General features: G+C 69.6%; 48 protein-coding genes and 3 pseudogenes (1 of these 51 running past the window's edge). 24 read left to right on the forward strand and 27 right to left on the reverse strand.

The window, feature by feature from the left end; translation table 11 throughout:
* Nucleotides 1-569: 569 nt before the first annotated feature.
* Together ACFFQA_RS09940 and ACFFQA_RS09945 are read right to left on the reverse strand one after the other, a co-directional pair.
* Complete coding sequence (locus ACFFQA_RS09940) at nt 570-1,352, reverse strand: ABC transporter permease (RefSeq protein WP_377851457.1); 783 nt, start codon at nt 1,350-1,352, stop codon at nt 570-572.
* Nucleotide 1,353: 1 nt separating this feature from the next.
* Nucleotides 1,354-1,971, reverse strand: a complete 618-nt coding sequence (locus tag ACFFQA_RS09945; RefSeq protein WP_377851459.1) for an ABC transporter ATP-binding protein — start codon at nt 1,969-1,971, stop codon at nt 1,354-1,356.
* A 218-nt stretch (nt 1,972-2,189) separates the two neighbouring features.
* Between ACFFQA_RS09945 and uppS the strand changes: the two genes are divergently transcribed.
* Nucleotides 2,190-3,878, forward strand: coding sequence for a polyprenyl diphosphate synthase (gene uppS, locus ACFFQA_RS09950; protein WP_377851460.1), 1,689 nt, complete (start codon nt 2,190-2,192; stop codon nt 3,876-3,878).
* Between the two features lie 139 nt (nt 3,879-4,017).
* Nucleotides 4,018-5,619 (forward strand): phytoene desaturase family protein, encoded by a 1,602-nt coding sequence (locus tag ACFFQA_RS09955; RefSeq protein WP_377851461.1) that lies wholly within the window; start codon nt 4,018-4,020, stop codon nt 5,617-5,619.
* Between the two features lie 127 nt (nt 5,620-5,746).
* Here the strand turns inward: ACFFQA_RS09955 and ACFFQA_RS09960 are convergent, their stop codons facing one another.
* The 8 genes from ACFFQA_RS09960 to ACFFQA_RS09995 form a co-directional block, all read right to left on the reverse strand.
* Entirely contained in the window at nt 5,747-6,175 is a 429-nt protein-coding gene (locus ACFFQA_RS09960; RefSeq protein ID WP_377851462.1) for a hypothetical protein, read from the reverse strand.
* Between the two features lie 89 nt (nt 6,176-6,264).
* Nucleotides 6,265-6,942 carry a response regulator gene (locus tag ACFFQA_RS09965; RefSeq protein WP_377851463.1) on the reverse strand — a complete coding sequence of 226 codons (678 nt, stop codon included), beginning with the start codon at nt 6,940-6,942 and terminating at the stop codon, nt 6,265-6,267.
* Nucleotides 6,939-9,542, reverse strand: coding sequence for a DUF4118 domain-containing protein (locus ACFFQA_RS09970; protein WP_377851464.1), 2,604 nt, complete (start codon nt 9,540-9,542; stop codon nt 6,939-6,941). Before ACFFQA_RS09970 ends, ACFFQA_RS09965 begins: the two co-directional genes overlap by 4 nt.
* Entirely contained in the window at nt 9,539-10,081 is a 543-nt protein-coding gene (locus ACFFQA_RS09975; protein WP_377851465.1) for a potassium-transporting ATPase subunit C, read from the reverse strand. The genes ACFFQA_RS09970 and ACFFQA_RS09975 overlap by 4 nt, the downstream gene beginning before the upstream one ends.
* A 7-nt stretch (nt 10,082-10,088) precedes the next feature.
* Nucleotides 10,089-12,152: a potassium-transporting ATPase subunit KdpB gene (gene kdpB / locus ACFFQA_RS09980; protein WP_377851466.1), complete on the reverse strand. Its 2,064-nt coding sequence runs from the start codon at nt 12,150-12,152 to the stop codon at nt 10,089-10,091.
* Entirely contained in the window at nt 12,149-13,771 is a 1,623-nt protein-coding gene (gene kdpA / locus ACFFQA_RS09985) for a potassium-transporting ATPase subunit KdpA (protein WP_377851467.1), read from the reverse strand. The genes kdpB and kdpA overlap by 4 nt, the downstream gene beginning before the upstream one ends.
* On the reverse strand, nt 13,771-13,872 hold the full coding sequence (kdpF, locus tag ACFFQA_RS09990; RefSeq protein WP_112263152.1) for a K(+)-transporting ATPase subunit F: 102 nt from the start codon (nt 13,870-13,872) through the stop codon (nt 13,771-13,773). The genes kdpA and kdpF overlap by 1 nt, the downstream gene beginning before the upstream one ends.
* Nucleotides 13,869-14,006, reverse strand: coding sequence for a hypothetical protein (locus ACFFQA_RS09995; protein ID WP_377851468.1), 138 nt, complete (start codon nt 14,004-14,006; stop codon nt 13,869-13,871). The genes kdpF and ACFFQA_RS09995 overlap by 4 nt, the downstream gene beginning before the upstream one ends.
* 266 nt (nt 14,007-14,272) lie before the next feature.
* Between ACFFQA_RS09995 and ACFFQA_RS10000 the strand changes: the two genes are divergently transcribed.
* The 6 genes and pseudogenes from ACFFQA_RS10000 (at nt 14,273) to ACFFQA_RS10025 (ending at nt 18,317) form a co-directional block, all read left to right on the forward strand.
* On the forward strand, nt 14,273-14,674 hold the full coding sequence (locus ACFFQA_RS10000; RefSeq protein WP_377851469.1) for a hypothetical protein: 402 nt from the start codon (nt 14,273-14,275) through the stop codon (nt 14,672-14,674).
* Nucleotides 14,675-14,748: 74 nt separating this feature from the next.
* Nucleotides 14,749-15,792, forward strand: a complete 1,044-nt coding sequence (locus ACFFQA_RS10005) for a helix-turn-helix domain-containing protein (protein WP_377851470.1) — start codon at nt 14,749-14,751, stop codon at nt 15,790-15,792.
* Between the two features lie 127 nt (nt 15,793-15,919).
* The gene (locus ACFFQA_RS10010) at nt 15,920-16,339 is read left to right on the forward strand and encodes a lipocalin-like domain-containing protein (protein ID WP_377851471.1); all 420 of its coding nucleotides are present in this window, start codon (nt 15,920-15,922) and stop codon (nt 16,337-16,339) included.
* Between the two features lie 508 nt (nt 16,340-16,847).
* Nucleotides 16,848-17,068: pseudogene (locus ACFFQA_RS10015) on the forward strand (IS5/IS1182 family transposase); the annotation flags it as partial.
* 84 nt (nt 17,069-17,152) lie between these two features.
* The gene (locus ACFFQA_RS10020; protein WP_377851472.1) at nt 17,153-17,407 is read left to right on the forward strand and encodes a hypothetical protein; all 255 of its coding nucleotides are present in this window, start codon (nt 17,153-17,155) and stop codon (nt 17,405-17,407) included.
* Nucleotides 17,408-17,957: 550 nt separating this feature from the next.
* Nucleotides 17,958-18,317: a dihydrofolate reductase family protein gene (locus ACFFQA_RS10025; RefSeq protein ID WP_377851473.1), complete on the forward strand. Its 360-nt coding sequence runs from the start codon at nt 17,958-17,960 to the stop codon at nt 18,315-18,317.
* Between the two features lie 3 nt (nt 18,318-18,320).
* Here ACFFQA_RS10025 and ACFFQA_RS10030 read toward each other — a convergent pair whose 3' ends face one another.
* Nucleotides 18,321-19,289, reverse strand: a complete 969-nt coding sequence (locus ACFFQA_RS10030; RefSeq protein ID WP_377851474.1) for a helix-turn-helix transcriptional regulator — start codon at nt 19,287-19,289, stop codon at nt 18,321-18,323.
* Nucleotides 19,290-19,351: 62 nt separating this feature from the next.
* On the opposite strand from ACFFQA_RS10030, the gene ACFFQA_RS10035 reads away from it, so the two are divergent.
* Nucleotides 19,352-20,506, forward strand: a complete 1,155-nt coding sequence (locus ACFFQA_RS10035; protein ID WP_377851476.1) for an epoxide hydrolase family protein — start codon at nt 19,352-19,354, stop codon at nt 20,504-20,506.
* A gap of 9 nt (nt 20,507-20,515) precedes the next feature.
* The gene (locus ACFFQA_RS10040) at nt 20,516-20,710 is read left to right on the forward strand and encodes a hypothetical protein (protein ID WP_377851701.1); all 195 of its coding nucleotides are present in this window, start codon (nt 20,516-20,518) and stop codon (nt 20,708-20,710) included.
* 83 nt (nt 20,711-20,793) lie between these two features.
* On the opposite strand, the pseudogene ACFFQA_RS10045 reads toward ACFFQA_RS10040, so the two are convergent.
* Nucleotides 20,794-20,958: pseudogene (locus tag ACFFQA_RS10045) on the reverse strand (LacI family DNA-binding transcriptional regulator); the annotation flags it as partial.
* A gap of 496 nt (nt 20,959-21,454) precedes the next feature.
* Here ACFFQA_RS10045 and ACFFQA_RS10050 point away from each other — a divergent pair.
* The 4 genes from ACFFQA_RS10050 to ACFFQA_RS10065 all read left to right on the forward strand — a co-directional run bounded on the left by ACFFQA_RS10050 (nt 21,455) and on the right by ACFFQA_RS10065 (nt 26,643).
* Complete coding sequence (locus tag ACFFQA_RS10050) at nt 21,455-22,816, forward strand: cytochrome P450 (protein WP_377851477.1); 1,362 nt, start codon at nt 21,455-21,457, stop codon at nt 22,814-22,816.
* Nucleotides 22,813-23,853 (forward strand): phomopsene synthase, encoded by a 1,041-nt coding sequence (locus ACFFQA_RS10055; protein ID WP_377851478.1) that lies wholly within the window; start codon nt 22,813-22,815, stop codon nt 23,851-23,853. The genes ACFFQA_RS10050 and ACFFQA_RS10055 overlap by 4 nt, the downstream gene beginning before the upstream one ends.
* Before the next feature lie 502 nt (nt 23,854-24,355).
* Nucleotides 24,356-25,504: a VanZ family protein gene (locus tag ACFFQA_RS10060; RefSeq protein ID WP_377851479.1), complete on the forward strand. Its 1,149-nt coding sequence runs from the start codon at nt 24,356-24,358 to the stop codon at nt 25,502-25,504.
* A gap of 197 nt (nt 25,505-25,701) precedes the next feature.
* A complete protein-coding gene (locus tag ACFFQA_RS10065; protein ID WP_377851480.1) occupies nt 25,702-26,643 on the forward strand; it encodes a DUF5829 family protein in 942 nt (313 codons plus the stop codon).
* A gap of 26 nt (nt 26,644-26,669) precedes the next feature.
* Here the strand turns inward: ACFFQA_RS10065 and helR are convergent, their stop codons facing one another.
* Together helR and ACFFQA_RS10075 are read right to left on the reverse strand one after the other, a co-directional pair.
* The gene (gene helR / locus ACFFQA_RS10070; protein WP_377851481.1) at nt 26,670-28,874 is read right to left on the reverse strand and encodes an RNA polymerase recycling motor ATPase HelR; all 2,205 of its coding nucleotides are present in this window, start codon (nt 28,872-28,874) and stop codon (nt 26,670-26,672) included.
* Nucleotides 28,875-28,945: 71 nt separating this feature from the next.
* Entirely contained in the window at nt 28,946-29,089 is a 144-nt protein-coding gene (locus ACFFQA_RS10075; RefSeq protein WP_377851482.1) for a hypothetical protein, read from the reverse strand.
* 228 nt (nt 29,090-29,317) lie between these two features.
* Here ACFFQA_RS10075 and ACFFQA_RS10080 point away from each other — a divergent pair, with 228 nt between their 5' ends.
* A complete protein-coding gene (locus tag ACFFQA_RS10080) occupies nt 29,318-29,776 on the forward strand; it encodes a condensation domain-containing protein (protein ID WP_377851483.1) in 459 nt (152 codons plus the stop codon).
* A gap of 85 nt (nt 29,777-29,861) precedes the next feature.
* Here the strand turns inward: ACFFQA_RS10080 and ACFFQA_RS10085 are convergent, their stop codons facing one another.
* From ACFFQA_RS10085 to ACFFQA_RS10095, 3 genes are all read right to left on the reverse strand, one after another.
* On the reverse strand, nt 29,862-30,605 hold the full coding sequence (locus ACFFQA_RS10085) for a MerR family transcriptional regulator (RefSeq protein WP_377851484.1): 744 nt from the start codon (nt 30,603-30,605) through the stop codon (nt 29,862-29,864).
* A 209-nt stretch (nt 30,606-30,814) separates the two neighbouring features.
* Nucleotides 30,815-31,399, reverse strand: a complete 585-nt coding sequence (locus ACFFQA_RS10090; protein WP_377851485.1) for a DUF4142 domain-containing protein — start codon at nt 31,397-31,399, stop codon at nt 30,815-30,817.
* Between the two features lie 293 nt (nt 31,400-31,692).
* Nucleotides 31,693-33,540 carry a heavy metal translocating P-type ATPase gene (locus ACFFQA_RS10095; RefSeq protein WP_446681673.1) on the reverse strand — a complete coding sequence of 616 codons (1,848 nt, stop codon included), beginning with the start codon at nt 33,538-33,540 and terminating at the stop codon, nt 31,693-31,695.
* Nucleotides 33,541-33,734: 194 nt separating this feature from the next.
* On the opposite strand from ACFFQA_RS10095, the gene ACFFQA_RS10100 reads away from it, so the two are divergent.
* The gene (locus tag ACFFQA_RS10100) at nt 33,735-34,109 is read left to right on the forward strand and encodes an ArsR/SmtB family transcription factor (RefSeq protein WP_377851489.1); all 375 of its coding nucleotides are present in this window, start codon (nt 33,735-33,737) and stop codon (nt 34,107-34,109) included.
* Between the two features lie 24 nt (nt 34,110-34,133).
* Here the strand turns inward: ACFFQA_RS10100 and ACFFQA_RS10105 are convergent, their stop codons facing one another.
* Nucleotides 34,134-34,316, reverse strand: coding sequence for a hypothetical protein (locus ACFFQA_RS10105; protein ID WP_377851490.1), 183 nt, complete (start codon nt 34,314-34,316; stop codon nt 34,134-34,136).
* Between ACFFQA_RS10105 and ACFFQA_RS10110 the strand changes: the two genes are divergently transcribed.
* Nucleotides 34,315-35,178, forward strand: coding sequence for a methyl-accepting chemotaxis protein (locus ACFFQA_RS10110; protein WP_377851492.1), 864 nt, complete (start codon nt 34,315-34,317; stop codon nt 35,176-35,178). The two genes, ACFFQA_RS10105 and ACFFQA_RS10110, sit on opposite strands and share 2 nt — an antisense overlap.
* Before the next feature lie 54 nt (nt 35,179-35,232).
* On the opposite strand, the gene ACFFQA_RS10115 is transcribed toward ACFFQA_RS10110, so the two are convergent.
* From ACFFQA_RS10115 to ACFFQA_RS10125, 3 genes are all read right to left on the reverse strand, one after another.
* A complete protein-coding gene (locus ACFFQA_RS10115) occupies nt 35,233-36,129 on the reverse strand; it encodes a S1 family peptidase (protein ID WP_377851493.1) in 897 nt (298 codons plus the stop codon).
* Between the two features lie 147 nt (nt 36,130-36,276).
* Nucleotides 36,277-36,507 carry a DUF6985 domain-containing protein gene (locus ACFFQA_RS10120; protein WP_377851494.1) on the reverse strand — a complete coding sequence of 77 codons (231 nt, stop codon included), beginning with the start codon at nt 36,505-36,507 and terminating at the stop codon, nt 36,277-36,279.
* A 165-nt stretch (nt 36,508-36,672) separates the two neighbouring features.
* The gene (locus tag ACFFQA_RS10125; RefSeq protein WP_377851495.1) at nt 36,673-36,978 is read right to left on the reverse strand and encodes a DUF6355 family natural product biosynthesis protein; all 306 of its coding nucleotides are present in this window, start codon (nt 36,976-36,978) and stop codon (nt 36,673-36,675) included.
* A 298-nt stretch (nt 36,979-37,276) separates the two neighbouring features.
* On the opposite strand from ACFFQA_RS10125, the gene ACFFQA_RS10130 reads away from it, so the two are divergent.
* Both ACFFQA_RS10130 and ACFFQA_RS10135 read left to right on the forward strand, forming a co-directional pair.
* Nucleotides 37,277-37,429: a hypothetical protein gene (locus tag ACFFQA_RS10130; RefSeq protein ID WP_377851497.1), complete on the forward strand. Its 153-nt coding sequence runs from the start codon at nt 37,277-37,279 to the stop codon at nt 37,427-37,429.
* A 280-nt stretch (nt 37,430-37,709) separates the two neighbouring features.
* Nucleotides 37,710-38,837 carry an HNH endonuclease signature motif containing protein gene (locus ACFFQA_RS10135; protein WP_377851498.1) on the forward strand — a complete coding sequence of 376 codons (1,128 nt, stop codon included), beginning with the start codon at nt 37,710-37,712 and terminating at the stop codon, nt 38,835-38,837.
* A gap of 224 nt (nt 38,838-39,061) precedes the next feature.
* Here ACFFQA_RS10135 and ACFFQA_RS10140 read toward each other — a convergent pair.
* A pseudogene (locus ACFFQA_RS10140) lies at nt 39,062-39,246 on the reverse strand (IS5/IS1182 family transposase); the annotation flags it as partial.
* 384 nt (nt 39,247-39,630) lie between these two features.
* Entirely contained in the window at nt 39,631-40,467 is an 837-nt protein-coding gene (locus ACFFQA_RS10145; RefSeq protein ID WP_377851499.1) for a helix-turn-helix domain-containing GNAT family N-acetyltransferase, read from the reverse strand.
* A gap of 99 nt (nt 40,468-40,566) precedes the next feature.
* Here ACFFQA_RS10145 and ACFFQA_RS10150 point away from each other — a divergent pair, with 99 nt between their 5' ends.
* A complete protein-coding gene (locus ACFFQA_RS10150) occupies nt 40,567-41,898 on the forward strand; it encodes an NAD(P)-binding domain-containing protein (RefSeq protein ID WP_377851500.1) in 1,332 nt (443 codons plus the stop codon).
* A gap of 41 nt (nt 41,899-41,939) precedes the next feature.
* Here ACFFQA_RS10150 and ACFFQA_RS10155 read toward each other — a convergent pair whose 3' ends face one another.
* Complete coding sequence (locus tag ACFFQA_RS10155; RefSeq protein WP_377851501.1) at nt 41,940-42,266, reverse strand: ArsR/SmtB family transcription factor; 327 nt, start codon at nt 42,264-42,266, stop codon at nt 41,940-41,942.
* A 42-nt stretch (nt 42,267-42,308) separates the two neighbouring features.
* The gene (locus tag ACFFQA_RS10160; protein WP_377851502.1) at nt 42,309-42,719 is read right to left on the reverse strand and encodes an arsenate-mycothiol transferase ArsC; all 411 of its coding nucleotides are present in this window, start codon (nt 42,717-42,719) and stop codon (nt 42,309-42,311) included.
* Between the two features lie 70 nt (nt 42,720-42,789).
* On the opposite strand from ACFFQA_RS10160, the gene ACFFQA_RS10165 reads away from it, so the two are divergent.
* Both ACFFQA_RS10165 and arsB read left to right on the forward strand, forming a co-directional pair.
* Complete coding sequence (locus ACFFQA_RS10165) at nt 42,790-43,089, forward strand: ArsR/SmtB family transcription factor (RefSeq protein WP_377851503.1); 300 nt, start codon at nt 42,790-42,792, stop codon at nt 43,087-43,089.
* The gene (arsB, locus tag ACFFQA_RS10170; RefSeq protein WP_377851504.1) at nt 43,086-44,165 is read left to right on the forward strand and encodes an ACR3 family arsenite efflux transporter; all 1,080 of its coding nucleotides are present in this window, start codon (nt 43,086-43,088) and stop codon (nt 44,163-44,165) included. Before ACFFQA_RS10165 ends, arsB begins: the two co-directional genes overlap by 4 nt.
* A 133-nt stretch (nt 44,166-44,298) precedes the next feature.
* Here arsB and ACFFQA_RS10175 read toward each other — a convergent pair whose 3' ends face one another.
* Together ACFFQA_RS10175 and ACFFQA_RS10180 are read right to left on the reverse strand one after the other, a co-directional pair.
* Complete coding sequence (locus tag ACFFQA_RS10175; protein ID WP_377851505.1) at nt 44,299-44,601, reverse strand: hypothetical protein; 303 nt, start codon at nt 44,599-44,601, stop codon at nt 44,299-44,301.
* 134 nt (nt 44,602-44,735) lie between these two features.
* The gene (locus tag ACFFQA_RS10180; protein ID WP_377851506.1) at nt 44,736-45,341 is read right to left on the reverse strand and encodes an NAD(P)H-dependent oxidoreductase; all 606 of its coding nucleotides are present in this window, start codon (nt 45,339-45,341) and stop codon (nt 44,736-44,738) included.
* A gap of 249 nt (nt 45,342-45,590) precedes the next feature.
* Here ACFFQA_RS10180 and ACFFQA_RS10185 point away from each other — a divergent pair, with 249 nt between their 5' ends.
* Both ACFFQA_RS10185 and ACFFQA_RS10190 read left to right on the forward strand, forming a co-directional pair.
* Nucleotides 45,591-46,385 carry a nucleotidyltransferase domain-containing protein gene (locus tag ACFFQA_RS10185; RefSeq protein WP_377851507.1) on the forward strand — a complete coding sequence of 265 codons (795 nt, stop codon included), beginning with the start codon at nt 45,591-45,593 and terminating at the stop codon, nt 46,383-46,385.
* A 276-nt stretch (nt 46,386-46,661) separates the two neighbouring features.
* A protein-coding gene (locus ACFFQA_RS10190) for a non-ribosomal peptide synthetase (RefSeq protein ID WP_377851508.1) crosses the window boundary here: on the forward strand, nt 46,662-57,671 show its 5' portion. The gene runs 444 nt beyond the window's last position; only the first 11,010 of its 11,454 coding nucleotides appear in the window; it begins with the start codon at nt 46,662-46,664; the stop codon falls past the right edge of the window.

The raw sequence follows: 57,671 nt of genomic DNA on the forward strand, positions 1-57,671 counted from the left end.
CCAGGTGCTTCTCGACCAGATCGACAAGCCGGTTGAGTGCCGAGATCACGAGGCCTCCTCTCGCTGTCGACCCTGCCGGAAGGCACCCCGGTCGCGCCCGACCGCAGCGAACCGATCCGATCATTCGATCACGCGCCTGGACCGAGGCGGAGCCGACGCGCGCTCATGCCGCGAAGCGGTGCTCGCCGATCTGGTTCGGTTGGACCGTTCCCAGCGCGGCCGAGCGCGCGGGACGGGCGATGGTCCGCGTCCAAGGCGTCCTCGGCCCCGACGGCATCCTGCTCCCCCACCTCGCGGCTGGCCCCATGGGGCGAGGCCACCGACACCGACGCCACGGTGGACCACCCGTGGCCCGGCAGGCTCCTGCCACCCACCACCACACCACCGGAAAAACCCGCCGCCGGAGTGTTCGACGACACCGGGGAGCTGGCGCTGCCGCTGGGCGGGGACGGCCACCGGTGGTGGGTCGAGGGGATCCGGCCTGGTTCTGGCGTGAGCGTTGACCGCGCAGCGAGTAGCGGAGTCCGGGGGTCGGTGGAGGGAGCCGAATGCCAGGTCCCGACCGCGTGTCACGACACGACGGCTGGCCGGATTGGCGTTGCGCGGCGGTCGCGGGTGCGGTGGAAGAACACGACGAGGCTGAGTGCGGTGAGTCCGGTGAACCAGCCCAGTTCCAGCAGGAGGTGGGAGGTGGGGGTGGTGGTGGAGAAACCCGCGGCGGTGGCGGACTGCATTGCCCCGTAGGCGGGAAGGAAACGGAGGAAGTCGTTGTCGGCGGCGGGGTTGGGGATGGGGTTCTGGAGGGTGAGGTCGATGATGCTGATCATGATGATCAGGAACATGCCCTCCAGCTCGCCGCGGAGCAGGGCGCCGAGCATGACGCCGAGCGCGCCGTAGGTGAGGGCGGCGGTGAACACGCTGACGCCGAGCAGCCAGGGCTGCTGGGGTTGCCAGGAGAGCACCACGATGGCGGTGGCGTAGGCGGAGATGACCGCGGCGGCGGCGATGAGCGCGCAGATCTTGGCGGCGACGAGGTGACCGCGCGGGTATCCGGCGAGGGCGAGGCGGCGGTCGAAGTCCCCGGCCTTGAAGGTGACCATGAACATCATGAACCCGACGATCTGGGTGACCGCGTTGAGCGCTCCGGAGATCTGGGTGAGCTGGTTTCCCTGGGCCATCAGGGTTTCACCTGGGCCGCGGAGCCAGAACCGCAGCGGCGCCTCGGCGATGACGCTGTAGGCGAGGGCCATCCAGACCGGGACGTAGGCGGCGACCAGCCACAGGGCGAGCCGGTTGCGGGCGTGTTCGAGCAAGGCCATGCCGGTCGCGGTGCGGAAGTGGGTCCAGAACATCTCAGTCTCCCGCGGCCGCGGCGGCGGGCTGGCGCAGGACGCCGGCGCGGAGGTGGTGGAGGTGGTCAAGCCGGTCGGCGTCGTGGGCCAGGTGGGAGATCACCAGGGCGGATCGGCCGCGGGAGCGCAGTTGTGCGGCGAGGTCCCAGAACCGGAGGTAGGTCTCCCAGTCGAAGCCCTGGTAGGGCTCGTCCAGCAGGAGGACGTCCGGGTCGTGCATCACCGCGAGGGTGAGGTTGAGCTTCTGCCGGGTGCCGCCACTGAGATGGCCGACGCGCTCGGGCAGGTAGTCGGTGAAGTTGAGGATCTCCATCAGCTCGTGCGCGTACCGCAGGTCGGGCAGGCCGTAGGCGACCTGGAAGTAACGCAGGTGCTGGGCGACGGTGAACGCCTCGTTGAGCACCGCCTGCTGCGGGCAGTAGCCGAGGCGCCCGTCATGGGCGACCGCGCCGCCGGTCGGCGTCAGTTCACCGCAGAGGATGCGCAACAGGGTCGTCTTGCCCGCGCCGTTCTCTCCGACCACGCCGACCAAGGCGCCTTCGGGTACCTGGAAGGAAACACCGCGCAGAACCTGACGCCTGCCGTAGGCGTGGTGCAGCCCCGTGACGGAAAGAGTCATGACGCCCCCGCTCATCGCTGTCCGCCACCGCCCACCGACCTATGTCGGCACAATCCCTCCAGACCTGATCACTCGGATGGATGAAATAGTCGGTTTCGAGATGCGGAAAGCGGATGAGTGCCGTCGGCCTCCGGGTAGCTCGATGTGATGACGGCGCCGTTCGACTAGCGTCCGGTGCCCCGCCACTGCCGCAGTGGCTCGGATGGAGGGGGCTCCAGGTGAGTCGAGCGTTCGCCCTGGCCGGTATCAACTCAGCGGAGTTGCGCGAGTCCTTTCGGTTGTGTGAACGCGAACTCCGCGCCGTGCAGTCACCGCTGGCCGCCGCCGTTGATCTCCTGCCTGCCCAGACCCGCCCCCATCTGTACGCGATCGGCGCGTTCGCGGTGCGATCCGACCGGGTCGCTGACGAGGGCCCGGCAGCTGAGCGCGCCGAAGCTATGGCGCGGTGGTGCGCTGAGTCCCTCAACGAGCTGCGGCAGGGCCACAGCGACCACCCGATGCGGCGCGCGCTGGTGCACACCGTGCTGATGTGGGACTTGGACACGGCGCTGCTCGAAGAGCTCCTGGACATCTTGACCCGTGACGGCTCCGCAGCACCGCGGATCGACTCCGAAGCCGACCAACGGCGGTACCTGCGAGCCGTGTCGGGGACGGTGTCGCAGCTGTGTTCACCGATGCTGGAGCCGACCGGCGACGCGGCGCGCGCGGGACGGCTGATGTCGGTGCTGGGCGAGGCGTTCCAGCTCGTCGACGTCCTCTTCGACCTCCGCCTCGACCTGGCCCGTGGTCGCTGCTACCTCCCAGCGCAGGACTTGCGGAGGCTCGGACTGTCCCCGGATGATCTCCACTCGCGGGGCGATCGCGCCGCGCTGGAGGACCTGGTCGCGATCCAGGTCGCCCGCGCCCGTGCGCTGCTGGACCAGGCCAGGCCGGTGACCTCGCTGGTGCATCCCGCCAGTGAGCCGTTCCTACGCGCCTGCTTCCTCGGGCTCGAAGTCAGCCTGGCCGAGGTCGCCCGGCGCGGGGCCGCGATCTTCGCCGGCGGTCCCCGGCTGTCGCTGCCGACTTCCCTGTCCGTGCTGCGCGGCGCCGTCGCACAGGAGGCCGCGCCGACGCGGCGCACGTGGCTCTCGCGCCTGCTGCGCCGCCGGGTCACCGGTCGACGCTCGCCGCTGCCCGAGACACCGGAATCGGTGCCCGACCACGTCGCGGTGATCATGGACGGGAACCGGCGATGGGCCGCCAACCGAGGAGAACCCGCCGCGGCCGGGCACCTCGGAGGCAAGGAGGCGATGCTGCGGTTCATCGACGCCGCGGTGGAGACGGGACTGCCGAACATCAGCATGTTCGCGTTCTCCACCGAGAACTGGTCCCGCCCGGACGGCGAGGTGGACGAGCTGATGAGTCTGCTACTCGACGCCGTGCAAAGCCAGACGGAGCAGCTCCACCAACAAGGTATCCGGCTGCGCTGGTGCGGAAGGCGCGATCGCGTATCACCTGAGCTGCGCACCAGGATGGAGGACGCCGAGCGGCGCACCGCGAGGAACACGAAACTGACCCTCACCCTGTGTGTGGACTACGGCGGGCGCGCCGAGATGGTCACCGCGGCCAGGGCGCTGGCCGCCGACGTCGAGAGCGGGTTGCTACGCGCTGGCGAGATCGACGAAGCGGACCTGGCGCGGCAGTTCTACCTCCCCGACCTCCCCGATGTCGACCTGCTGATCCGCACCTCCGGGGAACAGCGGATCAGCAACTTCCTGCCCTGGCACACCGCCTACGCCGAGATCGTCTTCACCCCGGTGCTGTGGCCCGACTTCACCCGCGAACACCTCCTCGAAGCGATCCGCGAGTACTCCGGACGCCGACGCCGCTTCGGCGGCAGCGAACTCCACACGGCAACACCATGAGCAGCACACCACTCTCCGGTCAACGGCGACGCGTGCCGAGCTCAGTCCGTTGTGGACGGTCGATGCGCCCACCAGAAGACAATGATCATCCGATCGACCGAACCGCAGGCGAGTTCCGTGTGCGCGTTACCGTCTCGCGGTGACCAAGGCTCATGTGATCGTGGTCGGAGCGGGGATCGGCGGTTCCGCGTTGGCCGCGTTGCTGACGCACGCCGGACTCCGGGTGACCCTGCTGGAGAAGAACCGCTACCTCGGCGGTTCCTGTGCCGGCTATGAAAAACACGGCTTCCGGATCGACTTCGGCACACATGTCTTCCCCCGCGGGGAACGCGGTCCGCTCGGGCAGGTCCTGAAGCGGGTGGAACGCCCTTCCGCCGTCGAGTTCCGACGCCATCCCGACGTCTTCGAACTCCGTTGGGCAGGACCACGCCCCGGCTACCGATCGCTCACCGTCCCCTCTTCGGCATGGCGCTTGCCCCCCTTCGCACTTCGGCTCATCCGGGAATGCGGGCTGTCTCCTCGGGCCGTCGCCCAGGGAATGCGGCTCCTGGCGCGCACCGCCACCGCCGACGACAGGTTCACCGACGCCTGGCTGTACCGCGATCTGGAGGAATTCGTCAGTAGCTACACCGACAACTCCACGATCGCCAACGCGTTCTACTTCCTCGCAGGACTCGGCTTCGTCCTGCCGCCCCGCGACGTCTCCGCAGGAGAAGGTCTGCACTGCCTTCGGCGAGGGCTGCTGGACAACAGCCTCTCCTACGCCAAAGGCGGTTCGAAAGCGGTACCGACCACCTACTGTCGCATCGCCGAGGAACTGGGCGCCGACATCCGCACCGGCGCAGGGGTGAAGCGCATCCTCGTCCACGACGGACGTGTCCACGGTGTCGAACTACTCGACGGCACCCGGCTGGACGCCGACATCGTGGTCTCCACCTCCAGCGTGCGCACCACCGCGCTGCGGCTGTGCGATCCGGCCACGCTGCCACCCGACTTCGTCGACAACGCCAAAGGCATCACCGGTTCGATGATCGCCATCCAGGCGAAGATCGCACTGAACACGAAGCTCGTCGACGCCGGCTGTCTCGTCGGCGCCGTCAGTGACTCCATTGACCCGCTGCGCGCCGATGCCACGATGCTCACCTCGATGGCGGACTCCATCGCAATGGGGGAGATACCAGACGTCATCCCGTTCTACTGCCCCGTGCCGACCAACTTCGACGCCTCGCTCGCGCCCCCGGGACATCAGCTGTTGACCGTGTGCATGCCCGCCCCCACAACGGATATCGAGCTCTCCGCGTCGCCGCGCGCATGGGACGACGCACTGATGAATGCCATGCGACGGATCGTGCCCGGCATCGACGACCACATCCTCTTCGTCGACCGCACCACCACCAGCTGGATGGAACACTGGATCGGCAAGCAGTACGGCCCAGCCATCTCCACCGGCCAAACCCCACGACAAGTCGGCAAACACCGCCCATCCGTCGCAACCCCTGTCGATGGCCTCTACCTCGCCGGCTGCGGCGCGGGCGGTAGAGGTGTGGGCACCGAGCTCGCCGCCGACAGCGCCATGGAATGCGCTGAACGCATCCTCGACGACCTCGGCCGAACCCCGCCCCCATCCTGGATCCCACCCCGTGACCCCGCCCCGACGCTCCCGGCAAGCATCTGGCGCAACCTCACCCGCACAGCGCCACGGCGCATCCGCCAGCCGGAATGCCCTGTGGCACATCACTAAAAGTTCTTGCAGCGACTGCGGTGCGGCGACACCGGGAGCAGGACGCGGCACCGGGTCGGATCAGCCAGCGCACGGCAGAGCCGGTCCAGCGAGTGCTGTAGACCTGGTGCATCCGGGCGCAACCTGATCACGTGTGGGAGTGTGTCCGAGGACTGGAGCGCCGCTGCGCGGGAATGACCGGCGTATCGGGGCTAGGGGAACGTTCGTGCAGTGGCGTTCGGACGCCCCGGAGTGCCGCTGCGAACGCCAGCGCGGTCAGCGCGCAGAAGGCGAGGACGAGCGCGCCTTCACCCGATTGCGCGGTGAACGCGAGCTCGCCGTGGTGGCCGAGCGCGAATCCCGCGTGCAGGGCCCAGCAGACAACGGCCGTGGCCAGCGTGGCGCGCATCGTCGACACCATCGCGATGGTGTCGACGACCGCAACCATCGCGATAAGGGACAGGACCGGCTGGCCGGTCGCGCCGCTCGCGACCACCAGGGCGGTCGCGACCACGCCTCCGGCCACACCGGCCGGGAAGGCGAACGCCCCGGGAAGGACCGGCGGTGGGACAGGCATGTCTGCAGTACACGCCGTTGCCGCGAATCGTCGAAGCGTCCTTGCGCGGTCTGGACAAGCACAACGGGTTTCTTGACGCGTCCTTGACGTCAGGACTCGAAGCGGTAGCCCATGCCGGGCTCGGTCAGCAGGTGGCGTGGGTTGGACGGTTCGGGTTCGAGCTTGCGGCGCAGCTGCGCCAGGTACACCCGGAGGTAGTGGGTCTCGGTGGTGTAGCGCTCTCCCCACACCTCGCGCAGGAGCTGTTTCTGCGTGACGAGCTTGCCGTTGCTGCGGGCGAGGATCTCCAGCACTCCCCACTCGGTCGGTGTCAGGTGGACCTCGCGACCGTCGCGGTGGACCTTCTTCGCCGCCAGGTCGATCGTGAACGACGCGGTCCGCACCAGGGGCTCGCCGGTGTCGCGGGTGGCCGAGCGCCGGAGGGCCGCGCGGAGCCGGGCGAGCAGCTCGTCCATGCCGAAGGGCTTGGTGACGTAGTCGTCGGCTCCGGCGTCGAGCGCGCGGACCTTGCCCGCGGAGTCCGAGCGCGCTGACAGCACGACGATGGGCACCGGGCTCCAGCCGCGCAGTCCGGCGATCACTTCGGTGCCGTCCATGTCGGGCAGCCCGAGGTCGAGCACGACGAGATCAGGTTTGCCGAGTGCGGCCTCCTTGAGTGCGGTGGCGCCGTCTCCCGCCGTGAGGACGTCGTAGCCGCGGGCGTTGAGGTTGATGCGCAGTGCGCGGAGGATCTGTGGTTCGTCGTCGACGATGAGCACGGTGGTCATGCCTGTGCCGCCTGATCGGTGCGGGCTGCCGCGGGCAGCGCGATGACGATGGTGAGGCCGCCGCCGGGGGTGTCCTCGGCGCTGATGGTGCCGCCCATCGCCTCGGTGAACCCCTTGGCGACGCTGAGGCCGAGCCCGACTCCGGGGGCGTTGTCGCGGTCGCTGAGGCGTTGGAACGGGGCGAACACCGAGGCGGCGGTGTTCTTCGGCAGGCCGGGGCCGTGGTCGACCACCCGCAGTTCCACGTGGGCGCCGTAGGTGCTGGCGCGGATGGCGATCTCCGGCTCGTCGGCGGCGATGGTGCCGTCGCCGTCCACGTCGAGCACGCGGCGCGGAGTGAGCCTGCCGTGCCGCAGCGCGTTGTCGATGACGTTGGCGATGACGCGTTCCAGCAGCCCCACGTCGGCGAGCACGGGTGGCAGCGTCTCGGCGACGTCGACCGACAGGAGGCGGCGCTCGTCGAGCCCGGCCAGCGCCCGCGCGACGGCCTCGTCGTAACCGACTGGGTGCAGCCGGGGTACCACCGCGCCGGTGGCCAACCGGGAGGAGTCGAGCAGGTTGTCGACCAGCCCGGTCAACCGGTCGGCGGAGACCTCGATCGTCTCCAGCAGCTCACTGGTGTCCTCTTCGGACAGTCTGAGCTCGGTGTCCCGCAAGCTTCCTATCGACGCCTTGATGGAGGTCAGCGGGGTGCGGAGGTCGTGACCGACGGCAGCGAGCAGGGAAGTGCGCAGCTCGGTGGTCTCGGCCCTGCGCCGCGCTTCCGCGGTCTCGGCGGCCATGCGCTGCTGGCGCAGGGCCATCAGGGCCTGGCCCGCCGCCGCTTCGAGCACGCGTTGGTCACCGGCGGGTAGCGCGCGTCCGCGCAGGGCGAGGTGCACGTCGGCGGTGACCGGCACGTCGACGTCGGCCTCGTCGGGTTCGTCGCACGGCTTCGGACCGACGCAGGCGACCCGGCGCCACTGCTCGTCCTGGCGTTCGAGCAGGGCGACCGACTCCAGCGCGAAGTTCTCCCGCACCTTCTGCAACAGGCGCGCCAACGGGTGCGGGCTGGTGAGGACCGTGCGCGCGTAGGAGGCCAGCAGCTCGGCCTCGGTCCGGGCGCGGGCAGCCTGCACGGACATCCGCGCCGCGCGGTCGACGACCAGGGCGACGAGCACGGCGACGGCCACCATCGCGACCAGGGTGATGACGTTCTCCGGGGTCGCCACCGCGAGACTGAGGTAGGGCGGGGTGAAGAAGTAGTTCAGCAGGCCCGCTCCGAGCAACGCGGCGACGAGCGCGGGGCCGAGACCTCCGATCAGGGCGACGGCCACTGTCGCCAGGAAGAAGCCGACGAGGTCGGTGGCGAACGTGACGTCCTTGCGGGTCACCAGGCCCAGGCCCGTGACCGCCGCGGGCAGCAGCACCGCGAGCACCCAGCCGAGTGTCCTGCGCGTCAGGGACAGCGGCTGGCTGAGTGCGCGCCAGCGCGGGCCGCGCTGGGCTTCGTCGTGGGTGACCATGTGCACGTCGATCGGCCCGGACGCCTGGATGACCGCCGCGCCGATGCCCTCGTCGAACACCCGGGCCAGCCGGGGGCGGCGGGAGGTGCCCAGGACGAGCTGGGTGGCGTTGACCCCCCGGGCGAACTCCAGCAGCGCGGTCGGCACGTCGTCGCCGACCACGGTGTGGAAGCTCGCCCCCACGTCCTCGGCGATCGTGCGGAAGGTCGCCATCACCCCGGATGGGGCGCCCGCCAACCCGTCACCGCGCAGGATGTGCACGACCAGCAGCTCCGCTCCGGCGCGCTTGGCGATGCGCCGCGCACGGCGGATCAGCGCCTCGCTCTCCGGGCCGCCGGTGATCGCGACGACGACGCGTTCGCGTGCTTCCCAGGTGTCGGTGATCCGCTGTTCGGAGCGGTAGCGCTGCAACGCGACGTCGACCTGGTCGGCCACCCACAGCAGCGCCAGCTCGCGCAGTGCCGTCAGGTTGCCGACGCGGAAGTAGTTGCCCAGCGCGGCGTCGATCCTGTGCGCGGCGTAGACGTTGCCGTGCGCGAGCCTGCGCCGCAGTGCTTCGGGGGTGATGTCGACCAGCTCGACCTGTTCGGCCCGGCGCACCACCTCGTCGGGCAGGGTCTCCAGCTGATGGACGCCGGTGATGCGCTCGACGACGTCGTTGAGGGACTCCAGGTGCTGGACGTTGACCGTGGCCAGCACGTCGATCCCGGCGTCGAGGAGCTCCTCGACGTCCTGCCAGCGCTTGGCGTTGCGGGAGCCGGGCACGTTGGTGTGCGCCAACTCGTCGACGACGGCGACCTGCGGCCGGCGGGCCAGCAGGGCGTCGACGTCCATCTCGGTGAACTCGACGCCCCGGTGCTCGACCCGGCGCGGCGGGAGGACCTCCAGGCCCTCGACGAGCTGAGCGGTCTTCTGCCTGCCGTGGGTCTCGACCAGCCCGATGACCACGTCGGTGCCGCGTTCGCGACGGCGGTGGGCCTCGCCCAGCATCGCGAAGGTCTTGCCGACCCCGGGGGCCGCGCCCAGGTAGATCCTCAGCTCGCCGCGCCTGCGCTTGCGGCTGCCTGCCTGGGGCGGCCCCGAGGGATCACTCACCTGACTGCCTCCAGGGCCCGGTTGAGCGCGGTCACGTTGACCCCCGGCTCGCCGAGGAACCCGGCGGCGCGGCCCTGGGTGTGCGCGGCGACCAGCTCGCGCACCCGCTGCTCACCGAGCCCGGTCGCCCGGGCCACCCGGGGCACCTGGAGCTCGGCGTAGGCCGGGCTGATGTGCGGGTCGAGGCCGGAGGCCGACGCGGTGACCGCGTCCAGCGGCACCCGGTCCGGTGAGACGCTCTCCCGCTGGGCGACGGCGGCCCGGCGGTCGGCGACGACCTTGTCGTAGTCGGGGTTGAGCTCGCTCTTGTTCGACGCGCCGGAGGCGGGCAGCGTGGCCGCGGACGGCCGGGTGTGGAACCACTGGTCGCCCTCCCGGTCGATGCCCACGAGCGTGGTGTCGGCCGCTTCGGCGTTGGCGTGCAGGCCGGGCAGCCGGGACACGCCCCACACCGCCGCCGGGTACAGCACCCCGGTGATCACCGTCAGGACCAGCAGGACGCGCAGTCCGGCCATGGCCTGCTTGAGGAAGTTCGTCACCTTGTCCTCACCCGATTCCGGGGATCAGTCGCACCAGCAGGTCGATCAGCCAGATCCCGGCGAACGGGGTCACGATGCCCCCGAGGCCGTAGACCAGCAGGTTGCGCCGCAACAGCGCCGCCGCGCTGGAGGGCTTGTACCGCACCCCGCGCAGCGCCAACGGGATCAGCACCACGATGATCAGCGCGTTGAAGACCACCGCCGACAGGACCGCCGACCGCGGCGTTGCCAGCCCCATGATGTTGAGCAGCCCCAGCTGCGGGTAGATCGCGGCGAACATCGCAGGCAGGATCGCGAAGTACTTCGCCAGGTCGTTGGCCACGCTGAACGTGGTCAGCGCGCCCCGCGTGATCAGCAGCTGCTTGCCGATCTCCACGATCTCGATCAGCTTCGTCGGGTCGGAGTCCAGGTCCACCATGTTCCCGGCCTCCTTGGCGGCCGAGGTCCCGGTGTTCATGGCGACGCCGACGTCGGACTGGGCCAGCGCGGGAGCGTCGTTGGTGCCGTCACCGGTCATCGCGACGAGCTTGCCGCCCTCCTGCTCCTTGCGGATCAGGGCCATCTTGTCCTCGGGCTTGGCCTCGGCGAGGACGTCGTCCACACCCGCCTCGGCCGCGATCGCCTTGGCGGTCAACGGGTTGTCCCCGGTCACCATGACCGTGCGAATCCCCATCGCGCGCAGCTGGGCGAAGCGCTCCTTCATGCCCGGCTTGACCACGTCGGAGAGCCGGATCACCCCGAGCACGTGGCCGTTCTCGGCCACCACGAGCGGCGTGCCGCCCTGCGCACTGATCTCGTCGACGATCCGCTGCGCCTCGTCGGAGACGGTGAAGCCACTGGCTGCGCCCTTGCGGATGCGCCTGCCGTCGAGGTCGATGCCGGACATGCGGGTCTGCGCGGTGAACGGCACGAACTCACCGGTCTTCTCGTGATCGGTCGCCTCGACGGAGCGGCCGTAGCGCTCGGCGCACAGCTCGACGATGCTGCGGCCCTCGGGCGTGCCGTCGGCGAGGCTGGACAGCCGCACCGCGTCGACCAGGGTCTCGGCGTCTGTGCCGTCGACCGGGGTGAACCCGGTGGCCCTGCGGTTGCCCCAGGTGATGGTGCCGGTCTTGTCCAGCAACAACGTGTCGATGTCACCGGCGGCCTCGACCGCGCGGCCGGACTTGGCCAGCACGTTGCGCTGCACCAGGCGGTCCATGCCCGCGATGCCGATCGCCGACAGCAGCGCGCCGATGGTGGTCGGGATCAAGCAGACCAGCAACGCGGTCAGCACGATCACCGACTGCTCGCCGCCGGAGTAGATCGCGAACGGCTGCAGCGCGACCACGGCCAGCAGGAAGATGACCGTCAGCGTGGACAGCAGGATGGTCAGGGCGATCTCGTTCGGCGTCTTCTGCCGCTCCGCGCCCTCGACCAGCGCGATCATCCGGTCCACAAAGGACTCACCGGGCTTGGTGGTGATCTTCACGACGATCCGGTCGGAGAGCACCGTGGTGCCGCCGGTGACCGCGGACCGGTCGCCGCCGGACTCCCGGATGACCGGAGCGGACTCGCCGGTGATCGCCGACTCGTCCACGGTCGCGATGCCCTCGACCACGTCACCGTCGCCGGGGACCACCTCACCCGCCTCCACGACCACCAGGTCGCCGAGGCGCAGCTCGGTCCCGGGGACGAGCTCCTCTCCCCCGTTCTCGGTGAGGCGGCGCGCGACGGACTCCTTCTTCGTCCGGCGCAGCGACTCCGCCTGCGCCTTGCCGCGACCCTCGGCGACAGCCTCGGCGAGGTTGGCGAACAGCACGGTGAACCACAACCACACCGCCACGCCGACGGTGAAGCCGTTCGGCTCACCGATCGCGAACACGGTGACCAGCAGCGACCCCACCCAGACCACGAACATGACCGGGTTGCGCAGTTGGTGGCGGGGGTTGAACTTGCGCAGCGCGTCCGGCAACGACGTCAGCAGCTGCTTGGGGTTGAACACGCCGGCGGCGACCTGGTGTCCCAGGTTCTCCGCGTGGCGGCGGCGGATCTCGTCAGGAGTCCGCTGTGGACGTTGCGTGGTGGTCACAGCAGTGCCTCCGCAATAGGACCGAGGGCGAGAGCGGGGACGAAGGTCAGCGCGGCGACCAGCACGATGCTGCCCGCCAGCAACGAGCCGAACAGCGGTCCCGTCGTGGGCAGCGTGCCCGCGGTGACCGGGACCTTCTTCTGTTCCGCGAGGAACCCGGCAAGGGCGAGCACGGCGACGATCGGCACGAACCGGCCGAGCGCCATGCACACGCCCAGCGATGCCTGGAACCAGTCGTTGGTGACCGTGATGCCCGCGAAGGCGCTGCCGTTGTTGTTCGACGCCGACGCGTAGGCGTAGAGGATCTCCGACAGGCCGTGCGAGCCGGGGTTGTTCAGCGCCGCGCCGGTGCTGGGCAGGACCGCCGAGACCCCCGCGCCGACCAGCAACACGGTCGGCATGGCCAGGATCGACACCGCTGCGGCGGTGACCTCCTTGCGGCCCAGCTTCTTGCCGAGGTACTCGGGCGTGCGGCCGACCATCAGGCCCGCCAGGAACATCGCGATGACCGCCATCACCAGGATGCTGTAGAGACCGGTGCCCACACCGCCGGGAGTCATCTCGCCGAAGAGCATGTTGAGCAGCGCCCCGCCGCCACCGAGGCCGGTGAAGCTGTCGTGCATCGCGTTCACCGCGCCCGTCGAGGTGCCCGTCGTGGAGTTGGCGAACAACGCCGATGAGGGGATCCCGAAGCGGACCTCCTTGCCCTCCAACGGACGCAGGCCGTTCGCCTCGGCGGTCCAGATCACCGCGAGCATGGCCGCCCACAGTGCGCCCATGACGCCCAGCAGGACGTGGCCCTGCTTGCGGTCGCCGACCATCGTGCCGAAGGTCCGGGTCAGCGACACCGGGATCACCAGGATCAGGAAGATCTCGATCAGGTTCGACCACGCGTTGGGGTTCTCGAACGGGTGCGCGGAGTTGGCGTTGAGCACGCCACCGCCGTTGGTGCCCAGCTCCTTGATGGCCTCCTGGCTGGCGACCGGCGCCGTGGCCACGGTCTGCCCGTCGACGCTCACACCGGCCTTCAGGCTCATCACCACGCCGGTGGCGACCAGCACGATCGCGAACACGAACGCGATCGGCAGCAGGATGCGGATGGTGCCGCGCACCAGGTCGACCCAGAAGTTGCCCAGCCGGTCGGCCTTGCTGCGGACGAAGCCGCGCACCAGCGCGACGGCCACGGCCATGCCCACCGCGCCGGAGACGAAGTTCTGCACCGTCAAACCAGCCATCTGGACGGTGTGCCCCAGAACGGTCTCCGGGACGTAGGACTGCCAGTTCGTGTTGGTCACGAAGCTGACGGCAGTGTTGAACGCCATCCCCGGCTCCACCGCGCCGCGGTCGAAGGCGAACGGCAGCAACGGCTGGATGCGCTGCAACACGTACAGCACCGCAACACCCATGAAGGAGAAACCCAGTACGCCCAGTGCGTAGGTGCCCCAGCGCTGTTCTGACTCCGGGTCGATGCGCGCCACGCGGTAGATAGCGCGCTCCACGCGGCTGTGCTTGGTCCCGGTGTACACGCGCGCCATGTAGTCGCCGAACGGCCGGTACACCACGGCCAAGGCGAGGACGAGCAGACCGACCTGCAGCAGACCGGCCACAGTGGATGACATCAGAACTTCTCCGGCCTGATCAACGCGATGAACAAGTAGACGATCAACAGCAGCGCGATCACGCCGCCGACGGCGTTCGCCACCAGACCCGTGCCGCTCACAGCCGCTCCAGTCCGCGCACGCACAGCGCCAGCAGCAGGAACACACCGATCAGCAGCACCGCGTAGGCCAGGTCGGCCATTGGCGTGCTCCCTTCCCCATCTCGAACCGCCTGCCTGTCGTCGGCGGGCGCCATCGCCGGAAAGGGTGCAGGAGGAAACCGGCGATTCCGGGTGCCCTGACGCATCCCTGATACCCCTGGCCGGGTCCTTTACGCGCTGTTGATGGCTCAGGCTGGCCCATGTCGTGCGCGTCACCCGGGCGTGACCCAAGATGCGCTGCGCGCGCACCGGGGCACGACGTCATGATCTACAAAAGATGACATCGGTTGCCATCCAAAGTTCCACGACGACGTACCTTCGAACGATGTGCGCGCGACCCCGTGCCAGCAAGGCTGGGGCCATGAGCAACACCGAGAACATGCTGGCCACAGGTACTTACATCGGCCAGACCGCGGACATCCTCGCCCGCAGGACCGGAGCGGACAAACTCGCGGGAGGCGTCAGCCAGAAGGCTCTCTTCCAGCGCCGGGGCGAGATCGCGCTGCACCCTGATCGACTGGTCCTCGGCGACTGGGGTGACGCCGGCGACCTCGTCCTGCGCCCGGGAGACATCAAGACGGTCCGCGTGGAGTTCACCGAACTGTACGGCCGGTTCATCGGCGGCCTGCTCAATGCGGGCAAACCGCTGATCCTCGAACTGGCCGACGACGAGATCTACCTGCTGATCGACCGCAAGGAATTCATGGAGACCACCGACGACCGCCGCTGGGGCGAGCTGATCGAGAAGTGGATCGCGGCCTGACGGGGAACCGGGCGCGAAAGCTCATCCGGCACCGGCCCGCCGAGAACAGCTGCTGATTCACGACACGCGTCCACATGATCCGACTCATCGACTCGGCCGCCGCTCAACCATTGCCTTTTTCCTGCGACAGCATCGCAGTCCCAAGAAGGTTTTCTCTCGTGTTGCGAATACATTTCACCCGTGCTGATATCGCTCGAACCAGCTTCGCGGCTTCCCCGGATCCACTCTGGGAGACGCTGCTCGGGCTGCATGCGCTGCAAAGCCGGGGCGGGCCGCCGATGATCGACCGGTGGCGCAGGGAAACCGACACGGATCGGATGACGCGGAGCCTTCTGCTCCTGGCGCCCCCGCTGGGGTACTCGCCGGATTTTCTGACACCGGCCGAGGCCGCCGCCGGGTTCGACGAGGGACTTGAGGCGTTGGTGCGCACTCCCGTCGCCCGGCGTCGCGCCGAACTCGCCAGGGTGGTGGGCGGCGGGGCGATGCCCGGCTGGATGCGCGTGCTCGCCGAACGTGACGACGTCTTCCGGGATTTCGGTGCCTCCCTGGCCGCTTTCCACGACTGCGCGATCCGGTCGGTCTGGCCGCGTATCGAGCTCGATTTCGAGCGCGATCGCACTCGTCGGGCAAGGACGGTGCTCGACGGCGGCATCGGTGCCGCGCTGTCCACGTTGAACCCGTGTCTTCGCTGGGACGGCCATGTACTGGAGGTGGGGGGCGAGCACGTCACCGGTGATCTCCACCTGGAAGGCAGAGGACTTCGCCTCATCCCGTCCTACTTCTGCGTGGGGTTCCCGACTCTGCTCGCGGACCCCGACCTGCCCCCGGTGCTCGTCTACCCGATCGCGCGTACCCCGGTGCCCGGGGGCGAGGCCGCACGACCCGAGCTCGGCGCGCTGCTGGGAAGGACGCGTGCGGAAGTCCTGCGGATGATCGAACACTGTTGCACGACCACGGAGCTCAGCGCCGCCGTCGGGCTTTCAGTGAGCACGGCGAGCTACCACGCCGGCGCCCTTCGCAAAGCGGGTCTCGTCGCGACGGTCCGAACAGGAACTGCGGTACTGCATGCCCTGACCCCGTTGGGGCGGAACCTGCTCGCCGCGTACCGCTCGCCGTGAGTCGGCACCATGGCCGAAGTCGGCGCGGCGGCTGGTGCCCGACGTGTCGGCCCTGGCCGCGGACGGCTACGTTGGCGAGGACGAGGGCACGGACCTGCGCGCGGTCCCCGTTGGACAGGAGTGACTCGTGTCGGTCGCAGGAACCTGGCGGTTGGAGTCCTTCGCCGTGCACGACGAGCAGGGGGCCGTGGTGTTCCACCCCATGGGCGAGGACCCCGCTGGCGTGCTGGTCTACACCGAGGACGGCTGGATGTCGGTGCACCTGAGCTACAGCGGGCGCCCGCACTTCGCGGGGACCAGCCAGCGCGCGGGCAGCACCGAGGAGAAGTCCGCAGCGATGGAGACCTACTTCAGCTACGCGGGCCGCTACGAGTTCACCGGGGACAAGGTGCTCCACCACATCGAGATCAGCTCCTTCCCGAACTGGGTGGGCACCGAGCAGTGGCGCGAGCCGGAGCTGGACGGGGACCTGCTGACCCTGCGCACGCCCGCGGTGGACGGCAAGCGGTCCACCCTGGTGTGGCGCAGGGTCAGGAAAACTGGGTAACCGCGCGCCGCCTCCCGTCGGGCGGTAGAATGTCCTTTGTGGACTGCTTTCGCGGCGTCAGGCCACGTCAGGCTTCTCCGGAGCCCACGTTGACGCCCTCGCGAAGGTCTTGCCCGCCGCTGCTGTTCCACACCTCCGGCACCTGGATCTTCTTCTACGGCAACAGGGTCCTGACCGAGGCGTCGTCCCCGGGCTGATCGGTGGTGAGCGGTGTCCTGACGCGATCTCCGCGGCGCGCGCAACCGACATCGAACGGCGCGATGGATGGTTGTTCGAACGCCAGGCGCATCCCGGTCTGCCCTGCCGCATCCCGCCGCCGCGTGGACGATTCCAGCAGTGAGAGCGTGCCTCGTGTGGTGCTTGGGCATGACTTTCGGTCGTGGATGAGTTGTCGCGGCGGCTGGTGCCCGAAGAGGTGTGGGCACTGGTCATGCCGTTGGTCCCGCCCGCGCGAGGCAGTGTGGGCGGGGTGATGGGGCGGTCGGCGACCGAGCTGCGGGTGGTGTTCACCGCGATCCCCCGTGTCCGCTCCCGCCGTGGGCCCCGCCGCCGCGAACCCGGCAAACCGCATGCCGACAAGGCCTGCGATGTCCGTGACCTCCGTACCTGGCTGCGCGAGCGGGGCATCACCGTGCGCGTCGTCCACAAGAGCATCGACTCCTTCGACAAACTGGGCCACACCGCTGGGTTATCGAACGCACCCTCGCCTGCCTTACCGGATACCGGCGGCGGCCCCTAGCTCCATTGTCAGGACCCTTTTGAAGGCTTTCGAAAGGGTGGTTGAGTTCGGAGCCCTTCGCTAATCTTCCGACCGTGAAAAAGACCTTCTTCTCCGCGGTTCTCACCGGGGCGGCCGTGCTCTCCTGTGCTGTCGCCTTCAGCGGTTCCGCGAACGCCGCTGCTGGTTGGGTCTACCTGAAGGGTCCTTGGCCGCTCAACCAGGAGGGCCTCTACGAGTGCAAAAACGCGAGGGCCATCCTCATGCACGAACCGGGTCACGGTGAAACCGCCTGCCTGGCGGACATTGACCGGCCGGGTTACTACCTCGCGGAGTACTTCTACCCCTGACATCGCCTTCGCGGACCGAGCACTTCCTCCTCGCCATACCGGCGGGAAACGCCTCAGCGGCCTGTTCGCTGGGGCGTTTCTTGGCGTCCCCCTCGACGCACTTGGGCCACGCGAACTGCGGTACGTCGACCCGCGGCGCTGATCGTCACCGGGAAACCCCGTTGATGTGCACCGGATTTCGCCGGGCTGTCACCTGATCGCCCTCACCTGGGGCATCCGGATATCTCGTCCGGAGTTGTCACGGAGATCGCCAGCTTCCTCGACCCGGATCTGCGCCCCCGGTTCGGCCTGCCGGAGGAGTTTCGCGCGGACCGACGAGTTCGCGCCCGGCGGCGTCTCTCAACGGGTGACAGGGCCAACACCCACGAGGAGAGCTGCCATGCGACGGCTGCCACGAGGGGCCGGGCGGGAACTTCATGGCCATGCCGCTGGACCCCGGGTTCGACGCGCACAACCTCGCGTCGCTCCGGGCGGCGAGCACCCTGCTGCTCGGGGCGAACACCTTCCGGCTGTTCCGCGACCACTGGCCGCCGATGAGGCAGCTCCCCCGGTGGAGCGGGAGATCTCCCCGCTCAACGCGGCGATCGAGAAGGTGGTTGTCTCCGACACGCTCTCGGAGGAGCACACCGGTGCCTGCCGGGACACGACCACGGTCGTGCCACGGGACCGGGCCCGCGAGCAGGTCGCGGAACTCAAGCGGGGCAAGGGAAAGGCCATCCTGGTCTTCGGCAGCCGGACGGTGTGGAACGACCTGTTCACCGCCGGGATCGTCGACGAGGTCCACTTCGTGCTGGGCCCCGGCGTGGTCGGCGGCGCAGCGGCCCCGTTGCGGCTGCTGAGCACCAGCACTCACGAGGGTTCCGACGTCGTGGTCGTGCGCTACGCGGTCAGTGGCACCAGTCCTGCGTGAGCCTCATTCCCCGTCGCTCGGCCCCACCACGCGGTGGAACCGCGCCGCCACCCGAGCGATCTGATCGGCCAGCTCTGGGTGGGCGGCGCGGTCGAAGTCGAAGTCCGCGTCGAGCATGCCCAGCCACAACGCGAGCATCCCGGGGTTGTCGGAGCCGACGACGATGCGGCAGCTCGTGTTGTCGACCGGTTCCACCACGACCCACTCCGGCAGCCGCGCGGCGACGTGCTCGACGGAGGCGTGCACCGTGACCGTCACGCGGTAGCGCCACACCGCCGCGCCCAGGCTCCGCTCGACGTACCCGGCCAGGTCACCTCCCGGTGCCTCGCGCGCGGGGAAACGGGAACCGTTGGGGCTGCGCGGGCTGATCCGGTCGGCGCGGAACATCCGCCAGTCACGCCGGTCGGTGTCCCACGCGACGAGGTACCAACGCCCTCGCGTGTGCACGAGCCGATGCGGTTCGGCGACGCGCCTGCTCGGGGTCCCGTCGAAGGAGCGGTAGTCGAAGCGCAGCGTCTCGCCCGCGCGGATCGCCGATGCGATGGTGGTCAGCACTTCGCTGTCGATCACCGGGCCGGTGCGCGGGATCGACAGCGTCGCGCCGTGCACCACCGACACCCGCTCGCGCAGCCTGCTCGGCAGCATCCGTTCCAGTTTGGCCAGCGCGCGTAGCGAGGACTCCGCCATCCCGGACACACCGGCACCGGCGGACAGACGCAGGCTCACCGCGGTCGCGATCGCCTCCTCGTCGTCGAGCAGCAGCGGCGGCAGCGCCGCCCCCGCGCCGAGCCGGTAGCCCCCTGCGACGCCCGGGGTGGCCGCCACCGGGTAGTCCAGCGACCGCAGGCGCTCGATGTCGTTGCGGATCGTCCGGGCCGAGACGCCCAGCCGTTCGGCGAGCTGGGCTCCCGTCCAGTCGCGGGGCTGCTGCAACAGGCCGAGCAGGCGGAGGAGCCGGGCGGCGGTCGTCATGGCGAGAAGTATGCGCTCGATCGCGGAACGATCCTTGCCGCAATCGCCTCTAGCTTGGCCTCATGACCACGAACACCGAGATCCGCCCCTTCCGCATCGAGGTCTCCGACGCCGACCTCGCCGACCTCCGCGACCGACTCGCCCGCGCCCGCTGGCCGCAGCACCCCTCCGGCGAGGACTGGAGCCGCGGCGTGCCCACGAGCTACCTCCGCGACCTGGCGGAGTACTGGGGCACCGGCTTCGACTGGCGCGCGCAGGAGGCCGCGCTCAACGAGATCCCGCAGTTCGTCACCACCATCGACGGCCAGGACATCCACTTCCTGCACGTGCGCTCCGCCCGGCCCGACGCCACCCCGCTGGTGCTGACCCACGGCTGGCCCAGCAGCTTCGTGGAGTTCCTGGACGTGCTCGAACCGCTCAGCGCGGACTTCCACCTCGTCGTCCCGACCCTGCCCGGCTACGGCTTCTCCACACCTGTTGCCGACTCGGGATGGGGAAACCTCTTCCGCGTCGCGAGCGCCTGGGACGAGCTGATGCGACGGCTCGGCTACGACCGCTACGCCGCGCACGGCACGGACGCGGGCTCCGGCGTCTCACTCCTGCTGCCGATGGTCGCCCCCGGCCGTGTGCTCGGCGTGCACCTCACCGGCACCTCGCCCGCGATGCCCTTCGGCCCGCCCATCGACACCGCCGGGCTGGACGAGGCCGACCGGCGCCGCGCCGAGCACTTCAACCACGTCCAGCAGGACGGGCTCGGCTACCTCCACCTCCAGGCCACCCGCCCGCAGACCCTGGCCTACTCCCTCAACGACTCCCCCGTCGGCCAGCTGGCGTGGATCGTCGAGAAGTTCCGCGAGTGGACCGATCCCGCCGCCGAACTGCCCGACGACGCCGTCTCCCGGGACCGGCTGCTCACCGCCGTCAGCGTCTTCTGGTTCACCGGGGCCGGCGCCTCCTCCGCCCACGCGGTCTACGAAGGCATGCAGGTCTACCGGCAGATGGCGGCCGCACAGCAGGACCACGCGAGCGCACCACCCGCCGCCCGCACCGGCTACGCCGTCTTCGCCGGCGACGACACCATCCGGTCCCTGGTCGACCCCGCCGGGCACGTCGAGCACTGGTCGGAGTTCGACCGCGGTGGGCACTTCCCCGCCATGGAAGTCCCCGACCTGCTCAGCGCCGACATCAAGGCGTTCTTCGCACCGCCGAGCCCCTGACTGTCCACAGTGGCCGTCAAGCCCTTCGGAGACCCGTCGCGGCTCAAGCAGATCACGCGCGACGACCGCGCGCCGGGCCAGCAGGTGCCCGGCGCGCGGGGACCCTTCGGCGAGCCCGTCGGCTCCCCGCCCCCGACGAGGCCGATCACGTGCCTGGAGGTCCAGGCCGAGTCGGCCGCGCCGCGCAGGACCATGGAGATGTAGGAATCGGTCACGCCCTGGACGACCAGCCCGATCAGGCGTGACGGTGCGCCGCGCAGGGACCGGCGCGCCTCGTTGGGCCGGTAGCCGAGCGCCTCAACGGCTTCGAACACGCGTTGTGCGGTCGCCGGGGACACCCTGCCGGTGCCGGCACCCCACAGGATCAGCGACACCGTCGTTTGCGAGACGCCGGCTTCCCGTGCCACATCTCGGCTGGTCGACCTACTCCGGGCGGGCGACGGCATGCTCATCGCCCGCCCGTCCGCCAGCAAGCCGCACCGTCCGCTCTCAAGTGAGCTTGAGAAGTCGCAGGTGACCTCGCGATCACCGCATGAGCGGGATGTCGCCGCGAGCGCGCAGCGCAGCGAACCGGGCGGGCCACTCCCCCTCGGACTCGTCGACGCATAACAATGTCGCCTGCTTCGCCGAAAGTTTCCACCATGAACAGGGGCCGCGAATGGATCTTCGCCAGTTGCGGTTCTTCCTGGCTTGACGAGGAATGCGGTGCGAAGGGTGTTCAGGTCGGTCCTCACAAACTGATCTTGAACACCCTTCGTCCCCTTCGGACACCCCCGCACTGAGGCCTTGCTCGTCCAGGTGTCGCGTCGTGACCAGTTCCGCGGCGGCGGCCTTCCGATTCAACCGCATTCACTCATTTGGGCGGACTGCGTCGCAGGCTGTGCCGACTTTCCCGTTGAATAAGCAACCATCATCACCCTAATGGGGAGACGAACGGGAGAAGCACGCATGTCCAGCCAGACTCGGAGCACCAGGGTCGCCGTCACGGGCACGGCGCCCGGCGCGCTCCCGCTGCTGGGGCACGCGGTCACGCTGCTGCGCGACCCGCTGCGCTTCATCACCTCCCTGCCCGCGCACGGGGACCTCGTCTCGGTCAGGTTCGGGCCGATGCGCGCGGTCGTGGTGTGCGATCCCGAGATGGCCCACCAGGTCATCACCAACGAGCGGGTCTTCGACAAGACCGGCCCGCTGTGGCGGCGCGCCCGCGAGGTGGAGGGCGACGGCCTGATCACCACCGTGCGCGCCGAGCACCGCAGGCAGCGCCGGATGGTGCAACCCGCGTTCCACCGGGCCCGGATGCCGCACTACGCCGAGATCATGAACGAGGTGCTCGCCGAGGAGACCGCGTCGTGGCGGCACGGGCAGGTCGTGCCGGTGTCCGCGTTCACGTTGCGGTTCACCTCCGAGACCACCGCCCGGGTCATGTTCACCGAGGCGTCGGACCCGGAGGCAGTGGCGGGCATCCGCACCGCGCTGCCCGACCTCGTGCGCGGGGTGTTCCGGCGCATGCTCAGCCCCGCGGCGGTCAACCGGCTGCCGCTCCCGGCCAACCGCGCCTTCACCCGGGCCCGGCAGCAGCTCCAGGACAGCATCGAGCGGCTGATCACGGGCTACCGCAGCTCCGACGAGGAACGCGACGACATGATGGCCGTGCTGCTCGCCGCGCAGGACGTCGAGAACGGTGTCGCCGAGGCTCCCGACGACGAGGAGATGGCCGCGATGGTGACCGGCCTGTTCCTGGCCGGGACCGAGACCACCAGCGCGAGCGCGAGCTGGGCGATGCACCTGCTCGCCGAGCACCCGGACGTGCAGGAGCGGCTGCGCCGGGAGACCGAGGCGGTGCTGGGCGATCGCGCCCCCGCCTACGAGGACCTGATCTCCCTTCCCTACACCCGCGCCGTGGTGACCGAGACGCTGCGGCTCTACCCGCCCGCGTGGCTGCTGGCCAGGAGCACCACGAGCCGGACGACGCTGGGCGGGCACGTCATCCCCGCCGGGACGAACGTCATCTACAGCGCGTACCTGGTCCAGCGGCTGTCCCGGCTGTACCCGGAGCCGGACCGCTTCGACCCCGACCGGTGGCTCAACGCGCCCTCGGGCTGCCCCGGCTCGTTCCTGACCTTCGGCGAGGGGGCGCGCAGGTGCGCGGGCGACACGTTCGCCCTGACCCAGCTCATGGTCGTGGTGGCCGGACTGGTGCGGCGGTGGGAGCTGCGGCCCGTACCGGGACCGAGGAAGCGGCCGAGGGCGAGGGCCGTGCTGCATCCCCGGCACCTGCGGTTGGAGCTGAGCCGTCGAGGAGAAGCATGACCACCACGACCGTGTCACCGGCCATCACCGTGCAGCTGCCGCCGATGTACTTCCCGGCCGCGCTGGAGGCGCACCCGCGGATCGAGCTGATGGAGGAGCGCGGCCTGGCGTGGATGGCCCGCTACGGGTTCTGCTCGGACCCGGTGCAGGCGACGCGGGTCCGGGACAGCCGCTCCGCGCACTTCTTCGGCTACCTGTGCCCGGAGGCCGACGTGGACCGGTTGCAGGTCGCGGTCGACTGGGCCTACCTGATGTTCGTCTTCGACGACCTGCCCAGCGACGGCGACCCCTCCTCCTTGCTGGACTTCGCGGTGCGCGTCGTCCGAACCCTCGAAGAGCCCGGCACGAACCTTCTGCCACCGGACAACCCGTTCACCGCTCCGATCGTCGACCTGGCGACCCGCGTGCACCGTTGCTGTGCCCCCGAGCACGTGCGGCGGCTGGCCGACAGCCACATGAAGTGGTTGCTCGGCGCGGCGTGGGAGACCACCGTGGCGAAGCGCTCGGACGAGCAGAGCCTCAACGACTACCTGTCCGCCCGGGTCATGTACGCGGCAGCCGAGCCGACCTTCACCTGGGCCCAGCTCTCCGAGACGGCCGTCGTGCCGGAGCGGGAGATCGCCGCGCCCCGGGTGCGGGCGCTCACCGAGATGGCGGGCGCGGTCGCGGCGATCGACAACGACCTGTACTCGCACGGCAAGGACCTCTGGGAGCTGCGGTCGCGGCCCGACCTGGTCGGTATCCACCAGACCGGACTGGACCTGGCCGAGTGCGTCGCGTTGCGGGACCGGATCGTCGCCCGGTTCTTCGAGCTGCGCGACGAGGTCCTGCCGACCGCCTCCCCAGCGCTCGCCCGTTACCTGCACAACCTGACCTGCACGCTGCGCGGCAACTTCGAATGGGGTCTGGAGACCGCCAGGTACTCCAACCCGGACGGCAACCACCCCGGCGCGATCCGCACGGTGGCCACCGTCTCGAACACGCCCTCGGCCGTGGGGCCGCCGGGAATCCCCTCAGTCGACTGGTGGTGGCGGTGACCGCCGGGGGCCCCAGCCGACGCCACGTCATCGGCGATGTCCCGAAGCTCTGGTGCGATCAGGGTTCGGGCGTCTGCCGTGCGGCTTCCCTCCGGCACGCGGACAGGTCGGGCGTCGCGTCGAGCATCCACAACGGACAGTCCACAGTGGAGGGAAAAAGCCGGGTCCCCGTAACTCCCCCATGGCGGGGCGGCCGGGCTTCGACTCGTTGAGCAACCGGGGGCACGTCGGCACGATCGTGTCCCAGCCGGCGGTCGAATCCGTCCTTGCCTCTTGGCAGTCCTGGGACGCAGGTGGGGCGCTCGGTGAGACGACCGGCCGACCGCATTTGTCCACCGGACAAAGGGTTTGCACGAAGGAGTGAAGAATGCAGTACCCGTGATTCAGATGGACGGTGGCGTCCTACGGCTCTGGTAGTACCCGGTGCGTCTGAAGTGTTCTTGTGCCGCGGTCGCGAGGCTGGTCGTGTCGCGGCGCTGATCGGGTGAAGCGAGGCTCGGGGATGTTGTCGTCCAGGGTGCTGCCGGGAGTACTGGCGGTGATCGGCGGTGCACTGCTTGCCGTGGTGTTGTTGGCACCGTTCGTTTACCGCAGTTATCGCCGCCGCGGCGAGCTCGGGCTGGGGTCGGCGGTGCTGGCCTTCGGCTTCCTCATTTATGGGTTCGCGTTGGTGGCTTACACGCTGTTCCCAGTACCGCAGATCGACGACGCCTGGTGCGCGGCGCACAGCGCGTTGGCCCAACCGCAGCTTGATCCGCTCCGGTTCCTGAGCGACATCGCCAAGGAGCAGCGGACACCGGGGCTGAACGGGTTGCTGGTGAACCCCGCGGTGCAGCAGGTGGTGTTCAACGTGGCCTTGTTCATGCCGTTGGGCGCGTACCTGCGGCACTACTTCCGCCGCGGTGTGCCGGTGGTGGTGTTGACGGGGGCGGCGGTGTCGCTGTTGATCGAGTGCACCCAGCTCACCGGGAACTGGTTCCTGTTCGCCTGCCCCTATCGGTTGTTCGACGTGGACGATCTGCTCGCCAACACCCTGGGCACCGCCATCGGACTGGTGTTCGCCCCGATGCTGCGGCTGTTCGACCGGCGAGGTGAGACGGCCGCGGACGCACCGCGACCGGTCACCACCGGGCGGCGGTGGCTGGGGATGCTGGTGGACCTGGTGTCGGTGGTGGTGTTCGGCGGGGTTCTGGGGATCGCGGCGAACCTGGTGGGGCGCTACGGCTTTGGCATCTGGCTGGTCGAGCAGCCGTGGGGCATGACGTTGCAGATCGTGTTGAGCACCTGGCTGCCCGCGGTGTTGTTGCTGGCCGCGCCCTCCCTCAGCGCGTCCGGCGCGACGGTGGGGCAACGCGCGGTGCGGCTGCGCCGGGTCAGGCCGGACGGTAGTCCGGCGGGAGCGCGGGTCGTCGTGGCGTTGTTGTTCGGTTGTTTCGGCTACTCCACGTTGACGGGGCTGGACCACTTCCTGCCCGGGATGGAGGAGTTGGCACAGCTGTTGCTGTTCGGGGCGTTGGTGTTCGCCTGGCGGCCACGGTCTCATCCCGGGCTGTCCGGACTGGTCGCGGGACTCACGGTGGTCGACGACCGTGCCCAGCCCGGTGCTGTTGGCGCCGAAGCCTCTCCTGCTGCCAAGGAGACGTCGTCATGACCGAGCGCCTTCGGCGAGCGCCTCTTCGCCGCTGACCGAAGTTCCGGAACCGTGATCCACGCACCGCTTGTCGAGCGACCGCGAGGAAACGCGGCCGGTCGCGGCCCCGAAAGTGCCCACGGGAAGCAGGGTTGCTTCCCGTGGGGGCACAGTGAGGGACGCCGAACACGATCCCCTTCGCCATAGGATCCGCCGCCATGGTGATCCGTCGAATGATCATGGCCGTCGCCGCAGTCCTCACCGTCTCCCTCACCGGGGCGGTCGAGAGTGGCGCGCAGACGGTGCGAACCGGGGAGAACCAATCACCCTCGGCCGGGCAGCTGCTCTTCTACAACCACGCGTACGCCGTGATCGACAAGCAGACCGCCGACGCCGTCGAGCATTCCGGCTATCTGCGGGACTTCGCCAACTTCGAGGTCCGCACCACGACCGGGGGCGGACTGACCTGGACCGGCCGCTACCTGAAGGGCCGTGAGACCTACCTCGAACTGTTCCGGGTCGGCGACCTGCCAGGCCAGGACGCCGAGTTCGGCTCCGCGGGCCTGGCGGTCTCCGTCGAGCGCTCGGGTGAGCTGGCGAAGGTGACCGAGCGGCTGCGGGCCCAAGGCGTCGCCAACCCGGTGAAGTACCGCCAGACACGGGACTTCGGCGACGGTGTCCCGGTGCCGTGGTTCGACACCATCCGCACCGTCAACCAGTACAACGCCTTCGACGGCTGGGCGATGGAGTACCTGCCGGAGTACTTCGCCGACCCCCGGAGCAAGACCGAGCCGGCCGCCCACCCCGGTGACGTCAGCCGTGAGCGCTTCCTGCCCGACGACTACCAGAAGCACTTGATGCGCGACGTGACCAGCATCCGCATCGCGGTCACCGCACACGACCTCGCCAACACGGTGCCGCTGCTGCGGGCCGGAGGGTGTGCCCTCCAGCCCGCAGCGGGAGCGGGCACCGTCGCGCGGTGCGGGGCGACCACGATCCGGCTCGACTCCGTCCCGCGCGCCCAAGCGGGTCTGCGCCAGGTCGAGATGTCGCTCAACCGGGCCGTGGCGAACCGGCACGAGGAACGGATCGGCCGGTCGACCCTCGTCGTCGGCCCGGGCTCCCGCGCCGTCTGGACCTTCGGCGGCGCACCCGCCTGAGGTCCGGTCGCGCGGGAGTCGCTACGTCACCCGTTGCCCGCCCTGGCGGGTGCCCCGGTTCCGGCGAGTCCGGTCAGGGCGCGCGGCAACGGGCCCCGGTGCAGCACGCCGAGGCGTTGGGTGGCGCGGGTGAGGGCGACGTAGAGCTCGGCCGCGCCGCGTGGGCCGTCGGCGAGGATCCGCTCCGGTTCCACGACCAACACGGCGTCGAACTCCAGGCCCTTCGTCTCCGACGCCGGCACCGCACCCGGCACACCTGGTGGCCCGATCACGACGCTGGTGCCGACGCGTTCGGCTTCGTCACGGACGAACTCCTCGATGGCAGCGGGGAGCTCGTCCTCGGTGACCCGCCTGGACCACGGCTGGACGCCGCACGCGCGGACCGACTCCGGTGGCTGGACGCCGGGGGCGAACTCGGCGAGCAGCGCGGCGGCGACGGTCATGATCTCCGCCGGGGTGCGGTAGTTCACCGACAGCGACCGGTAGACCCAGCGGCCGGGCACGTACGGCTCCACCATCTCCGCCCACGACGTCGCTCCGGCCACCGACCGGCGTTGGGCGAGATCGCCGACCACCGTGAAGGATCTGGCCGGGCAGCGCCGCATCAGCGCTCTCCAGTCCATTTCGGACAGTTCCTGGGCCTCGTCGACCACCACGTGCCGGTAGGTCCAGTCCCGGTCGGCGGCGGCGCGCTCGGCGAGCTCGCGGGTGTCGTGCTCGACGAAGCGCTCCGCCAGGTCCTCGGCGTAGAGCAGGTCATGGGCGAACAGGTGGTCCTCGTCGTCCATCATGTCCTCGCGCTTGACGAGGCTGTCCAGCACTCCGGAGGCGTAAGCGGCCTCGGCCTTCCGTTCCCGCGATGCGGCCCGCTCCGCTGCCTTGTCGGCCACCTTGTCCCGACCGAGCATGTCGATCAGCTCGTCGATCAGCGGCACGTCCGACACCGTCCAGGCTTCACCGTCCACACGCGACAGTGCGGGGTCGGCGCCCGCCGCGCGCAACCGCTCCGGGGACGAGTACAGCTCCGCCAGCAGCGTGTGCGGCGTCAGGACCGGCCACAGCTCGTCCAGCACGGCGGTGAACTTGTCGTCCTCCGCGAGGTCCTTGACCAGGCCCGCCCGCAGGCGCTCCCAGGACTCGCGGTCCTCCCGGGTCAGCCAGCCCCTGCCGATCCTGGCGATCGCCCGTTCGGTGAGCACGTACGTGATGATCTCGGTGAACACCGCGCGGGCCTCGTTGTGCGGCAAGCCGCTCTCACGCGCCTCCTGCCTGGCCCACTCCGCGGTCTCGGCGTCGATCCGCGCCGTGACCTCCCCCAGCTGGATCGGCACGGGCTGCTCCGGCAGCCGCTGCCGATCGGCGATCGCCGCCGCGAGCACGTCCAGGATCCTCAGCGAACCCTTGAGCCGCGCGGCTTCCGGGGTGTCCTCGGCGGTGACGCGCAGACCGGGCACGAGGTCGCCGGCGGTCATGAACACCACGTCGGACTCGCCCAGCGACGGCAGGACGCGGCTGATGTGGTTCAGGAACGCCGGGTTGGGCCCGACAACGAGCACACCGTGGCGTTCCATCCGCTCCCGCTGGGTGTAGAGCAGGTACGCGACGCGGTGCAGCGCCACCACGGTCTTCCCGGTGCCCGGGCCGCCCTCGATCACCAGCACCCCTGGGTGGTCGAGCCGGATGATCTCGTCCTGCTCGGCCTGGATCGTCGAGACGATGTCGCGCATCCCCTCACCGCGCGGCGCGTTGACCGCCGCGAGCAGGGCCGCGTCCCCTCGCTCACCACCGCCGGGGCGGCCGAGCACCTCGTCGGTGAAGTCGACCACCTGACGCCCTCGGGTGTGGAACTGGCGGCGGCGGCGCATGTTCTCCGGGGTCGCGGCGGTGGCGGTGTAGAACGCGCGCGACGCGGGCGCCCGCCAGTCGAGCAACACCGGTCGGTACTCGTTCTCCTCGTCGAATAGGCCGATCCGGCCGATGTAGGTGTGTTCGCCCGCGACGGTGTCCAACCGACCGAAGCACAGCCCGCTGTCCGCCACGTGCAGCCGCTTCAGCTCCTTGGCCAGCGCGCGCACCTCGTCGTCCCGTTCCATGGGGGTCCTGCCGGTTCCCCCCAACGCCTCCTTGTACGCGCGCTTCACCCGCGCGCGCTCGGCGTCGAGCCGCTCGTAGAGCCCGGCCACGTAGCTCCGCTCGGACCGCAGTTCCTCTTCGTACTCCTGAGTTGACACGTGCTCCTCACAGCGGCTGATAGTGCCGATCTTCCTGCTGTCCGCTTCCTGTCCCGGCGCGGCGCCCCGGTTCACGCGGGCACTGGTGGCTTCGCGAACTCGTCGTCCGGCGGCGCCCACACCCGCACCTCCGCGCCGAGTGCTCGCAACCGCACCGCGAGTCCCACCAGTGGTTCGACGTCCCCGCGCGACCGATACGACAACAACAACCGCACTCCGCGACTCCCATTTCCGCAGGCTCTGGCTTTGGCCGGGAGATTCTGCGGCACGAACCGGGTCTTGCCGCAAGCCCCGGGGTCCGCTATAAGTTGAGAGTGGGAAGGAGTGGGTGATCCCCTTTCCGCTTTCCAGGGTGCGCCTGTCGAGGGTGTGTCAGCGCCCGAGCGCTCGCAGGAGCGCCGACTCGTCGTAGCGGATGCGGTCGTCAACGCTGGTCGCTGTCCGTGCTCTTCGGCGAGCTGTTCCGGCTGTACGAAGGGGATCCCGCGTTGTCCGGCACGGCCCCCGGCTTCACCGCTCTCCCGTCGTGGTTGAACCGCCAAGACCACGACGCCGCGGCTCAGACGTGGGCGGAGCTGTTGGACGGCGCCAAGCCCACGCTGTTCGCCGCCCCGATCGCCGAGGAGCTCGGCCACCCCCACCTGTTCGCCGCGCACGTGGTGTTCCACAACTACCCGCTGGACACCTCGGCCATGACGCGCATGGGAGAGGTCGCGGTGCGGCGCATCGACGTCCACGACGGCACGCACTACCCGCTGTCCTTGGTGGCGCGCGTGGACGGCGCGAGGCTGGAGCTGCGGGTGGACTACCGCCCGGACGCCTTCACCGAGGCCGAGGCCCACGAGGTCGGCGAGTGCCTGCTGCACAACCTGCGGGCGCTGGCGGCGAACGCGACCTCCTGAGCCGGGCCGGTGGTGATCTCCTTTTCTCCCAAGGAGATCACCACCAGCAGCAGGCTGAGTTCGGCCGAGACCTTCGCTGTCGGAGTCAGCCGGGGTCGGGCTCAGGGGGTGACGCGAGCTGCTTTCCGACGCGGACGAGGACGTCGATCTGGGCGGGGTTGTAGAGGTCCTTGATGGCCGCTGCGACCGTGTGCGCGGCGAAGCGCTCGGCGTCTGGTGTGTCGGCCTTCAGGTCGTGCATCCCCGGGTTCGCGGCCTGGATCTCGCGGATGTGGGGGGCCAGGCGCCGGGCCAGGTCGTGACGGGTCTGCTCGTCGGCGTCGGGTGGCAGGTTGTCGAACTCGGTGGCGGCGGGTTCGCGGTTGTAGGTCTCCAGCATCCGCTTGTAGGCGGCCATCGCCGAGGGGCTGAGCAGCCGGCTCATCACGACGACGAACCCTCGGTCGGCGTCTGACAGCTCCGTGTCGGCCGTGACCAGCGCCAGCTCCGGCGGCAGGTCGGTCGGCGCGGCCTGGCGCAGGATCAGGGCGAGCTCGACCCGCACCCGTCGCAGCCGTTCGATGGTCCCGGCCAACTCGGCGTCCAGCCTCCGAAGCGCTTCCTCGGGATGTTCGTCCGAATCACCCATCTCGGCGATCTGCGCCAGGGAGAAGCCGAGATCGGTCAGGCGCTTGATCCGCAGCAGCCGCACCAGGTGCGCCACGCCGTAGCGCTTGTAGCCGTTGGCCCGCCGTTCGGGCTCGGCCAGCAGGCCGACCTCGTGGTAGTGCCGCACCGTCCGCAGGCTCGTGCCGGCGAGCTCGGCGAGCTGACGGGTGCTCCAGGCCACGACTGCCCCTCCTCGGGAACCGGGTCCGCCCGCACGGTCGCGGCGGCATCGCTGACAGTACAAACTGTGCCGCTACGGCATGGTCAACCGCCGTCCAGCGCCGCAAGGACCGCCGATGGCCCGACAACCGCGACCGCCACGCAGAAAAGCCGGGTGGGGACGAGAGCCTCGCCCCCACCCGCCTCAGACACGTCCTGCTGGGGGCGGTGTCAGCACACTCGCATTGCCTGGCGCGCCAGGTCCAGGTGACGCCGGATGATGGGGGCAGCCTCCCGCGCCAGCTGCTTCACCTCGACCATCTGGCCGCTGCGGAGCTGGCGCTGGATGAGTTTCAGCGTCTGCTGGTGGGCGACGACCTGCACCCGGAGCCAGGCGCGGTCGAAGCTGGTCCCCGACTTCCTCGCCAGCTCCCGCAGCGACTTCTGCTGCGCACGGGTCAGAGTGCTGGGGATCGCCACCCGCTCCCGTGCTGCGACCAGGCGCAGGCTCCGGTCCAGCTGCCGGTGACCACGCACCTCCACACCACCGAGGCGGCGCACGGTAGAGCAGCGGCCCTTGTGCACCGCGAGACCGCCGTTGACGATCGCGAAGAGGCTGTCCTGATGCACCTTCCGCAGGAAGGACTCGTCGATCCGACTGGCCTGCGCCACCAACTGCGCTTCGGCCTGCGACGCGGCCGCGGTCACCGCGAGCCGGTCGGCTCCGGGTGTGGGCGACGCTTGGGCGGCGGTGATCCCAGTCAGTGCGAACGCGCCAGCCAGCCCGACCGCGGCCACAAGGCGTGATGACTTCATCGTTGTTCCCCTGTCGTGGTTGGTCTTCTGTCTGCGTGAGACCCTCGCCCGCGCTCGACGACCGCGAGCCCGGTCGCTCGACGTGGAGCAGGTCATCGCTCACAGAAACGGCGCGGTGGCGCACACGCCCCCACCCGAACACGCACTCACCCGCCAAGCGGCATCCGTGGAGCTGGTGCCGGTCCTTGGTCTCAGAATGGATACGCGGCACTCCGGCACCATCTGTCGGCTCGCCGCCCAAGATCACGCAAATAGATCACTGCCCGGTACGCCCGAATATCCGAACGTGCCCCTTATCCGGCGTCGCGCCAGGCTGACTCACGCAACAGGCGCAGTCCGTTGAGGCCGACCAGGACGGTGGAGCCCTCGTGGCCGAGCACGCCCAGCGGCAGCGGCAGCGTGCCCAGCAGGTCCCAGAGCACCAGGCCGGAGATGAACACCCCGGCGAGCACGAGGTTCTGGGCGACCACGCGTCGTGCTCGCCGGGACAGCGACACCACGGCGGGCACCGCGGCGAGCTCGTCACGCACGATCACCACGTCGGCGGCCTTCAGCGCGAGATCGGAGCCGACACGGCCCATCGCGACCCCCACGTGGGCGGCCGCCAGCGCGGGGGCGTCGTTGACGCCGTCGCCGAGCGCCAGAACCTTCCGCCCTTGTCCGGTGCGCTGGCCGACCACGTCGAGCTTGTCCTGGGGCAGCAGGTCGGCGTGGACCTCGGTGATGCCGACCTCCGCCGCGAGCCGGGTCGCGGCGCGGGAGTTGTCGCCGGTGAGCAGGACCGGGCTGCTCGCGGTCAGCGCTGTCAGCGCCGCCACGGCCTCGGCGGCATCGCCACGCACCTGGTCGACGATGCCCAGCACTCCCACCGGGAGCCCGTTCCGTTCAACCAGCACCGCCGTCTCACCTAGCCGCTCCAACTCGCCCACCACCTCCGCCACCTCCGAGCCAGCTAGCACGTCCCGGGGGCTGCCCACGGTCACCTCCGCCCCCGCGACGACGCCGGTGACCCCGACGCCGGGCAGGGCACTGAACTCGCTCACCGCGGGCAGTTCCAGTCCCCGCGCGCGGGCGGCGTCCACCACAGCCCGGGCGAGCGGGTGCTCGCTGTTGCTCTCCAGCGCCGCCGCCCACGCCAGGACCGTCGCCTCGTCAAGCCGCGTGCCGGGCAGCAGGCGCAGTGTCGTCAGGTGAGGAGCGCCCTGGCTGAGGGTGCCGGTCTTGTCCACGACGACGCTGTCGATCTCGCCGAGCTGCTGCATCACAGCGGCGGACTTCACCAGCACACCGTGCCGCCCGGCGTTGGCGATCGCCGACAACAGCGGTGGCATCGTGGCCAGCACCACCGCGCACGGCGAGGCGACGATCATGAACGTCATCGCCCGCAGCAACGCCTCGCTCAGCTCCGTCCCCCACAGCAGCGGAACGGCGAACACCGCCAGGGTCGCCACCACCACGCCCAGGGAGTAGCGCTGCTCGATCTTCTCGATGAACAGCTGCGCGGGCGCCTTGGTCCGCGAAGCCCGCTCCACCATCTCCACGATGCGGGCGATCACCGACTCCGAGGCATCCCGCTCCACCAGGACCCGCAGCGCGCCGGTGCCGTTGATCGTCGCGGCGAAGACCGGGTCCCCGGCGTGCTTGGCCACCGGCAGCGGCTCCCCGGTGATGCTGGCCTGGTCGACCTCGCTGGAGCCGGCGAGGACTCTGCCGTCGGCACCGACCCGCTCGCCCGGCCGCACCAGGATCGTCTCGCCCACCGCCAGCTCGGTGGTGGGCACAACCTCCTCGGACCCGTCCGCACCGATCCGGGTAGCGGTCTCCGGGGCCAGGTCGAGCAGACCCCGCACCGAGTCCTCGGTGCGCGCGGTCGCCAGCGCCTCCAACGCCCCGGAGGTGGCGAAGATGACGATCAGCAACGCGCCGTCCATCGGCTGACCGATCGCGGCGGCCCCGATCGCGGCGACGATCATCAGCAGGTCCACGTCCAGGGTGCGCTCGCGTAATGCCCGCACGCCCGCCCACGCGGGCTCCCAGCCACCGCACACGTACGCCGCCGCGTACAACGGACCCCACGCCCACCCCGGGGCTTCCGCCAGGTCCAGCACGAGCCCCGCAAGGAACGCGGCTGTGGCCGCCACGGCCCACCGCACCTCGGCCAGAGCGAACACCCGACGTCGTCGCGTCGGGATCACGACAGGTCCCCCAACGGGCACGGGACGAACAGCGGTCGAGGACACAGCCCGGCACTCCCTCAGGTCGGCGGCGGAACGAACCGGGACGATACAGGAAAGCATGAACAGTTCTTCAAGTGTTCTGCGACTAGGATTCGGGCATGGGTCACAACGCCGCCCCCAGCGCCGCTACCGCGCGAGCCCGGCTCGACGCCGTCGGAGCGGCCAGAGTGGCGACCACCTTGCAGGCGCTGGCCACCCCGTCCCGCCTGTTGATCCTGGCCCGGCTCCGCGAAGGCGCCCTGCCGGCCACCGAGCTCGCCGCCGAGGTCGGCATGGAGCAGTCGGCCTGCTCCCACCAGCTGCGCCTGTTGCGCAACCTCGGACTCATCGTGGGTGAACGTCGCGGCCGGTCCGTGGTCTACGCCCTCCACGACCACCACGTCGCGGCCCTGCTCGACCAAGCGCTCTACCACGTCGAGCACCTGCGCCTCGGCCTCAGCGACCCGCCGCAGGACGCTGCTGAGGGACTGTGAGCACCTGGCCCGCGCGGGATCGGGTCAGCGGCGGCGCGGGCGGGGTGAGTGCTGCTCGGCCCGCAGCCCGGTGAAGGTCATCGTCGCGATCGCGACCCCCACCTGACACCGGCCGCGCGTCGGCACGAGCCGCCATTTCAGCGGGGTTTCACCGCCCGGGAATACCGTCCCGGCCTTCCGGTGGATCCCCTGAAGGAGCACGTCCATGAATCGAATCACCACGCTGATCGGCGCGACGGCGATGACGGCTGTTGTCGGAATGAACGCCGCGCCCGCGCAGGCCGCCTCACCGTTCGAACCGGCGCGTGGCGTGGTGTCGGCCACCGACGAGGCCGCGGACGGGCTCCGACTTCTCCTCGGGCGGAACGGGGACGAGCAGACCCTTCGGCGCAATCTCGAACAGCGGTCGGTCACCGCGCCGCCGGAGGTTTTCGAACGCTTGGTCGCCGAGGCCGCGAAGCGGGACAACCCGGGCGCGAGCGCCGGTGAGATCGATCGGATCCTCGCCGCGCTCAGGGACATCGCCACGATCATCGGAGGCGTCAAGCCGATGGACGTGGACCGGGTGTTCAAGGGGATCACGGAGGCGTCGATGGCCGTGGCCGAGCTGCAGGCCACCGGCAACCTCGACGCCGCCCGGCGGGTGCTCTGCGGCTCCGGGAGCGCCGCGGCGGGCAGCCTGTCCATCCTCTCCGACGTCGTCCGGCTCTACGAGGCGAGCGCGAACCTGCCGCAGGTCGCCCAGGTCCTGAACCTGCTCGATCCCAGGACCCCGGAGGGCGCGAAGCTGTTCGCGTCGCTGCCGGAGCTCGCCAGGACCCCGCAGGTCAAGGCGGCGCTGGTGGCCCTCTCGGACATCGGGCGGACCCTGAACAAGGTCGACAAGCACAAGGTGATCGCCCTGGCCCGGGACTGGGCGGAAGCGGCTGCGCGCTGCGACACGAGCACCGTCCTGAAGCTGCCCGAGCTGATGATCCGCACAGTCGACCTCGGCCGGGAGGTTCTGGGCATCCTCGTCAGGTCCAACCTCGGCGACCTGAGCGCGATCCTGGCTCCCCGCCTGGGGTGAACGTCGCGGTGGGCCGGTCCCGCGAGGCGACCGGCCCACCGGGAACGCGGTTGCTCAGCGGATGTTGTCGATCAGGCTCGCCAGCCGCGGCTGGAAGGCGGCCACCCGGGTGTAGTAGTCCGGAGCCGAGGCGTCCGCGCTCGGGAACCACGCGGCCACTCCAGCGAGGTGGCCGTTCACCACGACCGGCGAACCGCTGTCGGTCGCCCGCAGGCGAATCGCGCGCTCGGTGCCCACGCACAGGAACGAGGCCGTGTCATAGCTGAAGCCGTGCCAGCGCGGCGGCATGAAGCGGGCGCTGTCGGCGGCCCGACGCACGCACTCGGTGTCCGAGCCCACGGCGGTGGGCGCCTGCCACAGGACCGGGACGTCGTCGGGCGACATGCGCCAGCCGTAGACGGTCGCGGGCGCGCCAGCCTGTGGCGCGCTCGCGGCATCGGCCATCGGCAGCGTCGGGGTGTCGACGGGCTCGGCCAGCGTCACCAGGCCGATGTCGCCGAAGGCCATGTTGACACGGCTGAACACGCCGCCGAAGAAGGTCTCCTCGGTGAGCTCCTTCGCGAAACGGGGCTCGCGCCACGTGTCGGCGACCTTCACGACCCGCCCGGCATTGCCGCGCAGGTCATCCCGCCCGATGGTCACCGTCAGCTCGGACGGCGCGGAGACCCCCAGGCAGTGGGCCGCCGTGACCACGGCCCTCGGCGCGACCAGCGTGCCGACGCACAGCTTGTGGCTGGGGCTGCCGGCATAGGCGGTGGGATTGCCGATGGCGACGACCCACGGCGCGGCGGCCGTCGATACCGGAGCGCTTCCCGGAATGACATCGGGCTGCGGGCGCGTGTACTCCCACACCAGGAACGGGGAGTAGATCACCAGTGGCGTCAGGATCACCAGAAGCGGCCCCAGAACCCACCATTTACGACGGCGGCGCACCCCTTTTTCTTCGGTCATGACGGCAGCCTAGCGACCCGCATTCGCACATTCTCGACCGCATCCCTGAATGGTTTACCCCATATCCCACGGCGAAGAATTTGTCGTATCCCGAAAGGCATATTTCTTCGCGACCGCCGGGGCTCCAGCTCGACATTGACGCCGGCCTCAGCCGTCGCTGACGGCATGGACGCGCGAGCCCGTTCGCCATCCACGACGGCGTACTGGAACCGGCCGAGCCGCGTTGGTGTTATGACTGCCGTACGGTCCGACCTTGGTCACGACACGGCCGCCCCGAAACACAATTTGGAGACCGTGCTCGATCTCGCAATCGCACATCGCCGCTGGTGACGTGTTTCCACACGTCAGACGGGCTGGCGATAATTGACAGGCCCTCATCCCAGTCCAGGGAGCGCGCGACGTCCTGGCGATGGCCGCAAGGAGGTCTTCCCGTTCAGGAGCAGCAGCCGGAACCGTGCAACTCGAAAAGCGACACCGCCGCTCTCCAAAAGAGAAGCGCGGTCAGCCGACCGCGCTTCCTCCGTGCTCCGTGTTCCTGCCGCGTCAGCAGGTGCGGTTGTCGTACCAGGCGTCGTAGACGTCAGGCCAGACGCCGAGCAGTGTGAGGCCGGGGCCGACGCACTGGAAGGTGTTGTCACCGACGAAGTGGTCGACCTGGATCCAGACAGATCCGCTGCCGCAGTGGTTGTACCACGCCTGAACAGCGGGCGTGCCCTTCCGGTCGAAGCCGCACTTCTCCAGCTTCGCGACGTCCCCCACCGGGGCGCCGCTGGCCGGGAGGGCCGTCAGGCTCATCGCGGCCGCCATCGCGGCGACCGTTCCGACGACGGCCCTAGCGGTTCTGCGCATGTGCTCCCCTTGCTCGTCTTGCCCCGTTCCCCGCGAGGTGAACGCGGCCGGTGTTCGCTGGACGCCAACGGAAAGTAACGGTGCGACAGGAGAACGGCATACCTTTCACACATGCGTGAAGTCGAGCGTTTTTCGACTTGTACGCGGAGGCCCGCGTAGTCGGTGACGCAGACCGCGACACCTCGCCGAGGACGTCGGTCGCCGTTGCCATCTTCGACGGAGATATCCGCCCCAAACTCGCGCTATAGCGCGTGTCTCTTTTGGATCCCGACGTGGTCTTCGAGCGTGCTCTTCGGGCGTGGATGAGCCGCGATGGCTTGCAATGGTCGCGGCGATCATGTTCGTGGTGACCGATGGGCGCCCGTCGTCGTTCGGGGTCGCGATGCCGGGTGACCTCGGCTCACAGCGGTTGATCGGCTGGTCGCGGGCGGCGGCCGCGTGTGCGACCTGATCCGGTCCCGACCCGACCTGGGCACGCCCTTTCCTGCCCCGCCCCGATGGCTGGGGGGGTCCGCAGCCACCCTCAACGACCACCTCGCACCGGAACCCATGGCCACCGCGATCCCCCGCCGCACGCCCTGACCTGTTCCACGAACTTTTCCGACTGAGACACCCCTATGCATCCGCCCGGCTTCGGCGATAGTGCCACGTTCACCGACAGCGAAAGAATCGAACCCCCAATTCACTCCATAGAGCCATGATCATTATTTTCGGCGAGATAGAATAAGAATATGACCCCGGACGAGACCCTCGATGCCATCGAGGACGCCTACCGCGCCGTGAATCACGCGCACGCGGTCCTGGCGCGCTGTCTCGCCGATTTGGTGGTCAGCACGGATTTCGCCGAATACCCGTATCTCGGTGACGAGGTCGGCGCTCTGCTGTCGATTTCCTCGCGCAAGGCCAGCACGCTGATCAACCACGCCGAGAACCTCGCCTCCCGCCCGGCCGTCCTCGCCGCCTTGGAGGAGGGGCGGATCGACCAGGGCAAGGCCCTGCTGATCGTGGACCAGCTGGAGCCGCTCACGGCTGTGCACGCGGAGATCGTGGAAGCGGTACTGATCGAGTACGCCCGCACGCACCACTACAGCCGGATCCGGCAGCACGCCCAACGCCTGATCGCCAAGATCGACCCGGAAGCGGCAGCTCGGCGGCACGAGGAGAAGAAGCGCACCCGCCGGGTGGAGAAGCTCAACCTCGACGACGCGATGTGCGCGTTGCGGTTCCAGTTCACCGCCCTCCAGGGTGCCCTGGTGTGGGATCGGATCGACCGCATCGCCCGAGGCCTGGGCGAGGATGAGCGCACCATGGACCAGCGCCGCGCCGATGTCGCGTTCGACCTGTTGATGGGTAAGGAGACCGGTGCACCCCAGGGTGAGGTGAAGGTCCTGGTCACCCTCCCCGCCACCACGTTGATGGGGATGGATCAGGAACCCGGGATGCTCGCCGGGTACGGGCCGATCCCCGCCGACGTGGCGCGGGATATCGCGGCCGGGGGTACGTGGAAGCGGATCTTGACTGACCCGGTGACCGGGGTGGCGGTGGATGTGGGGCGGACGAACTACCGGCCGTCAGCCGCCCTCGCGGACCTGGTGAGAGCCCGCGACGTCACGTGCGTGGCGATCGGCTGCCGCCAACCGGCCCACCGCTGCGATCTGGATCATTGCGAACCCTTCGACGGCACCAACACCGTCGCGGACGATCTGGGTGCGAAGTGCCGACGGCATCATGTGATGAAACACCACACCCGGTGGAAACGAACCCAGCTCCCGGGCGGTATCCATATCTGGACGACCCCGATGGGCCGCACTTATGTCCCGGAGCCTGAGCCGATCGCGGATCCTGCTCCACCGTTTTAGACCCGACCCCGGCTAGCCCGCCACCACTAGAGGTGAGCGGGCTAGCGGTAGTGGATGGTCAAGGAAATCCGCACCCGAGGCTGGGAGAATTATCCGGGGGCAACCCGACGGAGTCGGGGCGGCAGCACGGCCCTCAACGCAACCACAACCTCAACGCCACCGACCGCGCCCGTGTGGAGAGTTTCGTGGAAAAACCAGGGCCGCTGCGAGGTAGCGAATCCGAGGTAGCGCAGGGTCAAGCGCCGGTAGCCGGTGAGGGTGCGTTCGATGACCCAGCGGTGGCGGCCCAGTTTCTCGGAGGAGTCGATGCCTGTGCGGGCAACGCGCACGGCGATGCCGCGCTCGCGGAGCCGGACGCGGAGGGCGCGAACGTCGCAGCCTTGCCCGCGTGCAGCTTGGCGGGTCCACGCAGCCCGCAGCGGGAGCGGACGCGCGGGATGACCGTGACCATGGTTTCCGGTGCGAGGTGGTCGTCGGAGCAGCAACAGCAGGTCGTGGGAGACGTGCACCGGTCGGGTTGGGACCGGATCAACGACTCCCTTGTCGCCCGCACCGACGCCGCCTCCAGCACCGCGCGGTGCGCAACCCGAACGGCAGATGCCCCCAGAGGGCGTTGGCGCCCCAGGAAGAATCAACGGCTCCGCCAACACCCACTGCGTGGAACAACGGCATGAGAGTGCGCGATGTCGCCTGGGCCTTCGGCGTCGCGGTCATGCTGCCGAAGGCGGTGGGCGTGGGGCGTAGCGGGGTGTGGGCGGCAGCGAGGCCGGACCGGCCGCCGCCGGTGATCGGGTCAGTCGGTGGCGCGGCGGCGTTCCAGGAACACCGTGTCCCGCCACACGCCGTGGTGGACGGCGATGCGTTCACGGACGCCGAGGGTGCGGAAGCCTGCGGAGTGGTGCAGGGCGAGGCTGGCGCGGTTCTCGGGGAAGATCGAGGTCTGCAACGTCCACAGCCCGGCGACATCAGCGGCGGTGACCTGCTTGTGCAGCAAGGTTTTCCCGATGCCGCGACCGCGGAAGTCGGTGCCGACGTACACCGAGGTCTCAGCAACGCCGGAGTAGCACTCGCGCGTCGAGGCACCGCTGGCGGCGGCCCAGCCTGCGACGTGACCGTCGACCTCGGCGACCCAGCGATGCCCGGGCAGCCACTTGGCGTCCAGGGAGGCGCGGCTGGGGACCTCGGTCTCGAAGGTGGCGTCGCCGGTGTCGATGCCCTCGCGGTAGATCCGCCGCACCGCTGCCCAATCCTCGCCGCGCAGGGCGCGGACGGTCACATCGGTGGGGAGGTCGGCGGGGCAGCACGGGCGCGGGGCGAGCACGCCCATCACCGCGTCGGCGGCGTGCGGCAGGCCGGTGCAGCAGCCCGGGTTGACCGCCACCAGGGTGGTCGTGCCTTCCTTGCGCAGCAGCACGAACCCGATCTCGGCGAGCTTGCGCACGTGGTGGGAGCAGGTGGACTGGCTGATGCCCAGGCGCTCGGTCAGCTCCCCCACGGTGACCGCGCGCCCGGCGACCGCGACGGTGTGCAGCAGGCGGACGCGGGTGGGCTCGCCCAGGCAGGCGAACCATTCCGAGTAGGTCGTGGCGGTCTCGGCGGACAGGGTCTCCGCCGTCGGCGCGGTGCTCATGCCCCCAGTATCGACACGCATCGATGGTTGCGTCAATCGATGTCCATCGATAGAGTCCGCCTCGTTGCTTCGATGACTGTCGATTCAAGGAGTGGGCTCGTGGACGAGTTTCCCGTGGTCGTGGTGGGTGCAGGCCCGGTCGGATTGGCCGCGGCGGCGAACCTGGTGGAACGCAAGATCCCCGTCCTGGTCCTGGAAGCCGGGACGCGGGCGGGAGCGGCGGTGGCGCAGTGGCACCACGTGCGGCTGTTCTCCGCGTGGCCGGAACTGGTCGACCCGGCCGCCGCGCGGCTGCTGGAGCCGACCGGGTGGCAGCGGCCGGAGCAGCCCACCTACCCGACGGGGCAGCAGTGGGCCGAGCAGTACCTCCAGCCGTTGGCGGACGTGCTCGGGGATCGGGTGCGCTACGGCGCACGGGTGGTCGGCGTCGCTCGCCGTGGACGGGATCGCGTGGTCGACGCCGGACGCGACACCGAGCCGCTGACCGTGCACGTCCGGACCGCCGCCGGGGAGGAACGGATCACCGCGCGGGCGGTCATCGACGCCTCCGGCACCTGGGGAGCGCCCAACCCCCTCGGCGGGGACGGCCTGCCCGCGGCCGGGGAAGGTGCCGCAGCCGACCGGATTTCCTACCGGGTCCCGGATCTCAGCGATGAGGTGGTGCGGGCGCGGTACGCGGGCAAGCGGATCGCGGTCGCGGGCAGCGGCCATTCCGCGCTGACCGCTCTGGTGGCGTTGGCCGAGCTCGCCGAGCAGGCTCCGGAGACGCGGATCGTGTGGCTGCTGCGGCGCGGCGCGGTCGGTGCGGTCTTCGGCGGCGGCGAGTCCGACCAGTTGCCCGCGCGGGGAGCATTGGGGTTGCGGGCGAAGGCCGCCGCCCAGGCCGGGTACGTCGAGACCGTGACCGGATTCCGCACCGCGAGCGTGACATCCGATGTGGACGGTCGGCTGGTGCTGGAGTCCTTCGACGGGCACAAGCTCGACCCGGTCGACGAAGTCGTTGTCCTGACAGGGTTCCGCCCCGATCTGTCGTGGCTGTCGGAGCTGCGCCTGGAACTGGACGCGACGTTGCAGGCCCCAGTCGCGTTGGCGCCGCTGGTCGATCCGAACGCGCACTCCTGCGGCACCGTCTACCCGCACGGGGTCAAGGAGCTCTCGCACCCGGAGCCGAACGTGTTCCTGGTCGGCATGAAGAGCTACGGCCGCGCGCCGACGTTCCTGGCCATGACCGGCTTCGAACAGGCCCGCTCGATCGTCGCGGCGATCGCCGGGGACCACGCCGCCGCCGAGCGCGTCGAGTTGGTGCTGCCCGAGACGGGCGTGTGCGGTGGGTCCGGCGTCTTCGACGAACCCGCCGAAACCGCCAGCGGCTGCTGCGGCCCGGCGGGAGCGGTGGAGGTCTCCCTGACCGCCCCGCGCTCCCGCTGCTGAGACATGCCCTTGCCGAAGGCGACGGCGAGACTCCCCGAGAGTCAGGGCCGCAGCAGTGCTGCCAGTTCCGCGAGCGCGGCGGGCAGCGGCCGGTAGTAGACCCACGTGCCCCGGCGCTCGCCGTCGATCAGCCCCGCGTTCTTGAGGACCTTGAGGTGGTGGGAGATCGTCGGCCCGCTCAGCTCGAACTCACCCGCCAGCTCGCACACGCAGATCTCGCCGCCCGGCGCTGAGGCGATCAAGCTCAACAACCGCAACCGCGCCGGATCGGCCAACGCCTTGAACACCGAGGCCGCCGACGCCGCGCGCTCGGCGGACAGGGGCGCGGAAGTGATCGACTCCGTGGTCGAACTGGGCGAGGACGGCACGACGTCACCGTCGCACACCCCGGGCCCGACCGGCCACCCCGGTCAGGGCTGCTGGCCGAGCAGCTCGGCCAGCAGCCCCCGGACCCGGCGGTCGATCTCGTCGCGGATCGGCCGCACCGCCTCCACGCCCTGCCCTGCCGGGTCCTCCAGCTGCCAGTCCAGGTAGCGCTTGCCCGGGAACACCGGGCAGGTGTCACCACAGCCCATCGTGATCACCACGTCAGCCGCCTCGACATCGGAGCGGGCCAGCTTCGTCGGGATCTCGGCGGTGATGTCCAGCCCGAGCTCGGCCAGCGCCTGAGCCGCCGCGGGGTTGACCGTCTCGGCGGGCGCCGAGCCCGCCGAGCGCACCCGCACCCGCCCCAGCGCGTAGTGCTGCAACAACGCGGCGGCCATCTGCGACCGACCGGCGTTGTGCACGCAGACGAACAAGACCTCGGGCGCAGTGCTCACGGGGCTTCTCCTCGAACTCGACGATGCCACTCCAATCACATCAGCCCAGGCTGATGTATGGTGTGTTTCGATGACGATCGATGCAGAGCTGTTGCGGGTGCTGGCCGACCCGCTGCGCGCGCGGATCGTGGAGCTGCTCGGCGACGGGGCGCTGTGCACCTGCCACCTCGTCGAGGAGACCGGCGCCCGGCAGACCAACATCTCCAACCACCTCAAGCAGTTGCGCGAAGCCGGACTGGTGGAGACCGAGCCGTGCGGCCGGTTCACCTACTACCGGCTGCGGCCCGAGGTGCTGGAGCGCGCCGCCGCGTCCCTGACCTCCGTCGCCGAACGCGCGCGGGCTCACGCTGAGACCAGGAGACCCTGTTGAGCAAGGAAACGCCCGCGCCCGCCGAGGCCGACGTGCTGCACCGGTTGTCCTTCCTCGACCGGTTCCTGCCGGTCTGGATCGGCGTCGCGATGGTCGCCGGGCTGATGCTCGGCCGGTTCGTCCCCGGTCTGCAAGGCGTGCTGGAAGCGGTGAAGATCGGTGAGGTCTCGCTGCCGATCGCACTCGGTCTGCTGCTGATGATGTACCCGGTGCTGGCCAAGGTCCGCTACGACAAGCTCGACACCGTCACCCGCGACACCACGACCCTGCTGTTGTCGTTGGTGCTCAACTGGATTCTCGGCCCCGCGCTGATGTTCGCGCTCGCATGGGCCTTCCTGCCCGACCTGCCCGAGTACCGCACCGGGCTGATCATCGTCGGGCTCGCCCGCTGCATCGCCATGGTGATCATCTGGAACGACCTCGCCTGCGGCGACCGCGAAGCCGCCGCCGTGCTCGTCGCGCTCAACTCCGTCTTCCAGGTCGTCATGTTCGGCGTGCTCGGCTGGTTCTACCTCGACCTGCTGCCCGGCTGGCTCGGCCTGGACACCACCGCCGTGCAGTTCTCCGCCTGGGAGATCGCCGGCAGCGTCCTGGTGTTCCTCGGCATCCCGCTGCTCGCCGGATACCTCTCCCGGCGCATCGGCGAGCGCTCCCGAGGCCGCGACTGGTACGAGCGGAGATTCCTGCCCGTCATCGGCCCTGTGGCCCTGTACGGGCTGCTGTTCACCATCGTCATCCTCTTCGCGCTGCAAGGGGAAACCATCACCTCGCAGCCCTTGGACGTCGCCCGGATCGCGGTGCCGCTGCTGCTGTACTTCGTGGTGATGTGGGGCGGTTCCTACGCGCTCGGCAAGGCCAGCGGCCTGTCGTACGAGCGCACCACGACGCTGGCGTTCACCGCTGCTGGCAACAACTTCGAGCTCGCCATCGCCGTCGCGATCGGTGTCTTCGGCGTCACCTCCGGCCAGGCGCTGGCCGGAGTCGTCGGCCCGCTGATCGAAGTGCCGGTGCTCGTCGGCCTGGTCTACGTCAGCCTGTGGCTGCGCCGCCGTTGGCGCGCCCGCACCGGAGTCTGACCGCACCCCTTGGACGTCGCCCGGATCGAGTCAGCGCTGCGCCGCACCAGCTCAAGCAGGTTGGCGCGGTGCAGCGCTACGGTGACGCCTTCGAGACGGTGTTCCGCAGTGGACGCCATCAACCGCGGGCGACCTATCGCGCAATCGGGTCGGAGCCAGAACCCGCCACACGCGCTGCCCCCGCGTCCAGTCCGCCTGCCCCGATGGCGGGAAGCGGCGCTCCCGCCGGTGGGAAGGACTCCCGGGCGGGTATGAGCTGCGCGGGACGGAAGGTCGTGGACTCGCCGTGCGGGTGGCGCGCCGACAGCCAGGCGGGGCGGGCGGTTTCGAGTCCGTCGATCTCCTTGGCGTGGCTGAAGGGCAGGGCGATGTCGTCGAGTGGCGCTTCTCCCACGATCTCGACGATCCGTTCCGCCCGCGTATCCCAACCGAACATCCGCCCATCGCGGCCCACCCCGACCGTCCCTGCCACGACCGACTCTCCGGGATGTTCGAGGAGCAACGGTTGGCCGGTCGCCGGGCCTGTTGGCCGTGACTGCACTGCCAGCGGCAGTCGTGACGATCGCACCCTCAGATCGACCGCGCCAACTCAGCTGCCCGTGACAAGTGCGCGACTTTGGCCGCCGCCCAGCGCTCAGGGTCGTTGACGCTCTCGCCATTCCGCTGCACAGAGCCACCGAACACGACGAACTCGCTCGACCGCGCTCGCTCGCCGATGCGGTCGGTGAGCATGGCGGTCTTCATCGCTTGGTAGCAACCCGACGAGTCGAGCTCGGCGATGCTGTAACCGGCCGTGCAGAGCACCAACGCCTTCTGGGCCGCGCGGAGGCCTGCGGGCTTGTAGGCGAACCCCACCGTCCACACGCGGTCGAACCAGCCCTTCAGCCGTGCAGGGCAATCGGTCCACCACACCGGGTAGATGAATGCCCACACGTCAGCGGCATTGAGCTTGGCGTGCTCGGCGGCAACGTCGTCGGGAACGCGCGCATCGGCACGATGACCGGATTCGCGCTCGTACTCCTCAAGTGTGAGCTCCGAGCGAAACTCCATCGCGTACAGATCCGAGACTGTGCGCGTGTGGCCGGCGTCGTCGAGCCCACCCAGGAACGCGTCGAGAACCTCACGCGTGAAGCTCCGCGCGCTCGGGTGCGCGTAGACGACGTGGACGTGTGTCATGCACCCATTCTCGCGCATGCGTTCAGCTGTTCACACTGGTCGTGACCGGCGGAGACGATGCTTCGCAGGGCAGGTGCCCCGGGGCTGCTGTCCACACTGGATCGTGTGGATCGGCTGGGCACCGGAATCGCCACAGGAACGCCTGTGTCCACCGTCGCGTTGGGACAAGCCAGCCACCTCAAAAGCGTTGTGCCTCAGACCAGACGCGGAGGTATCCTGGAAGACTTTGCTTCTACCGGAAGGAAGGCCATGGACGCCCCCTCTGTGCACAGCCGGTTCCTCGACGACGCACTTCCTCGGATTCAGCGGGATTCGCGAGTGGCCGGTGTCGCCGTCGCGGGTTCGCTCGCGGGCGGACGCCCCGACATCTATTCCGATGTCGACCTCATCGTGGTTGTCGACGACGACGCGTTCGACGCGGTCATGAAGGAGCGTCTCGCGCTGATCGGCTCGTGGGCCACTCTGGTGGCGGGGTTCACCGGGGAACACGTCGGGGAGCCCCGGCTGATCGTCACGCTCGTCGGGCCGCCCCTGCTCCACGTCGACTTCAAGTTCGTGCGGGCTTCGGACTTCGTCGAGCGCGTTGAGGACCCGGACGTCCTGTGGGACCGAGACGGTGCTCTGACCCGTTCCCTCGCGGAGCATCCGCTGACGGCCCAGTCGCTGGATCTGCAGTGGATCGAGGACCGGTTCTGGATCTGGGTGCACTACGGCGCGACGAAGCTCGGCCGCGGCGAGCTGTTCGAGGCCATCGGCTTCCTCAGCTACCTACGCGAGGCGGTGCTGGGTCCGCTGGTCGCTCGACGGGTGGGTGCTCCCCTTCGCGGGGTCCGCCACCTCGAACTCATCGCACCGGATGAGGCCCGCGACCTGGAGAGGACTCTGTGCGGTTACGACCGCCACGACGCCGGGCGGGCTCTCCTGGCCTGCGTCGAGCTCTACCGGCGGTGGCTCGACGACACCGGCGCCACGATCGAACGCCGCCGCCAGGCGGAGAAGCTTGCCGTGGAGTATCTCAACGACGTCCTGGAGCAGGCGAGCTGAGCGCCCCGGGCGGCTCGGGGTGGCGGTGGATGAAGCCGCGGTGAACCCGCGCGTGCTGGGCCACTGAGGTCAGCAGCTCGCTGGTGTCGTTCGAGAGCGTGCGATGTGGGTCCATGACGACCGTGCCGCGACCGACTCAGGCAGAGCATCGCGGTAGCCCCGAGCAGCTCATCGCCACCCCAAACCGCTGATCCACATGACTGAATACAGGAACACAACAGCGGTGCAGAAGTTATTAACCGCCTGCAATAAATTGTGATATAGTTCATTTTACCAATGTTTTACCAACGCCCCTTGTGCTATCAGTTGGAGGCGTTCATCCCGCCACAACGACAGCGACGCTTTCCGGTGCTCTCCAAGGGTTGTGCGACGGCACTTGCGCAACCGGGGTATGCACTGGTAAGGCAGCCGGCATTACCGGTAGGGGTACCGATTCCTGTGCACAGTCAAGCCTTTGAACTGCAACTATCCGATGCCCAGCTGGGCGTCTGGTTGACGGAAAGGGCAGGTTTCAGCGAACCGGGAGCCTACCTGTGGGCCGAGTACGTCGCCCTTGACGGGACCCTTGACATCCCCCTTCTGACCAATGCGCTCCGTCGCACCGCGGCCGACTGCGACGCACTTAATGTTCTCTTTACGGAGACGGCGGATTTGCGGCCGACTCAGCGCCTTTCACCTCGTTCGGACTGGCCTGTCGAAGTGGTCGACCTTCGTGGTGCTCCTGATCCGGAGGCCGCCGCGTCGGACTGGATGCGGGGCAATCTGGCCGCAGCGGGCGGTACCACCGATGAGCCGCTCTTCCTCGGCGCGGTGCTGCGGATTGCCGATGACCGGCAGCTGTTGTTCCACCGCGTGCACCACATCGCGCTGGACGGCGCGGGGATGGCCCTGTTCACCCAACGGGTCGCCGAGGTCTACACCTGCTTGAGCGAGGGCCGCACCCCCTCGGCGAGCGGCTGGGGCGCACTGGGGACGCTGGTCGCGGCGGAGCGGGCCTACCACGACTCCCCCGACCGCGCCCAGGACCGTTCCTGGTGGCTGGAGCGACTGGCGGACCGGCCGGACTACCTGAGCCTGGCGTCGCGCCCGGCCCCGGCCGCGACCTCCTCGCTGCGGCTGACCAGAACGCTGCCGGAGGCGGACTTCACCCGCTTGCGAGAGGCGGGGCGGCGCGCGGGGCACCGGTGGACGAGGCTGCTCACGGCCTGCACCGCGGTCTTCCTGCACGCGATGACCGGCAGCCGGGACGTCGTGCTGAGCCTGCCTGTCGCCGGACGTACGCGTGAACTGAGTGGCTCCGTACCGGCGATGTCGGCCAATGTCGTCCCGCTGCGGGTGCGCGTGGACCCCGCGGACACCGTCGCGGGTCTGCTCGACCAGGTGGCGGCCGAGATCCGGAACGTGCAGCAGCACCAGCGCTACCGCGGGGAACACCTTCGGCGCGAACTGGGCTATCCGGAGGACGGCAGGAAGTTCTTCGGGCCGGTGCTCAACATCCAGCGTTTCGACCATGGCCTGCGCTTCGGCTCCTGCACCGCAACCGTGCACAACCTCCAGGCTCCGCCGTCGGAGGACCTGTCGATCGTCGCCTACGACCGCGGTGACGGAGGTCTGCGGTTCGACTTCGACGCGAACCCGACCAACTACGACCTGGTGCGGCTCCGTGACATCGCCGAGCGCTTCACCCACGTGATGTGGCTGCTGGCGGATGCCGACCCGAGCACGCTCCTCGCGCGGATCACACCGACCACGCCCGCGGAGCGCGACCAACTCACCGCTGCTGGTACGGGAACGCCGTCCGCGGCGCGGAGCACGGCCGGCACCGCCCTGGAGCTGTTCGCCGAGCAGGTCCGGCGCGACCCGGAAGCGCTCGCCGTGCGGTCGGTGGCCACAGGTGAACGGCTGACCTATCGCGAGTTGGACGCACGGGCGTCCGCGCTGGCGGGCGAGCTGTCCTCGGCCGGGGTCGGTGCGGAGTCCACCGTGGCTCTCGTGCTCGAACGATCGGTGGACCTGGTCGTGGCCGTGCTGGGCGTGGTGCGCGCGGGGGCTGCCTACGTTCCCCTGCACCGGGGTGACGCGACACCTCGGCTGGCGTCAGTCCTCTCCGAGTCCCGCCCCGAGGTGCTGATCACCCACCACCGCACGGACAGCGACGAGATCGTCTCGTGGGCGCGTGACCGGGGACTGTCCACAGTGGTGCTGGGTGCTTCCCCGCTCCGAGCGGACACGCCCAGCCCGCGCGTCGAGCCGGAGACCCTCGCGTGCGTCATGTTCACCTCCGGCTCCACCGGGAGCCCGAAGGGCGTCGCGATCACCCACGACAACCTGGTCCGGCTCGCGGCGGACCGCTGGTGGGACGAGGGCGGGGCGGAGCGGGTCCTGCTGCACTCGCCGCACGCCTTCGACGCGCTGACCTTGGAGCTGTGGGTGCCGCTGCTCACCGGTGGCGAGGTGGTGGTCGCCGAGCCGGGGCGACTGGACCTCGGTGTGCTGGAGCGGACCATCGGCGACAGCGGTGTCACCGGCATGTGGATGACCGCCGGCCTGTTCAACGCGATCGCTTCGGAGCGCCCGTCCTGCCTCTCCGGGCTGCGCCAGGTGTGGACCGGGGGCGACGTCGTCTCCCCCGCTGCCGTGCGGCGGGTGCGTTCCGCGGTCCCGGGACTGACCGTGGTCAACGGCTACGGGCCGACCGAGACCACAGTGTTCGCGACGAGGTTCGTCGTGCCGGGCGTGCCCGACGACGCGGGTTCGGTCCCCATCGGGTCTCCGTTGGACGGCAAGCGCGTGCTGCTGCTCGACGACGCCCTCCGACCCGTGCCTTCTGGCGTGGTCGGCGAGCTGTACCTCGGCGGCGCCGGGGTGGCGCGAGGCTATCTGAGCCGAGCCGCAGCGACTGCTGAGCGCTTCGTGGCCGACCCGTTCGGCCCTCCCGGAACGCGCATGTACCGCACGGGCGACCTGGCGCGGTGGAACGGCGACGGCCAGCTGGAGTTCGTCGGCCGCGGCGACGGGCAGGTGAAGCTGCGCGGCTATCGGATCGAGCTCGGAGAGGTCGATGCGGCGCTGCTGGCCGAGCCCGGAGTGCGCCAGGCCGCGACGATCCTGCGGGAGGACCGGCCGGGGCACCGCAGCCTGGTCTCCTACGTCTCGACGACGGTCAGCACCGAAGAGCTGTTGGCCAAGGTCGCAGAGCGGCTCCCGTCGTTCATGGTGCCTTCGGCCGTTGTCGCGGTGGAGCACTTGCCGTTGACGCGCAACGGAAAGCTCGATCGTGCCGTGCTGCCTGCTCCCGGGGCGACGGAGCCGGTGCCGGTCGCCGAACCCCGAACGGCGGCCGAGCGGACCCTGGCGGAGCTGTTCGGCGACGTCCTCGGGCTGGCGGAGGTGCCGCTCGACAGCGACTTCTTCCACCTCGGCGGCGACAGCATCAAGGCGATCCAGCTCGCCAGCAGGGCACAGCGCGCCGGGCTGGACATCGGCACCCCCGACGTGTTCCGGACCCCGACGGTCTCCGCGCTCGCTCGTGGCGTTGGCGAGGCACGCTCGCCGGGCACCCGTGTCGCGCTGACGGACGCTGACGATCCCACAGTCGCGCTGACACCGATCGTGCACTGGTTGCGCGAACGCGGCGGGCCGATCACCAGCTTCGTCCAGTCCATGACGGTGCGGACTCCCTCAGGCATCACCGAGCACCAACTACGCGCCGTTCTCCAAGCGGTGATCGACCACCACGACGTGCTGCGCCTCTCTCTGTCCACTGTGGATGGACTCTGGGCGCTGAGCGTGCTCCCCCGTGCCGCTGTCGCGCTGAACCCGCAGGACCCGGTCCTCGCCCCCGAGAACGGGCAGGTCGTGCACGCGACCTGGTTCGACGCCGGACCGGAACAGCAGGGAACGCTCACCCTCACCGTGCACCACCTCGCGGTTGACGGCGTGTCCTGGCGGATTCTGCTCGACGACATCAAGGACGCGTGGGAGGCCGTGGCTGCCGGTCGAGCACCGCGACTGCACCCCGTCGGAACGTCCTTCCCGCAGTGGTCACGAGCCTTGCTCCAACACGCGCACCACCCGTCCGTTCTCGCGGAGTTCCCACGGTGGACCGTGCAGGTGGACGACCCGCGCATCACGGGTCGAGCTCTGGAACCGGACGTGGACACCGAGGACACTCGCCAATGGCATTCGGTCTCACTGTCCGGTGACATCACCAGCGCGCTGGTCGAGCACGCGGCACCGGCGTTCGACTGCTCGGTCAACGAGCTGCTGCTGACCGCGTTCGCGCTGGCCGTCGCGGACTGGCGGAGCGGCCCGGAATCGGTGTTGGTGGACCTGGAGAGTCACGGCCGCGAAGAGTTCGCCGACAACCTCGACCTGTCCCGCACGGTCGGCTGGTTCACCAGCCTGTTCCCCGTGGTGCTCGACCCCGGCTGCCGCTGGGCGGATGCGCGCAACGACCCGGCCGCGTTGGACGGCGCGGTCGCCAGGATGCGCACCACCGTGCAGGACGCGGCGCGGACAGGGTTGACCTACGGCCTGCTGCGCTACCTCAACGCGCAGAGCGGTCCCCTGCTGGCCTCTCGACCGAAGCCGCAGTTCGCGTTCAACTACCTCGGTCGCTTCGACGTCGGCGGGATCGAGGACTGGGCAACCCGTCCCGCCGAGACCGTGCTCGGTTCGGCCACCGGTGGCGGGCTGGCGATGAGCCACGCCGTCGAGCTGGACGCGGTGATCGCCGACCACCCGGACGGCCCCCGGCTGGTGGCGAACTGGTCCTGGCCGGGCACGCTGCTCACCGTTGAGCGGATCGCGGACCTGGGGCGGCGTTGGTTCGACGTGCTGGAGGCGCTGGTGTCCCGCGCCCGCGCTCGGGCCACCGGTGTCCTGCCACTGCCACCGCTGGCGCAGGGCCTGCTGTTCCACTCCCTCTACGACCACGACGGCGCTGACCCGTACCTCGTGCAGTTCGTCTTCGAGCTGGGCGGACCGCTCGACGGCCACGCGCTGCGCGAGGCGCTGCACCGCCTGCTGCTCAGGCATCCCCAGCTCTCGGCCGGGATCGAGCAGAGCGCGTCCGGCCGACCAGTGCAGGTGGTGCCACGGGAGTTCACCGTGGAGTGGCAGGAGCTGCCCGCGCACGAGGACATCGCGCGCTTCCTCGACGCCGATCGCCAGCGGCGGTTCGACCTCGCCGCTCCTCCCCTGGTCCGTGCGGCGTTGTCGCAGCGGGACGACCAACGGCACGTCTTCGTCCTGACCACTCACCACATCCTGCTGGACGGCTGGTCCATGCCGCTGCTGATCACAGAGCTGTTCGCGCTCTACGCGGGCGGCGACCTCCCTCCAGCGACCCCCTACCGGGACTTCCTGGACTGGCTGTCCACAAGGGACTCCAAGGCGGACGAGGCCGCGTGGCGCGCTGTGCTGTCCACTGTGGATGGACCGACGCTCGTCGGGGGCGCGGGGCGGCGCGGATCGGCCGCACCCAGGCGGCGACTGGTCGTCGATGTGGACGAGCCCACGAGCGCGCTCATCAACGCGACGGCGCAGCGCCAGGGCTTGACCGCCAACATCATCGTGCAGCTCGCGTGGTCCGTCCTGCTCGGCGCGCTGACTCGACGCACGGACGTGGTCTTCGGGGCGACGGTCTCCGGAAGACCACCGGAGCTGCCCGGCGTGGAGAACATCGTCGGCTTGCTCATCAACACCATTCCGGTCCGCGTGCGGATCGATCCGGGCAGAACGGTCGCGGAATCCCTTGCTGCTCTTCGTGAACAGCAGTTGTCCCTGTTGGAGCACCAGCACGCCGACCTCACCCGGCTCCAGTCGCTCACCGGGCACTCCGAACTGTTCGACACCGTGGTGGTGTTCGAGAACTACCCACTCGACCAGGACGAGCTCCACGACCTGGTCCCGGGTCTGGCGCTCAAGGACGTGCAGGGCCTGGACGGCACGCACTACCCGCTGACGCTGATCGTGATGCCGGGAGACGGGTTCCGGCTGCGGCTGGACTTCAGCACCGATGTTCTCGACGACGACGGGGCGCATCGTCTGCTCACCCGGCTCACGGCACTGCTCGAACGCATCTGTGCCGATCCTGACGCGCTGCTGGGCGAGATCGACCTGCTGTTGCCCGACGAGCACGACCGCGACGACGCGACTCCGCAGACGGATCGGGTGTCGCTTCCCGAGCTGTTCGAGGCGCAGGTGCGCGAGCACCCGGACGCGGTGGCCGTCTCGTGCGATGGGCAGGAGCTGTCGTATCGAGAGCTGAACGCGCGGGCGAACCGACTCGCGCGACAGCTGGTCGAGCGCGGCGCGGGGCCGGAGCGCCTGGTCGCTCTGCTCTTGCCGCGTTCGCTGGACCTCGTGGTCGCCGTGCTCGCGGTGCTGAAGTCCGGCGCGGGGTACCTGCCGTTGGCCCCGGAGCAGCCCGCCGAACGAGTTCGGCGCGTGCTGGCCGACGCCGATCCCGTCCTGATCGTCACCGCCGAGCCCAGCGAGGTGCCGGTGCCGCAGCTCGTGTTGGACAGCAGCGCGACGGCCGCGTACTCGTCCGAGAACCTCGGCAGGACCATCAACCCCGACAGCACCGCGTACGTGATCTACACCTCCGGTTCCACTGGCGCTCCCAAGGGGGTTGTAGTTTCGCACCACAACGTGGGACGGCTCTTGGCGGTGACCGACGACAAGTTCGGCTTCGCCCACAACGACGTGCACGCGCTGTTCCACTCCTATGCCTTCGACGTGTCCGTGTGGGAGTTGTGGGCTTCGCTTGGTCGAGGCGGTCGTTTGGTCGTCGTCCCGGACAGCGTGGTCAGATCACCGCGCGAGTTCTTGGAGTTGTTGGCACGGGAGCGCGTCACGGTGCTGGGGCAGACGCCTTCGGCGTTCTACCAACTCGTGCAGGCGGAAACCGCGCAGCTGCCGCACTTGCGAACCGTCATCTTCGCCGGCGAAGCGCTGGAGGTCTCGCGCATCCGCTCCTGGTTCGGCGACGGTCGACCGAAGCTGGTCAACATGTACGGGATCACCGAGACCACCGTGCACTCGACCTACGTGGAGCTGACCGATCCCACGGAGACCAGCAGCGTCATCGGCACGGCTCTGGCTGATCTGCGCCTGCACCTGCTGGACCACGCGTTGCGCCCGGTACCACCGGGCTGCCCTGCCGAGATCTACGTCTCCGGCCCCGGTGTGACCCGCGGCTACCTGGGGCAACCCGGCCTCACCGCGAGCCGCTTCGTCGCGAACCCGTTCGGGCCCCCGGGAACCAGGATGTACCGCTCCGGCGACCTCGCCCGCCACCGGCCCGACGGCTCGTTGGAGTACCTCGGCCGCACCGACCACCAGGTGAAGATCCGGGGTTACCGGATCGAGCCCGGTGAGGTCGAGCGCGTGCTCGAACAGCACCCGGCTGTCGCACACGCCGTCGTGCTCGCTGATCAGGACTCCGGCGGGAGCAGGCTGATCGCCTACGCCGTGCCGTGCGGTGAGCTGGATGCCACGGTCCTACGCGAGTACGCCAAGTCGGTCCTGCCAACGCACATGGTTCCGTCCTTCATCACGTTGGTGGACAGAATCCCGTTGACCACCAATGGAAAGCTCGACCGCAGGGCACTCCCCAGACCCGATGCCGCCCTCCCGGTGAGCCGGGCCCCCGCGAACGAGCGGGAGGAACTGCTGTGCGGCCTGTTCGCCGAGACCTTGGGGGTGTCCCGAGTCGGTGCCGAGGACAGCTTCTTCGACCTGGGCGGGCACTCGCTGCTCGCCACCCAGCTGATCAACCGTGTTCGCGCGGCGACGGGCACGGAGTTGAGCATCCGCACCCTCTTCGACGCGCCGACCGTCGCCGCGTTGGCACAACGACTCCAACTGCGGACAGAGGCGTCACTGCCGAGAGTTCCCGTCTCGCGGAGGCCGGAGCGAATCCCGCTCTCCCCTGCTCAGCGCAGGTTGTGGTTCTTCAGCCGTTTCGCACAGGCGAACTCGGTCTACAACATGGCGTTCGCGGTGCGGCTGACCGGTCGGCTTTCGGCTGAGCACCTGCGCGAGGCGCTGCACGACGTCGTGGCCCGCCACGAAGTGTTGCGCACGACCGTCGCGGAGTGCGAGGGCGAGCCCTACCAGTGCATCGGGACACCGGACGTGCTGCCGTTCATCGTGGAGAGCGCATCCGAGACCGAGCTGGCCGACCGACTCGCCGAGGCTTCGGCGCACCAGTTCGACCTCACCGCTGAACTCCCCGTGCGCGCGGTGGTGTACCGGCTGGCGGACGAGGAGCACGTGCTGCTGATCCTGCTGCACCACATCGCGGCGGATGGCTGGTCCCTGTCCCCACTCGCCCGCGATCTGTCCACCGCGTACCAGGCTCGTGCGCGGGGAGATAGTCCACAGTGGAGCGCCGGTCTCGTGCAGTACGCGGATTACGCGCTGTGGCAGAACGAGATCGACCAGCAGGACGAGATCAGCCACTGGACCGACGTCCTGCGCGGTGTCCCCGACGTGCTGCCGCTGCCGACCGACCACCCACGGCCACAGGTGTCGGCGCATCGCGGGGAAACCCTGGAGTTCGATCTCGACGCTGATCTGCACGCGGCGTTGAGCGACCTCGCCAGGTCCACGCGGACGAGCTTGTTCATGGTGCTGCACGCCGCGATCGCGGCACTGCTGTCCCGGTTGGGCGCTGGTGAGGACATTCCTGTCGGCACCCCGGTCGCCGGACGCCACGACGAATCGCTGCACGAGACGATCGGGTGCTTCGTCAACACCGTGGTGCTGCGCACGGACCTCTCCGGATCGCCGACGTTCGCCGAGCTGCTGGACCGGGTGCGCGCGGTCGACCTCGACGCCTTCGCGCATCAGGAACTCCCGTTCGAACGCGTTGTGGAAGCTCTCAACCCGCCGCGTTCGCTTTCCCACCACCCGGTGTTCCAAGTCATGCTGGCCTTCCAGGACACCCCACCCGCCGACTTCGACCTCCCAGATCTGCGCGTGGAGCCGGTCGCGGTGCACGGCGGCGCTTCGCGCATGGACCTGCTGTGGAGCCTGCGGCAGAAGCACGACGTCACCGGAGGACCCGCCGGTGTGACCGGCGAGCTGGAGTACGACACGGAGCTGTTCACCCCCGCGACCGCCCGGCTGCTGCTCGCTCGTTTGGAACGGCTCCTGCGCGCAGCGGTCGAGGCTCCGCACACGCCGATCGCCGATCTGCCGATCCTCACTCGGGGGGAGCAGGACCGGATGATCGTCAGGTGGAACAGCACCGCGCGCGAAGTACCCGGGACAACCGTGCACGAGCTGTTCACCGCTCAGGCCGACCGAGTTCCAGATGCGCCAGCAGTGATCTACGGCGACACGGTCCTCACCTATCGCGAGTTGTCCGCACGCGTTGACGAGATCGCGACGGATCTCGCCGCGCGCGGAGCCGGGCCGGGAAGCCTGGTCGCGCTCGTGCTGCGGCGGGATCCGGATCTGCTGGCGACCATGCTCGCGGTCCAGGCGATCGGAGCCGCGTACGTACCGTTGGACCCCGATCTCCCCGGCGAACGCCTCACCGCACTGCTCGCCGACACGCGTCCGTGTCTGGTCGTGCGCAACGAAGGCGTGAGCGTGACCTCGCCGGGCGGCACGGTGCCGGAGGGCACCGCGTACGTGATCCACACATCTGGCTCGACCGGCCGTCCGAAGGGCGTCGTCGTCCCGCACAGCGCGCTGGTGAACCTGGTGCTGGCCCTGCGCGAGCAGCTGGGCGTGCGGGAGCAGGACCGCGTGCTTGCCTCCGCTCCCGCCAGCTTCGACATGTCCAAGCCCGAGTGGTACCTGGCCCTGGTGACCGGTGCCGCGGTGGTGCTGGCCGACCGGGAGTCGTTGCGTGATCCCGGTGAGCTGCTGGAGCTGCTCGAACGTCAACGGGTCACGGTGATGCAGGCGACCCCGTCGCTGTGGCAGACGCTTCTCGCGCGGCGACCGCGCCACCTGCGCGGCATTCGTGCGGTGATCGGCGGTGAGACGGTCCCGTCCGAACTGGCTGAGGCGTTGAGCGACCTGGGGTGCTCGCTGCTGGCCTGTTACGGGCCGACCGAGACCACGGTCTGGTCCACAACGCACGCGGTGACCAGAGTGGACGGACAGACTGTCCCACTTGGACGTCCACTGTGGAACACCAGGTGCTACGTGCTCGACAAGCGGATGCGGCCGGTACCGCCCGGGGTCGTCGGAGAGCTGTACATCGCCGGGGCCGGTGTCGCGTCGGGCTACCTGAACCAGCTGCCGCTGACCGCGAGCAGGTTCGTCGCCGATCCGTTCGGCCCTGCCGGTGCCCGGATGTACCGCACCGGCGACCTCGCCGCGTGGGGCGCTGACGGGATGATCCGGTTCCACGGCCGCACGGACGACCAGGTCAAGGTGCGGGGCCACCGCATCGAGCTCGGCGAGATCGAGGCCGTCCTCGCGCGGCACCCCCAGGTCCACGCGGCTGCGGCGAGCGTGCACGACCGCGGCTCGGACGACCGGAGGCTGGTCGGTTACGTCGTGCCTTCCGGTGACGGCATCGACCTGAACGCTGTCGGCGAGCACGTGGCGCGGCACCTGCCCGACTACATGGTGCCGGCGCGGCTCGTCCCGCTGGACCGGCTTCCTTTGAACAGGAACGGAAAACTGCTGCGCGACCAGCTCCCCGAGCCCGACTGGACGACCTCCGTCACCGACTCCGCTCCTCCGGGAACACTGCACGAGCAGTTGATGTGCGAGCTGTTCGCCGAGGTGCTCGGGCTGCCCAAGGTTCGTCCGAGCGACAACTTCTTCGAACTGGGCGGGCACTCGCTGATCGCCGCGCGGCTGGCTGAGCGCGTGCACGCGGTGCTCGGGGTGGAGCCGACGATCCGCGACGTCTTCGAGGCAGGCACCCCCGCGCAGCTGAACCGGCTGCTCGGCGGGTCAGAGGACGAGAGCGAACGCGGTCACATGGTTGCCTTCCGCACCGGTGGGCGCGCCGCACCCGTGATCTGCGTGCACCCGCTCAGCGGTATCAGCTGGCTGTACTCGGGGCTGCTGCGGCACATCGACCGCGACCACCCGGTGTACGGGATCCAGGCCGATGTCGAGGACATGCCGCAGAGCGTCGAGGAGATGGCCGAGCGGTATGTGGAGCTGCTCCGCTCAGTGCGGCCGACCGGGCCGTACCACCTCGTCGGCTGGTCCTTCGGAGGGTTGGCGGCGCACGCGATGGCGGTGCGGCTGCGCGAACTCGGCGAGGAGGTCGGTGAACTGTTCCTGGTGGACACC

The sequence above is a fragment of the Allokutzneria oryzae genome (assembly GCF_042429765.1).
GTDB lineage: Bacteria > Actinomycetota > Actinomycetes > Mycobacteriales > Pseudonocardiaceae > Allokutzneria > Allokutzneria oryzae.

What these genes read in the sequence shown, in the direction of transcription:
- ACFFQA_RS09940 (WP_377851457.1), bottom strand. Translation starts at nt 1,352, where the DNA reads ATGTTCTGGACCCACTTCCGCACCGCGACCGGCATGGCCTTGCTCGAA.
- ACFFQA_RS09945 (WP_377851459.1), bottom strand. Translation starts at nt 1,971, where the DNA reads ATGACTCTTTCCGTCACGGGGCTGCACCACGCCTACGGCAGGCGTCAG.
- ACFFQA_RS09960 (WP_377851462.1), bottom strand. Translation starts at nt 6,175, where the DNA reads ATGCCTGTCCCACCGCCGGTCCTTCCCGGGGCGTTCGCCTTCCCGGCC.
- ACFFQA_RS09965 (WP_377851463.1), bottom strand. Translation starts at nt 6,942, where the DNA reads ATGACCACCGTGCTCATCGTCGACGACGAACCACAGATCCTCCGCGCA.
- kdpA (WP_377851467.1), bottom strand. Translation starts at nt 13,771, where the DNA reads ATGTCATCCACTGTGGCCGGTCTGCTGCAGGTCGGTCTGCTCGTCCTC.
- ACFFQA_RS09995 (WP_377851468.1), bottom strand. Translation starts at nt 14,006, where the DNA reads ATGGCGCCCGCCGACGACAGGCAGGCGGTTCGAGATGGGGAAGGGAGC.
- ACFFQA_RS10000 (WP_377851469.1), top strand. Translation starts at nt 14,273, where the DNA reads ATGAGCAACACCGAGAACATGCTGGCCACAGGTACTTACATCGGCCAG.
- ACFFQA_RS10005 (WP_377851470.1), top strand. Translation starts at nt 14,749, where the DNA reads ATGATCCGACTCATCGACTCGGCCGCCGCTCAACCATTGCCTTTTTCC.
- ACFFQA_RS10030 (WP_377851474.1), bottom strand. Translation starts at nt 19,289, where the DNA reads ATGACGACCGCCGCCCGGCTCCTCCGCCTGCTCGGCCTGTTGCAGCAG.
- ACFFQA_RS10035 (WP_377851476.1), top strand. Translation starts at nt 19,352, where the DNA reads ATGACCACGAACACCGAGATCCGCCCCTTCCGCATCGAGGTCTCCGAC.
- ACFFQA_RS10050 (WP_377851477.1), top strand. Translation starts at nt 21,455, where the DNA reads ATGTCCAGCCAGACTCGGAGCACCAGGGTCGCCGTCACGGGCACGGCG.
- ACFFQA_RS10055 (WP_377851478.1), top strand. Translation starts at nt 22,813, where the DNA reads ATGACCACCACGACCGTGTCACCGGCCATCACCGTGCAGCTGCCGCCG.
- ACFFQA_RS10060 (WP_377851479.1), top strand. Translation starts at nt 24,356, where the DNA reads ATGTTGTCGTCCAGGGTGCTGCCGGGAGTACTGGCGGTGATCGGCGGT.
- ACFFQA_RS10065 (WP_377851480.1), top strand. Translation starts at nt 25,702, where the DNA reads ATGGTGATCCGTCGAATGATCATGGCCGTCGCCGCAGTCCTCACCGTC.
- ACFFQA_RS10090 (WP_377851485.1), bottom strand. Translation starts at nt 31,399, where the DNA reads ATGAAGTCATCACGCCTTGTGGCCGCGGTCGGGCTGGCTGGCGCGTTC.
- ACFFQA_RS10100 (WP_377851489.1), top strand. Translation starts at nt 33,735, where the DNA reads ATGGGTCACAACGCCGCCCCCAGCGCCGCTACCGCGCGAGCCCGGCTC.
- ACFFQA_RS10110 (WP_377851492.1), top strand. Translation starts at nt 34,315, where the DNA reads ATGAATCGAATCACCACGCTGATCGGCGCGACGGCGATGACGGCTGTT.
- ACFFQA_RS10105 (WP_377851490.1), bottom strand. Translation starts at nt 34,316, where the DNA reads ATGGACGTGCTCCTTCAGGGGATCCACCGGAAGGCCGGGACGGTATTC.
- ACFFQA_RS10115 (WP_377851493.1), bottom strand. Translation starts at nt 36,129, where the DNA reads ATGACCGAAGAAAAAGGGGTGCGCCGCCGTCGTAAATGGTGGGTTCTG.
- ACFFQA_RS10120 (WP_377851494.1), bottom strand. Translation starts at nt 36,507, where the DNA reads ATGAGGGCCTGTCAATTATCGCCAGCCCGTCTGACGTGTGGAAACACG.
- ACFFQA_RS10125 (WP_377851495.1), bottom strand. Translation starts at nt 36,978, where the DNA reads ATGCGCAGAACCGCTAGGGCCGTCGTCGGAACGGTCGCCGCGATGGCG.
- ACFFQA_RS10135 (WP_377851498.1), top strand. Translation starts at nt 37,710, where the DNA reads ATGACCCCGGACGAGACCCTCGATGCCATCGAGGACGCCTACCGCGCC.
- ACFFQA_RS10145 (WP_377851499.1), bottom strand. Translation starts at nt 40,467, where the DNA reads ATGAGCACCGCGCCGACGGCGGAGACCCTGTCCGCCGAGACCGCCACG.
- ACFFQA_RS10165 (WP_377851503.1), top strand. Translation starts at nt 42,790, where the DNA reads ATGACGATCGATGCAGAGCTGTTGCGGGTGCTGGCCGACCCGCTGCGC.
- ACFFQA_RS10175 (WP_377851505.1), bottom strand. Translation starts at nt 44,601, where the DNA reads ATGTTCGGTTGGGATACGCGGGCGGAACGGATCGTCGAGATCGTGGGA.
- ACFFQA_RS10180 (WP_377851506.1), bottom strand. Translation starts at nt 45,341, where the DNA reads ATGACACACGTCCACGTCGTCTACGCGCACCCGAGCGCGCGGAGCTTC.
- ACFFQA_RS10185 (WP_377851507.1), top strand. Translation starts at nt 45,591, where the DNA reads ATGGACGCCCCCTCTGTGCACAGCCGGTTCCTCGACGACGCACTTCCT.